The organism is Agriterribacter sp., from assembly GCF_035497235.1.
GTDB lineage: Bacteria > Bacteroidota > Bacteroidia > Chitinophagales > Chitinophagaceae > Agriterribacter.
This window is the reverse complement of record NZ_DATJEB010000047.1, coordinates 1-46,528: the sequence shown is the minus strand read 5'-3', so window position 1 is coordinate 46,528 and position 46,528 is coordinate 1. Positions and strand designations below refer to the sequence as shown.

The 46,528-nt window shown below is 43.1% G+C and carries 31 protein-coding genes and 1 pseudogene; 5 read left to right on the top strand and 27 right to left on the bottom strand.

Features of this window, described 5'->3' with window-relative positions:
• Window positions 1-252: 252 nt before the first annotated feature.
• Window positions 253-2,703 carry a glycoside hydrolase family 9 protein gene (locus VL121_RS16195; protein ID WP_325407232.1) on the top strand — a complete coding sequence of 817 codons (2,451 nt, stop codon included), beginning with the start codon at window positions 253-255 and terminating at the stop codon, window positions 2,701-2,703.
• A 235-nt stretch (window positions 2,704-2,938) separates the two neighbouring features.
• Here the strand turns inward: VL121_RS16195 and VL121_RS16190 are convergent, their stop codons facing one another.
• The 13 genes from VL121_RS16190 to VL121_RS16130 all read right to left on the bottom strand — a co-directional run bounded on the left by VL121_RS16190 (window position 2,939) and on the right by VL121_RS16130 (window position 21,421).
• Complete coding sequence (locus VL121_RS16190; protein ID WP_325407230.1) at window positions 2,939-3,607, bottom strand: porin family protein; 669 nt, start codon at window positions 3,605-3,607, stop codon at window positions 2,939-2,941.
• A 630-nt stretch (window positions 3,608-4,237) separates the two neighbouring features.
• Window positions 4,238-5,749, bottom strand: coding sequence for a glutamate synthase subunit beta (locus VL121_RS16185; RefSeq protein WP_325407228.1), 1,512 nt, complete (start codon window positions 5,747-5,749; stop codon window positions 4,238-4,240).
• A gap of 57 nt (window positions 5,750-5,806) precedes the next feature.
• Window positions 5,807-10,318 (bottom strand): glutamate synthase large subunit, encoded by a 4,512-nt coding sequence (gene gltB, locus VL121_RS16180; protein ID WP_325407226.1) that lies wholly within the window; start codon window positions 10,316-10,318, stop codon window positions 5,807-5,809.
• Between the two features lie 149 nt (window positions 10,319-10,467).
• Window positions 10,468-11,772: a threonine ammonia-lyase IlvA gene (gene ilvA / locus VL121_RS16175; protein WP_325407224.1), complete on the bottom strand. Its 1,305-nt coding sequence runs from the start codon at window positions 11,770-11,772 to the stop codon at window positions 10,468-10,470.
• Between the two features lie 19 nt (window positions 11,773-11,791).
• Window positions 11,792-12,841, bottom strand: a complete 1,050-nt coding sequence (ilvC, locus tag VL121_RS16170; RefSeq protein WP_325407222.1) for a ketol-acid reductoisomerase — start codon at window positions 12,839-12,841, stop codon at window positions 11,792-11,794.
• Window positions 12,842-12,885: 44 nt separating this feature from the next.
• Window positions 12,886-13,470, bottom strand: a complete 585-nt coding sequence (locus VL121_RS16165; RefSeq protein ID WP_325407220.1) for an O-methyltransferase — start codon at window positions 13,468-13,470, stop codon at window positions 12,886-12,888.
• 12 nt (window positions 13,471-13,482) lie between these two features.
• Window positions 13,483-14,070 carry an acetolactate synthase small subunit gene (ilvN, locus tag VL121_RS16160; RefSeq protein ID WP_325407218.1) on the bottom strand — a complete coding sequence of 196 codons (588 nt, stop codon included), beginning with the start codon at window positions 14,068-14,070 and terminating at the stop codon, window positions 13,483-13,485.
• Window positions 14,071-14,204: 134 nt separating this feature from the next.
• Window positions 14,205-14,954, bottom strand: a complete 750-nt coding sequence (locus tag VL121_RS16155; protein WP_325407216.1) for a class I SAM-dependent methyltransferase — start codon at window positions 14,952-14,954, stop codon at window positions 14,205-14,207.
• Window positions 14,954-16,729, bottom strand: a complete 1,776-nt coding sequence (gene ilvB / locus VL121_RS16150) for a biosynthetic-type acetolactate synthase large subunit (RefSeq protein ID WP_325407214.1) — start codon at window positions 16,727-16,729, stop codon at window positions 14,954-14,956. The genes VL121_RS16155 and ilvB overlap by 1 nt, the downstream gene beginning before the upstream one ends.
• Before the next feature lie 85 nt (window positions 16,730-16,814).
• Complete coding sequence (ilvD, locus tag VL121_RS16145; RefSeq protein ID WP_325407212.1) at window positions 16,815-18,512, bottom strand: dihydroxy-acid dehydratase; 1,698 nt, start codon at window positions 18,510-18,512, stop codon at window positions 16,815-16,817.
• Between the two features lie 89 nt (window positions 18,513-18,601).
• Window positions 18,602-19,717, bottom strand: a complete 1,116-nt coding sequence (gene leuB / locus VL121_RS16140; RefSeq protein ID WP_325407210.1) for a 3-isopropylmalate dehydrogenase — start codon at window positions 19,715-19,717, stop codon at window positions 18,602-18,604.
• 67 nt (window positions 19,718-19,784) lie between these two features.
• A complete protein-coding gene (locus tag VL121_RS16135; RefSeq protein WP_325407208.1) occupies window positions 19,785-20,171 on the bottom strand; it encodes an aconitase family protein in 387 nt (128 codons plus the stop codon).
• An 80-nt stretch (window positions 20,172-20,251) separates the two neighbouring features.
• Window positions 20,252-21,421 (bottom strand): 2-isopropylmalate synthase, encoded by a 1,170-nt coding sequence (locus VL121_RS16130; RefSeq protein ID WP_325407206.1) that lies wholly within the window; start codon window positions 21,419-21,421, stop codon window positions 20,252-20,254.
• Window positions 21,422-21,634: 213 nt separating this feature from the next.
• Between VL121_RS16130 and VL121_RS16125 the strand changes: the two genes are divergently transcribed.
• Window positions 21,635-23,191 carry a hypothetical protein gene (locus VL121_RS16125; RefSeq protein WP_325407204.1) on the top strand — a complete coding sequence of 519 codons (1,557 nt, stop codon included), beginning with the start codon at window positions 21,635-21,637 and terminating at the stop codon, window positions 23,189-23,191.
• 267 nt (window positions 23,192-23,458) lie between these two features.
• On the opposite strand, the gene VL121_RS16120 is transcribed toward VL121_RS16125, so the two are convergent.
• The 3 genes from VL121_RS16120 to VL121_RS16110 form a co-directional block, all read right to left on the bottom strand.
• Complete coding sequence (locus VL121_RS16120) at window positions 23,459-24,640, bottom strand: FG-GAP repeat domain-containing protein (RefSeq protein ID WP_325407202.1); 1,182 nt, start codon at window positions 24,638-24,640, stop codon at window positions 23,459-23,461.
• 309 nt (window positions 24,641-24,949) lie between these two features.
• Window positions 24,950-25,768 carry an N-acetylmuramic acid 6-phosphate etherase gene (gene murQ, locus VL121_RS16115; protein ID WP_325407200.1) on the bottom strand — a complete coding sequence of 273 codons (819 nt, stop codon included), beginning with the start codon at window positions 25,766-25,768 and terminating at the stop codon, window positions 24,950-24,952.
• A gap of 66 nt (window positions 25,769-25,834) precedes the next feature.
• Window positions 25,835-26,680, bottom strand: a complete 846-nt coding sequence (locus VL121_RS16110) for an N-acetylglucosamine kinase (RefSeq protein WP_325407198.1) — start codon at window positions 26,678-26,680, stop codon at window positions 25,835-25,837.
• 67 nt (window positions 26,681-26,747) lie between these two features.
• Between VL121_RS16110 and VL121_RS16105 the strand changes: the two genes are divergently transcribed.
• The 3 genes from VL121_RS16105 to VL121_RS16095 all read left to right on the top strand — a co-directional run bounded on the left by VL121_RS16105 (window position 26,748) and on the right by VL121_RS16095 (window position 32,494).
• Window positions 26,748-28,340, top strand: a complete 1,593-nt coding sequence (locus tag VL121_RS16105; RefSeq protein WP_325407196.1) for a S41 family peptidase — start codon at window positions 26,748-26,750, stop codon at window positions 28,338-28,340.
• A 218-nt stretch (window positions 28,341-28,558) separates the two neighbouring features.
• Complete coding sequence (locus VL121_RS16100) at window positions 28,559-29,920, top strand: pyridoxal-phosphate dependent enzyme (RefSeq protein WP_325407194.1); 1,362 nt, start codon at window positions 28,559-28,561, stop codon at window positions 29,918-29,920.
• A gap of 762 nt (window positions 29,921-30,682) precedes the next feature.
• The gene (locus VL121_RS16095) at window positions 30,683-32,494 is read left to right on the top strand and encodes an ABC transporter ATP-binding protein (RefSeq protein ID WP_325407192.1); all 1,812 of its coding nucleotides are present in this window, start codon (window positions 30,683-30,685) and stop codon (window positions 32,492-32,494) included.
• A gap of 31 nt (window positions 32,495-32,525) precedes the next feature.
• Here VL121_RS16095 and VL121_RS16090 read toward each other — a convergent pair whose 3' ends face one another.
• The 11 genes and pseudogenes from VL121_RS16090 to VL121_RS16040 form a co-directional block, all read right to left on the bottom strand.
• Window positions 32,526-34,370 carry a tetratricopeptide repeat-containing sensor histidine kinase gene (locus VL121_RS16090; RefSeq protein ID WP_325407190.1) on the bottom strand — a complete coding sequence of 615 codons (1,845 nt, stop codon included), beginning with the start codon at window positions 34,368-34,370 and terminating at the stop codon, window positions 32,526-32,528.
• A gap of 185 nt (window positions 34,371-34,555) precedes the next feature.
• Window positions 34,556-35,347 (bottom strand): DUF1501 domain-containing protein, encoded by a 792-nt coding sequence (locus VL121_RS16085; RefSeq protein ID WP_325407188.1) that lies wholly within the window; start codon window positions 35,345-35,347, stop codon window positions 34,556-34,558.
• A gap of 86 nt (window positions 35,348-35,433) precedes the next feature.
• Window positions 35,434-36,612: an acetyl-CoA C-acyltransferase gene (locus VL121_RS16080; RefSeq protein WP_325407186.1), complete on the bottom strand. Its 1,179-nt coding sequence runs from the start codon at window positions 36,610-36,612 to the stop codon at window positions 35,434-35,436.
• A gap of 416 nt (window positions 36,613-37,028) precedes the next feature.
• Window positions 37,029-38,012, bottom strand: coding sequence for a DUF6263 family protein (locus VL121_RS16075; RefSeq protein ID WP_325407184.1), 984 nt, complete (start codon window positions 38,010-38,012; stop codon window positions 37,029-37,031).
• 106 nt (window positions 38,013-38,118) lie between these two features.
• Window positions 38,119-41,610: a T9SS type B sorting domain-containing protein gene (locus tag VL121_RS16070; protein ID WP_325407183.1), complete on the bottom strand. Its 3,492-nt coding sequence runs from the start codon at window positions 41,608-41,610 to the stop codon at window positions 38,119-38,121.
• Between the two features lie 64 nt (window positions 41,611-41,674).
• A complete protein-coding gene (locus tag VL121_RS16065) occupies window positions 41,675-41,881 on the bottom strand; it encodes a hypothetical protein (protein WP_325407182.1) in 207 nt (68 codons plus the stop codon).
• Window positions 41,882-42,042: 161 nt separating this feature from the next.
• Complete coding sequence (locus tag VL121_RS16060; RefSeq protein ID WP_325407181.1) at window positions 42,043-42,561, bottom strand: hypothetical protein; 519 nt, start codon at window positions 42,559-42,561, stop codon at window positions 42,043-42,045.
• A 38-nt stretch (window positions 42,562-42,599) separates the two neighbouring features.
• Window positions 42,600-43,265, bottom strand: coding sequence for a hypothetical protein (locus tag VL121_RS16055; RefSeq protein WP_325407180.1), 666 nt, complete (start codon window positions 43,263-43,265; stop codon window positions 42,600-42,602).
• 6 nt (window positions 43,266-43,271) lie between these two features.
• A complete protein-coding gene (locus VL121_RS16050) occupies window positions 43,272-44,804 on the bottom strand; it encodes an RHS repeat-associated core domain-containing protein (RefSeq protein ID WP_325407179.1) in 1,533 nt (510 codons plus the stop codon).
• 207 nt (window positions 44,805-45,011) lie between these two features.
• Complete coding sequence (locus VL121_RS16045) at window positions 45,012-45,404, bottom strand: hypothetical protein (RefSeq protein WP_325407178.1); 393 nt, start codon at window positions 45,402-45,404, stop codon at window positions 45,012-45,014.
• Window positions 45,385-46,389, bottom strand: a pseudogene (locus VL121_RS16040) (RHS repeat-associated core domain-containing protein); the annotation flags it as partial. The gene VL121_RS16045 and the pseudogene VL121_RS16040, both read right to left, overlap by 20 nt.
• Between the last annotated feature and the right edge of the window lie 139 nt (window positions 46,390-46,528).

The following is a 46,528-nucleotide window of genomic DNA, read 5'->3' as shown; positions in this document are numbered from 1 at the left end:
AGCGATAAGGCAACAGCAATAAATTTTGCTAAAGGTGTGCGCATGGGTATATATAATTGTTGAAGCATGGTTCAAAGAGAAGGTAAAAAAGCGAATATACTCAAAGCAGGCAGACGGTTATATCCCTGCCCCATTTTTGATGTGGCACAACAAAAAAATAGTATATTTAATACCTGCTAAGGCCGTGGTGAAAGCGTGTACATTATTCCTCCATTATATTCCAGTTATAAAAGGCAAAACAACTACCCCCAAATGATAAAAAGAATAACAACAATTGCTTTTTTGATTGTTTATCCTGCCTGCTTTCTGTTTGCGCAAATTGATGAAAAGTTAAAAGAAGATATTCGCAACAGCGGTTATGTGCACAGCCCATTGCCGCTGGATTACAGTAAGTCCTTTGAGTCTTTCGGGCTTACCAAAAAAGTACTGGTTTCTGATATGCTTTGCAATATGGAAAACATGGACAAATGGTCGCATAAGGGAATTGGCGGCATGTCAATGACGACAGAAAGATGGATCGAAGGCAGCCATAGCCTTCGGTTGGCGGCTCCCACCACTTATCCGCAGTTCCTCGGCTGGGGACTGGGCTTTGGCACCTCACTTGCCAGTTTCGATGTGAGAGAAGTTAACTGGGAGAAATACAACCGCATCAGGTTTTTTATATATCCCGATTGTGAAGGCGCCCGCAGCATTTATCTTAATCTTTACGTGGTTAATGATGGAAAAATAAAAGTGCCGGATAAGTATGGGCGTGAAGGCTATCATGAGATAAACCTGGTTAACGGCCAGTGGAACGAATGCTTTGTGGAAATGCCCGAACTGGCGAGAGATAAGGTCACAGCGTTACAGTTTGCCATCGAGGTGTTTGGAAAAGAGCGTACCATGGGCGATTCATTAAAATTTGATATTGATGCCGTTACCCTTGAAACGGTAGAAAATCCCGAAGTGGTGAGCGGATGGGCGCCTGCTGAGAACAGGATCATCTATTCGACTACCGGCTATGGTGATGAAAGCCAAAAAACAGCCATCGTCAATGTAAAAAATCATAATGGCACCTTCCAATTGATAGATCATATTTCAAACGGACTGGTGTACCAGGGAAAAATTCAATCACAAAAAACAAGACTCGGATCCTTTGAAACTATTGACTTCAGCGATTTTAAAAAAGAAGGCGAATACTGTATTAAAGCAGGAGCCATCACAACCCCTTCCTTTTACATCAATAAAAACATCTGGGATAATTCAGCCTGGCGTGTACTGAATTTTATTTTTTGTGAGCGGTGCGGCTACCCTGTTCCGGGAAAGCATGGCGCCTGTCATTCAGATCTTAACGGCACTCACGATGGTAAGCGCTTTGCCATGAATGGCGGCTGGCACGATGCGGCTGATATGTCGCAACAAATATTGCAATCAGGAGAAATTGCACAGGCTTTACTGGAAATGGCGGAACGCGCCAGGCAAAAGGGCAACACGGCTTTACACCTGCGTTTGATGGAGGAGGCAGAATGGGGAATTGATATGATCCTCAAATCCCGTTTTGGAGATGGCTACCGTGCGCAAACCTGGGGCACCAATTTATGGACAGACGGATTCATTGGCACAAAAGACGATTCCACGGGGAGGCGTTGCATTCATGTGCATAACAGGGCTTTTGAAAACTTTGTATTTGCGGGTATAGAAGCTTATGCATCGCTGGTGGAAGAGAAAGATAAAATGCTGAAAGAAAACCTGCGAAAGGTAGCTATAGCAGATTTCGCATTTGCAAAACGCCGGTTCGACAGCCTGAGCTTTAACGATCTGAGCAGCATTGGCGGCGGAGGGGATCATGCTGCTATGGCATCTAACAGCCAGTATATGGCCAACATTTCGTTCGCTGCCAGCATACTTTATAAACTAACAGGTAATCACTATTATGCCGGTGAGGCCGCAAATGCCATACGTTATACGCTGAGCTGTCAACGCACAGCGCCGCTTAAAGATAAGGATAAATTAAGCGGATTCTTTTACCGCGATCTAAATAAAAAATCCATTGTTCATTATACACACCAGTCGCGCGACCAGGTGTATATGCAGGCGCTAACGATGCTCTGCGAAACCCAGCCGGGTCATGCAGATTATAGCAAGTGGAAAGCATCCATCCGGTTATATGGAGACTATTTGAAAACCATTATGCAGTATGTTCAGCCTTATGGTATGGTGCCCAGCGGTGTGTATCATATTGATGAGGTAAAAGACTCCGTTAATTTTTACAAGGTGCAGGTGGGCGTGTTTCGCGGGGCAGAAAAAGATTATAAAGAGCAATTAGAAAATGGCGTTAAGCTCGACAAGGAACATTACCTGCGCGTATTTCCTGTATGGTTTTCTTTTAAAGGCAATGCGGCTGTACATCTTTCCACAGGTAAAGCCGCCGCATTGGCCGGCAAATTCCTTAATGATAAAGATTTGATCAACATTGCAGAACAGCAACTATTCTGGATAGTAGGAAAAAATCCGTTTGGTCAGTCATTAATATGGGGGGAGGGCAGTAATTATCCGCAACTCTATACCGCATTACCCGGCGAAACGGTTGGTGGTATTCCTGTTGGGATGCAGTCGAAATTTAACGAAGACAAGCCTTACTGGCCACAGTTTAACACGGCTACGTATAAAGAAGTATGGGGAGCACCGGCAGCAAGATGGCTCTCCCTGATCGCTGAGTTTTAAATGGCAGAGCTATCAGGTATCAGCAGTCAGGTATTGGTGAGTTACTACTAACGACAGGATAAATACTTGAATAGTGCAGTATCGGTTAAAGAATTTGAAGTGAAGCTTTTACTCTGCCTTTGTTTTTACTTATCAATAAAAAAGGATTGTACGTTTAAAACCGTGCAATCCTTTTCTAAAAATGTATTTAGCAGATATCCTCATCCATCTCTCACCTTTCACTTCTCACCATTCACTAAAACCTATACCCCAGCGATGCGCCAAAGCCCATGTTCTTCCATTTCCTTTGATCTGTAGTAACATCCCTTATCTCAGGATTGATTTTAGATAAACCGAGCTGGCCGTTTAACTGAAGGCTGAAGCCGCTGTTCAGTTCATATCCTACCAATATATTACCGCCAAAATCGAACGGCTTCACATAATAGGCGGCATTCAGATAGTCGGCAGCGCTAACCTTATTTTTAAACTTCGCCTCCAGTTCAATAGCTGCTTCGCCTGTTTTAGTTTTGTTTTTGCCCGAAATGCCATAGGCGGCATAAGGCCCTGCGCCGAGTAATAATCTGCCAGCCCCAAGCTCCGGTTTAAACAGAAGATTTACCGGCAATTCGATATAGGAAATGTTTTGCGTGTTGTTTGCTTTTTTAGCACCCTTTGTGGAATACAATAATCCGGGTTGCAGATAAAAACCCTCTGAAATATATAAGTCGGCATTAATGCCCGCGTGAAAACCGGTTCTAAAATCATTATTGAGCTTATTGCCCAGGAAATCATCGCCATACATTTTCTGAAGGTTAACGCCCGCTCTTATGCCGAAGGAAACGAGCTTGTCTTCGCTTTTTTGGGCATAAGCCGTTGTAATGCACAATGCCAGTGCCGTTGTTAATACAATGAATTGTTTTTTCATAATGGGTAAAATATTTAGTGCCGGCAAAGATATACTCCCGGATAGAATAACATTGGTCTTTAGCGTTTTCTTTTATTAAAGACTTCTTAAAGTTGGAGCAATAGCGGGTATCAGATTGCTGTTCCTATTTCGTAAATTATTGATTTCTGCCACTAAGTCACAAGATCACAAAGGAAAACGCTTCGTGGCTTCGTGCCTTTATGGCTATATTGTTTTTATAATCGTTTTCGTAAGTATTTTTAGTTACAGAGCAACTCCTAAATATAACTGTTACAGCTATATTAGTCAAGTTCGTATTTACAAATTAGAGACAGCTTGCGGAAGGCAGGAATAAAAAAATGCCAGGTAATATACCCGGCAAGTGCATTAGCGGAATTTTTTGAGATATTAACTCAAATACGTTTCAACAGTCTGGCTGGCAGTAAAAAGATTGATTTAATAAGAGACAATATACCGTCAACCGCTACACCCAGTAACCGGAACGGGAGCAACAGCAGCCATATTATTGGATACAGTACAATGGCAAGTATAGCCAGCGGCGCACAAAGCACCAACAGTATTAACCAAAGCAAAAATGTAAACATAATATTGTATTTTCTTACTACTTACCTCTTACCACCGATTCTCCCCCTATATTGCCAACGATACCAGCGATGCGTCTTTGGTTTCTAAAAGGGAGCTGCCCATCAAAAACTCGTCTACTTTACGGGCACATTCCCGTCCTTCGCTTATAGCCCATACCACCAGCGATTGTCCGCGGCGCATATCGCCTGCAGTAAACACTTTGGGTATATTGGTTTGATACGCTTTTTCTGAAGCTTTTACATTTCCGCGTTCATCATATTCCACTTCTATTTCATCCAGCAAACCTTCATGCTGCGGATGAACAAACCCCATGGCAAGCAGGGTAAGCTCGCAGGGTATTTCCCTTTCCGTACCCGGCACTTCCACAAAGCGGGAAGGCCGCTGATCATCTGAAAATTTCCATTCCAGGTCAACTATTTTCAATGCCCTCAGGTTACCCTTGTCATCTCCCAGAAACGCCTTGGTGGCAATGGCCCATTCTCTTTCGCAGCCTTCATCGTGCGAAGAAGATGTTTTTAATATCATGGGATAAGTAGGCCACGGCATAAATGGCGTACGTTCTGCGGGGGGTTTGGGCATTAGCTCAAATTGGGTAACAGACGTGGCGCCCTGCCGGTTGGATGTACCCACACAGTCGCTGCCGGTATCGCCGCCGCCAATAACCACTACGTTTTTACCGGTAGCCTTTATTTCTTCTTTAAGGATATTACTTTCAATGGCGGCATTAGCCAGGGGATCTTTTTTCGCGTTCCGCTTGTTTTGCTGTTTTAAAAATTGCATGGCAAAATACACGCCTTTCAACTCACTGCCGGGTATGGGTAAATCCCTGGGCTGCGTAGAACCGCCCGACAGCACAATAGCATGATAAGCATCCAGCAAATCATTGGTGCTTACGTTCACCCCAACATTGGCATTGTACCTGAATTCCACACCCTCCTGCTCCATTACTTCTATACGACGGTCAATCACCCATTTCTCTAATTTAAAATCGGGTATGCCATACCGTAATAGTCCGCCGGCCGCGTCATCTCTTTCAAAAACAGTAACTAAGTGACCTGCATAATTCAATTGTGCGGCGGCTGCCAACCCTGCAGGACCGGAACCAATAACGGCTATCTTCTTTCCTGTACGGATATTAGGCTTGCGGGGCTGCACAAAACCTTTTTCAAAGGCTATTTCAATAATATGTCTTTCAATTTCTTCAATGGTAATGGCAGGTTGGTTAATGCCCAATACACAGGCAGTTTCGCAGGGAGCAGGACAAATGCGCCCCGTAAATTCAGGAAAGTTATTGGTAGACGTTAAAATATCGTACGCTTCGCGCCAGCTTTTGCGGTATACAGCATCATTGAACTCGGGGATAAGATTACCCAGCGGACAACCATTATGACTATGGCAAAAAGGTACTCCGCAATTCATGCACCGCGAAGCCTGGTTGACCAGCTTTTGCTCAGAAAAGCGATCAATGAATTCATTGTAATTTTTCAATCGTTCCGCTACTGGTTTTTTTCCCGGCAATTCGCGCGTAAATTCTATAAAACCTGTTGGCTTACCCATTGTATTGATTACTTCATTAATGAATTAAAAATATTTATGCTTCCCGTCCTCATCCGCTTATCTTTCCTGCACTTTACTCTTTGCTTTTTGAACGGCTTTTTTATAATCTTTGGGATATACTTTTATGAAATTCTTTAACTGGTTGTCAAAATCATCTATAATGAATTTAGCAACGGCGCTCCCCGTAAACGCGTAGTGCCTGCTTATCATATCATACAGCTCTTCCGATTCGCCATTGATTACCGGATCAAGATCAACCATCTCGGGATTGCAGTTTTCCGCAAACTGGCCTTTTACATCGTACACATAAGCAATACCGCCGCTCATGCCCGCCGCAAAATTTCTGCCGGTATCGCCCAGTATTACCACACGGCCTCCCGTCATGTATTCGCAACCATGATCGCCCACGCCTTCCACCACGGTATTAGCACCCGAATTTCTTACACAAAAACGCTCACCTGCCTTGCCCCTGATAAATGCTTCGCCGGAGGTAGCGCCATAAAAAGCCACGTTACCGATAATAATATTTTCTTCAGGAACGAACCCGGCTTCTTTTGAAGGATATACAATAAGTTTTGCACCGCTTAAGCCCTTACCAAAATAATCATTGGCATCGCCTTCCAGCTCAAACGTAACGCCCTTAGTGTTAAAGGCGCCAAAACTTTGTCCGGCCGTTCCTGTGAATTTAAAATGAATTGTATCGTCCGGTAATCCTGCCGCGCGATAGCGTTTTGTAATTTCATTAGAGAGTATGGTACCTGTCGTACGGTCAATATTACGGATACTGAATGTTCCGTATACCCGTTCCTGCCGTTCCAGCGCCGGCTTTGCTTTTTCAAGCAATTGCCAGTCCAGTACGCCTGCCAGTCCGTGATCCTGTTTCTCCTGGTTATATAAGCCAACCTGCCCGGGAGCGGGCTCTTTATATAAAATGGGAGATAAATCCAGTTTTTTATACTTCCAGTGATTGATCCCTTCTCTTCTTTCCAGGCAATCTGCCTGCCCCACCATTTCGTTGATGGTTCTGAATCCCAGTTCGGCCATCAGTTCACGCAAATCCTGGGCAAGAAACTTAAAAAAGTTCACTACATGATCGGCATTGCCGGTAAACCGCTTGCGCAATTCGGGATCCTGCGTAGCCACGCCTACCGGGCAGGTATTGAGATGACATTTACGCATCATAATACAGCCCTCTACTATTAATGCGGCTGTAGCCACTCCCCATTCTTCCGCTCCAAGCAATGTGGCGATAGCAATATCACGTGCTGTTTTCATTTGCCCGTCGGCCTGCAAAACCACGCGGCTCCTGAGACGGTTCTTTACTAATGTTTGATGGCTTTCCGCCAATCCCAACTCCCAGGGTAAGCCGGCATGCTTGATGGAACTTACCGGGGATGCGCCTGTTCCGCCATCGAACCCTGCAATCAGTATTACATCTGCTTTTGCTTTGGCAACGCCGGCAGCAATAGTGCCCACGCCGGCCTTTGATACCAATTTTACATTGATGCGCGCCGCACGGTTGGCATTTTTAAGATCAAATATCAGTTGAGCCAGATCCTCGATAGAATAAATATCATGATGTGGCGGAGGAGAAATTAATCCTACACCGGGTGTAGAATGACGCACGCTTCCTATCCAGTCGTCTACTTTATGTCCGGGCAATTGTCCGCCTTCGCCCGGCTTTGCGCCCTGCGCCATTTTTATCTGCAGTTCATCAGCTTCGCTAAGATATAAACTGGTAACGCCAAAACGGGCAGAAGCTACCTGTTTAATGGCAGAGCGCATAGAATCGCCGTTGGGCAATTTTTCATATCTTCTTTCATCCTCGCCACCCTCGCCGGTATTGCTTTTGCCACCCAGGCGGTTCATGGCTATGGCCAGGGTGGTATGCGCTTCCCAGGAAATGGAACCGAAGGACATGGCGCCCGTAGCAAAACGTTTGTAAATATTTTCCGCCGGTTCTACTTCATCAATGGAAACAGCGGGCCGGTTGCGCTTAAAGCGGAACAGGCTGCGTAGTGTACAGGCTTTTTCGCCCTGGTCGTTTACCGCTTTGCTGTATTTTTTAAACACATTATAATCATTCATCCGTGTTGAATACTGCAACAAATGAATGGTTTGCGGATTGAAGAGATGTACTTCCCCTTTGCGTTTCCATTGGTATATACCGCCAACGGACAAACGATCAACAGGAATATTTTTAAGATTGAAAGCAAGTGCATGTTTGGCGAGGGCCTCTTTAGCAATTTCATCTAACCCCATTCCTGCCACACGGCTTACCGCGCCTGTGAAATATTTGTTTACCACATCCTGGTTCAATCCTAATATTTCAAATATCTGGGCACCCTGGTACGACTGGAGGGTGGAAATACCCATTTTGGAGAATACTTTCAACAGCCCGTAGCATACTGCCTTTACATAATTTTTACGCAGCTCATACCAGTCCTGGTCGGTTTCCCATTTGCCGGTGGCTTTCATCGTACGGATTGTTGCCAGCGCCAGGTAAGGGTTGATGGCGGTTGCGCCAAAGCCTATTAAACAGGCAAAATGATGCACTTCCCATACATCGCCGGCTTCTACCACAATACCTACCTGGCCGCGGTATCCTTTGCGGATAAGATGATGATGCACGGCAGATACACAGAGCAATGAGGGTATAGCGGCATGATCCGAATCAATGGCCCTGTCTGACAGGATAAGCACTTCAAAACCATCTTCCACCGCGTCTACAGCATAGCGGCAAATACGGTCTAACGCCGCTTTCAGCGATCCGGGTTTGCCATCCGCCCTGAAGTAACACTGGATGGTTTTGGCCTGGAAGATGCCGGTATCAATACTGCGTAATTTTTCCAGCTCGGTGCTGGTAAGTATAGGCTGCTTAAGCGCCACCCCATGGCAATGATGCGGCTCTTCTACCAGCAGGTTGCCATTATTGCCCACGTACGAGGCCAGGCTCATTACCAGGCGTTCGCGTATAGGATCAATAGGCGGATTGGTTACCTGGGCAAACAATTGCTTAAAATAACTGCTCAGGTGCTGGGGCTGATCGGACAGGATGGCCAACGGAACATCTGTTCCCATTGATCCTATGGGTTCTTTGCCCTCAATAGCCATTGGTTTAACGAGCGTATCTATGTCTTCCGTACTATAACCAAAAGCTTTCAGGTATTTAAAAACAGATTCTTCAGACAGATGCGTAAAGGTTACCCTGGGGGAAGCGAGTTCTTCCAGGCGTATTTTATACTGGTTCAGCCAGTCGCTGTAAGGTTTTCGCGAACAGATGTCCTGTTTCAATTCTTCATCACTGATAATACGGCCCTGTTCCATATCTACCACAAACATTTTTCCCGGCTGCAGCCTGCCATAGCTTTTGACTATACGCGGGTCTACGGGCAAAGCGCCGGTTTCGGAGGCCATAATTACCCGGTCATCGTGCGTAACACAAAAACGCGAAGGGCGCAGCCCGTTCCTGTCTAATGTAGCGCCAATGATCTTTCCATCGGTAAATGATATGGAAGCAGGACCATCCCAGGGTTCCATAACGGCTGCATGATACTCGTAAAACGCTTTCTTTACAGGGTCCATTTTATCATTATCATCCCATGCTTCCGGAATCAGCATCATCATTACATGCGGTAAAGAGCGGCCGGATAAAGTGAGTAATTCCACCATGTTATCCAGGCAGGCCGAATCAGACTGTCCGCCGGTTACTATAGGCAACAGCATATCCATTTCTTCCTCGCTGAAATAAGGAGAAGAAAGCCCGTTTTCACTGGTTTTTAACCAGTTTAAGTTTCCCTGTAAGGTATTGATCTCACCATTATGCGCTATAAAGCGAAACGGCTGTGCCAGCTTCCAGGAAGGAAAGGTATTGGTGGCAAAACGGGAGTGTATAAGGCCAAAAGCGCTTACTACCCTTTTATTGCTGAGATCTGGAAAATAAGTACGCACCTGCATACTGGTTAACTGTCCCTTATAGGTAACCGTTTTATAGGAAAGGGAAGCAATATAAAAACCTACACTATCTTTCTTTACCGTATTATGAATGGTATGCGAAGCGTAATTGCGCAGTATAAATAGTTTGCGCTCAAAGTCTTCCGGGTTTTGAAGATGATCGGGGCAGGCAATAAATACCTGTTCAATTTCGGGTTCCACAGAAAGGGCGGTTTGGCCAATATCGGTAGTATTTACAGGAACCTTGCGGTAAGTAAGTATTTCCAACCCGAGCTTTTCGGCGGCCCGTCCAAATATTTCACGGCATTCCTCTCTCATTCCCACCTCTTTAGGAAAGAAAATTACACCTACGCCATAATGGCCAAAAGCGGGCAAATGCACGCCTAACTTCACACATTCCGCAAAAAAGAACTCATGCGGAACCTGGATCATTATACCTGCGCCATCACCGGTATTGTTTTCACAACCACATGCGCCCCTGTGCTCCATATTTTCAAGCAGGGTAAGCGCGTCTGATACGATCTGGTGCGATTTGTTGCCTTTAATATTAGCCACAAATCCTACACCACAAGCATCGTGTTCAAATTCCGCCCTATACAAACCTTTTCTAACCATAGATCGGTAGTTATTATATAAAAATCAAAAAAGAAGAGAATACTTAAATATTGTTTAAATATATGGCAGGCAAGAGCATAAAAGTACTAAAAAAACATAACAAATCAACCTTTCGTCTAAAAAACACTAACAGTTGTTAACATTTTTTTCTACACCAGGTAGCCAAGCAATTTATCGTCATTATTGATTTCGAAGAAGTTAACCTGGTAGTCTTTCATATGCTGAATGAGCCTGTGGTAATCATTTTTATCCTGCAGTTCAACGCCTACCAAAGCTGGTCCGGCTTCTTTATTGGTCTTTTGCATATATTCAAAACGGGTAATATCATCTGTTGGACCTAATATATTATTCACAAATTCCTTTAAGGCGCCGGGGCGCTGGGCAAAACTGATGAGAAAGTAATGTTTCAGCCCTTCGTACCGGAGCGACCTTTCCTTTATTTCGGGCATACGGTCAATATCATTGTTGCTGCCGCTTACGATACAAACTACCTTTTTCCCTTTAATTTTATCTGCGTAGCTTTCCAGTGCAGCAATAGATAAGGCACCAGCAGGTTCCGCTACAATAGCGTCTTTATTGTAAAGCCTCAGTATGGTGGTGCATACTCTTCCTTCAGCCACCAACTGTATATCATCCAGCACGTCTCTGCAAATTTCAAAGCTAATATCCCCCACCCGTTTCACTGCTGCTCCATCTACAAAATTGTTAACCTGCTCCAGCGTAACGGGATGCCCGGCATGCAGCGCTGCCTTCATGGATGCCGCGCCTTCGGGCTCTACTCCAATAATTTTTGTAGAAGGACTGGCAGATTTAAAATACGCGCCAACACCGGCAGCTAACCCTCCGCCGCCAACCGGAACAAAAACATAATCAATATTACTTTGATCTTCCAGTATTTCCACAGCAACGGTTCCCTGCCCTTCAATAATGCTGTAATCATCGAAAGGAGGAATAAACACCATGTTGTTTGCCAGTGTATATGCCTTGGCTGCAATGGCGCAATCGTCAAAAGTATCGCCAATGAGCTTTATTTCAATATTATCCTCACCGAACATTTTTGTCTGGCTGATTTTTTGCCTGGGTGTAATAACAGGCATAAATACCACACCTTTGATGCCGAGTTTTTTACAACTGTATGCAAATCCCTGTGCATGATTGCCTGCACTGGCGCATACCACGCCGCGTTGCTGCTGCTCCTTTTCAAGGTTGCACATCATATTATAGGCGCCCCGCAATTTATAGGATCGCACCACCTGGAGGTCCTCCCTTTTTAAATACACATCACAGGCGTATTTGCGCGACAGGTTGCTGTTATACATCAACGGTGTACGGGTTACGGTACCCTTTAACCGCCTGGCAGCCTCCATAAAAAGAAGCCTTCCTGACCAAACAGGAAGGCTTTTGCTGACTTGAGTATTTTTTTCCACCGCTTTCATCTTATCCTCCACACTCATTTCTTATACCTTTTAAAAATTATTTTTGATTTTCAGGTCTTAAACTTCTTACGGTTTTACCTGCCTGCCACAATTCGCTTTCCCTCAGCTCTTTTAATTCTAGTTCTAATTTCTCGCGGTAATCGGGCTTGCTGTTACTGTCTATAGAACGCTGCGATTCCTTACCTGCCGCAACACTTTCATATAATTCTTTAAATACCGGGGCGGTAGCATCGCGGAATTTTTTCCACCAGTCTAACGCACCGCGCTGTGCCGTAGTAGAACAGTTGGCATACATCCAGTCCATGCCATTTTCAGCAACCAATGGCATAAGCGACTGGGTAAGCTCTTCTACCGTTTCATTAAACGCTTCTGACGGCGTATGACCTTTATCGCGCAGCACCTGGTATTGCGCCGCGAAAATGCCCTGTATGGCGCCCATTAAGGTACCGCGTTCTCCCGTAAGATCGCTGTATACTTCTTTTTTAAAATTCGTTTCAAACAAATACCCGCTGCCTACAGCAATACCCAATGCCACTACTCTTTCCTGCGCCTTGCCGGTAGCATCCTGGAAAATAGCGTAGCTGCTGTTTAACCCACGCCCCTGTAAAAACATACGGCGTAAGGAAGTGCCTGATCCTTTGGGAGCCACTAAAAATACATCCACGTCTTTGGGCGGTATAATACCTGTTTGTTCATTGAACGTAATACCAAAGCCATGAGAGAAGTAGAGGGCTTTTCCGGGTGTAAGGTGCTTTTTAACGGTTGGCCACAATTCAATCTGCGCCGCATCGCTGAGCAGGTAACATATAATGGTTCCCTTTTCTAAAGCTTCTTCAATTTCAAACAGTGTTTCACCGGGTACAAAGCCATCTTTTACCGCTTTATCCCATGATTTTGAATTTTTTCGCTGGCCCACTATTACATTAATGCCATTGTCGCGCTGGTTCAATGCCTGTCCGGGTCCCTGAACGCCATAGCCAATAACGGCGATTGTTTCATGCTTTAGTACTTCCTGGGCCTTGCTTAGTGGAAACTCTTCGCGCGTTACTACGTTTTCTTCCACACCGCCGAAATTTAATTTTGCCATTTTTTTAATTTGAAAATTTGATGATTTGAAAATTATACCCCTTTTTAAAAAGTTTTTTTTACCGCGATTATAATACCTGTCGCCCAATGTTGTTTTGCCAATAATAAGTCTTTCCTTCGCTCCAAACTTTCGACAAAATTAATCGCTTTTTCCTGATGGCCATCAGGCCAGTTTGGTTGTGGAAGCATGTCGTCAACTATGTACAATCCGCCCTCATTGAGCATTTCCAGTACTTCGTCTAAGAGCAAATATTTTCCATGCCAGGTGTCTGCAAAAATGTAATCAAATTTAAGTCCCCTATTGGCTTTTACCCAATCTTCACCATCGGCATGAATGAGGGTCAACCGACCATCCTGCCCGAGAAACGAATCAGCAATCGAAAGAAGAACCTTATCATTATCAACCGATACTATTGACGAGTCATTATCCATTCCATCAAGGATCCAGGATGTGGAAAGTCCTGTTCCTGTTCCGAGCTCAAGAAATTTACTTCGGGGTTTTGAAGCTGCCAGCGTTCTTAATAAGGAACAAGTTAAAATATCGGAGGGCATTGTAAACCCACTTTCCTTTGTAACCTTGTTAATATTAAAGTATGTTTTGGGTAGCGCTTGAGTAATTTCTGCTGTCATTTTAACCAAAATTTACATGCTGAACACCTCGTCCTGCTTATCCAAAAACGCATTCTCCACTATTTCATCACCGGGTTTTTCTTCTTCAAACTCCCTGAGCTTTTCATAAAAACCATTGCTTGCATTAATGATGGCCACTCTTGCACTGCGTACAAATTCTATCAGTCCGAGGGGGCCGAGTACCTCAATAAGATTATTGATTTCTTCGCGGTGACCGGAAGTTTCAAAAACAGTATAGTCTTTCCTGATCACTACCGCTCTTGCGCCATACTTGCGCAATAACCTTTCTACTTTTACATCTTCAATTACTTTATCGGTAGATACTTTATATAATGCCAGTTCCTGCCATACAATTTCATCATTATTGTTATAGTAAGCTTTCAGCACTTCCACCTGCTTTTCAATCTGGCGCACTAATTTTTTCACTACCTCTTCTACCTCATTGATCACAATGGTGAACCGGTGTATCCCGTCTATTTCAGAAGGTGAAGTATTTAAGCTTTCAATATTGATCTTTCGCCTGGAAAACATAATGGCAATACGGTTCAGCAAACCAATATGATTTTCGGTGTAAACCGTAATAGTATATTCCTGTTTCATATATAACCTCCATCCCGCGGGGCGGGGAATTTAATTTTTAATACAATTGTTTTTAACTCATTCTTATCTTTTACCGGGTGTATTTACCTTTGGTGAGAAAGCTCAAATTGTAGCCGGAACACCAGCCGGGATGATTACTTTATTCCACCAAAAGCGCCAAAGCACAAATTTTTATGCAGGATTTCCACATTAGCGAATCCAACTTTTTTCATCAGTTGTAACTGATAATTTATGGATCGCGGCGAATCTTCTTTTGCTATATAATCCAGCACTTTTTGCCGGTATGCTTTGCCATTTAATCCTTCCAGATAATCGCCGTATTTTTCCCAGGTATAGGCATTTAAAACGTCTGTTTCCTGGTTGATTAAATCCGAAACCATCAGGCAACCGCCCGGTTTTAAAAGCCTGTACAATTTTTCAAAAGTTGATTCCCAGTCTTCATCATCCCGCAAATGGTGCAATACTGCGCCTGCCAAAATAATATCAAAATGATTTTCTTTTAAAAGAACTGTTCTTATATCGCCCTGCCAAAGTGCTATATTATTATTTGTTTTCTCAGCTACTCTTTCAAATGCTTTATCCAGCATGGGCTTGCTCAGATCTACCAATGTACAATTAAGATCCGGCAATTTTGAAAGCATCATCAACGTATAATTCCCTGCACCACAACCAACGTCTAACAGATTTTCAGCATGTGGAACAATTCTTTTCGCTGCTTCTGTAATCAGTTCCAAAGATATTTTTGCGTCAATGGTTGAAAGCTGCCCGGTTTCCAAATTTGAAAACCGTTTTACATCATTATCAAACCGTTCTCTTATTTCTACTGTTGTTGATTTGCTCATTATTATTTTTTCTTCATCATCATTCAAATCCTCCCCAATCATTATTTCAATCTTATTTCAGACACACCGCATCCCTGTGCCACCATGGGAAATACATTGTTTTCTTTGCCTACAATAACCTCCAGCAAATAAGCTCCTTTATGCTGCATCATTTCATTGAGGCTGTTTTGCAGCGCTTCTCTTTTTGAAATGCTTTTACCTGCAATGCCATATCCTTTTGCCACCATTACAAAATCGGGGCTGGTTATATTTACAAATGAATACCTTCTATCGTTAAACAACTGCTGCCACTGGCGTACCATGCCCAAAAAATGATTATTCAGAATAATGATCTTTACATTAATATCAAACTGCATAATTGTTCCCAGTTCCTGCAGGGTCATCTGGAAGCCGCCATCGCCAATAATGGCGATAACATCGCGCTGCGGCGCTCCAAATTTAGCGCCTATAGCTGCAGGCAGGGCAAAGCCCATTGTTCCCAACCCACCGGAGGTAACATTGCTTTTGCTCTTATTAAAATGAGCATAGCGGCATGCCACCATCTGGTGCTGTCCTACATCGGTTACAATAACGGCATTACCTCCTGTAACTTCATTGAGTACCTTTATCACTTCGCCCATCGTCATTACTTCGCCAGTAGGGTTCAACTCGTCATTTATAACAATTTCTTCTTCCTGCTTTTTCATATCCCTGAACTTCTGCAGCCAGGCAGCATGTTGCTTCGGCTTAATCAAAGCGGTTAATAAAGGAAGGGTTTCTTTACAATCGCCCCAAACAGGCACGGCGGTTTGCACATTCTTATCAATTTCCGCAGGATCAATATCAAGGTGAATCACTTTTGCCTGCCGGGCATATTTATCCAGCCGGCCGGTAACCCGGTCATCAAACCGCATACCTACCGCTATCAGTACATCGCATTCATTGGTTAATACATTGGGCCCGTAGTTGCCATGCATGCCCAGCATACCTACGTTAAGCGGATGACCGGTAGGCAGGGCGCTTAACCCCAGCACCGTCCATGCAGCAGGTAACCCTCCCTTTTCAATGAAGTCCTGGAATTCCTTTTCGGCTTTACCCAGAATAATGCCTTGTCCAAAAATTACAAAAGGCCGTTCGGCAGTATTAATTAAATTGGCAGCCTCTGTTATATATTCTTTACGGATATTGGGTTTGGGGCGATAGCTGCGTATGTGATTACACGGCGTATACCCGGGATAGTTGAATTTTTGTACCTGCGCATTTTTGGTGATGTCTATCAGTACAGGCCCCGGCCGGCCTGTGCGTGCAATATAAAACGCCTTAGCCAGTATAGCCGGAATTTCCGTTGCATCCGTTACCTGGTAATTCCATTTGGTTACAGGCGTGGTAATATTTATTACATCGGTTTCCTGGAAAGCATCCGTACCCAGTAAATGAGCGAATACCTGTCCGGTTATACAAACCAATGGCGTACTGTCTATCTGGGCATCGGCCAGGCCGGTTACCAGGTTGGTAGCGCCGGGACCGCTGGTGGCAAACACCACGCCTACTTCCCCGGATGTGCGCGCATAGCCCTGCGCCGCATGTATACCGCCCTGCTCATGGCGTACAAGAATATGGTTCAATATATCCGTATAATCATATAATGCATCATATATGGGCATGATGGCCCCGCCGGGATAGCCAAAGAAATCGGTAACATTTTCGGCTACCAGGGCTTCCATCACTGCCTGCGCCCCACTGATCTCTGTTCCTGCGGTATACCGTGCAGACTTTGCTGCGGGTTTTTTCTGCCCGGCTGTCTTTTTTACTTTTTCTGTCAATAATGTATCACTCATTATGATTCTTTTTATCAGAAATTACTTAATAGTGACGGCAGGAGTACAAAACATAATTTCCTTTTTCTCCTTTCGCCTTTAGTTATCATTCATCCGTTACACATCCTTCACTGGCATCTTTTACACTGGCAGCATATTTGAATAAAACCCCTTTAGTAACTTTTAACGCGGGTTTTTTCCATGCCGCCTTTCGCCGTGCAATTTCTTCAGCGCTTACTTTTAAAGAGAGGAGGTTTTTTGTGGCGTCTATTTCAATAATATCGCCATCTTCCACCAAACCTATCAATCCGCCCTCATAAGCTTCGGGTGTAATATGTCCGACGACGAATCCATGGGTGCCGCCGCTAAACCTTCCATCGGTAATCAAGGCAACCGATTTGCCCAAACCAGCGCCAATGATGGCTCCTGTAGGTTTCAACATTTCGGGCATACCCGGCGCACCTTTGGGTCCTTCATTTTTTATGACGACAACATCGCCCTGTTTTACCCTGCCGGTAGAAAGCCCGGCTATCAGGTTCTTTTCGCCGTCAAATACCCTTGCCGGCCCTTCAAACCGCTCGCCTTCCTTACCGCTGATCTTGGCTACGCTTCCTTTTTCGGCCAGGTTGCCGTATAATATCTGCAGGTGACCCGTTTTTTTAATTGGCTTTTCCAGGGGATAGATAATATCCTGCGTTTCAAAATCAACTGCTTTAATATCTGCCAAATTCTCAGCAATGGTTTTACCCGTTACAGTAAGACAGTCGCCATGCAATAACCCTTTCTCTAATAAATATTTCATTACCGCGGGTATGCCGCCATGTTCGTGCAGGTCCTGCATGAGGTATTTACCCGATGGCTTAAAGTCGGCCAGTACCGGCGTTTGATCGCTCATGCGCTGAAAATCATCCTGGGTTATTTCAATGCCCACACTTTTTGCAATAGCAATAAAATGTAAAACGGCATTGGTGCTTCCGCCGGTTACAATAATTACCCTGATAGCATTTTCAAACGCCTTCCGCGTCATAATATCAGCAGGCAGAATATTTTTTTCAAGCAGCAGGCGGATCGCTTTACCTGCGGCAAGGCACTCTGCTTTCTTTTCAGCACTCAACGCGGGGTTAGAAGAAGAATAGGGCAAACTCATGCCCAGCGCTTCAATAGCCGATGCCATGGTATTTGCCGTATACATGCCGCCGCAGGCGCCGGCGCCGGGGCAACTGTTCATTACAATACCTTTAAAATCGCCCTCGCTCAGGTTACCGGCAATTTTTTGTCCTAATGCTTCAAAAGAAGAAACGATATTCAGGTCCTGTCCTTTATAATGTCCAGGTGCAATAGTACCACCATATACCATTATCGCCGGGCGGTTCAAACGGCCCATGGCCATAACGCTTCCGGGCATATTCTTATCGCAGCCCGGTAAGGCAATCAATCCATCATAATATTGCGCGCCACAAACCGCTTCAATACTGTCTGCAATAATATCGCGGCTAACCAATGAGTAGCGCATACCGTCTGTGCCATTGCTGATGCCATCGCTAACGCCAATGGTGTTGAAGATGAGCCCTACCATATCATTATCCCATACGCCCTGCTTTACAATTTTCGCCAGGTCATTGAGATGCATATTACAGGTATTGCCGTCCCATCCCATGCTTGCAACACCTACCTGCGCTTTTTTAAGATCATCATCTGTAAGCCCGATACCATATAACATAGCTTGTGCAGCGGGTTGCGTTGGATCCTGTGTAATTGTTTTTGAATATTTGTTTAATTCCATAGCCTTATCTGTTATACTCATTTTACTACTGTATGTATTGCTTATAATACCTTATCCGCTTATCCTTCCCCTCATCCTCTTTCATTTTCACATTTCCATATTTCCACATTTTATATAATCGTTGACCTCCTCAGCTCAGTATCTGATCCATATGCTTCCCCGGGTACTTTATTGTTAATGTATTCGCAGATCAGCTCGCCAATGGTAGTGGTTAAATAAAAATTAACCGGGTCAATATCTTTGGTTACAAAATTGTGCTTCAGCGTCCAGTCTGCCGCTTCCCTTACCAATGCCGCTTCTGCTTTTAAGCCAAAATGATCCAGCATCATGGCTGCAGATAAAACAGAACCCAAAGGATTGGCAATGTCTTTACCGGCTGCCTGCGGGTAAGCACCATGGATGGGTTCAAACAAAGCCACTCCATTGCCAACAGATGCCGAGGGTAATAGTCCAAGTGATCCGGCAATAACACTGGCCTCATCGCTAAGGATATCGCCAAACATATTTTCCGTTAACATTACGTCAAATTGTTTGGGGTTAATAATGATCTGCATGGCTGCATTATCAACAAACATATAATCTACCGCCACATCAGGGTAGCCGCCTGCCATCTCCTGCACTACCTTGCGCCACAACCTTGAAGTTTCCAGCACATTAGCCTTATCTACCAGGGTGAGCTTCTTACGGCGTTGCTGTGCATGCTGAAAAGCAAGATGACCTATACGTTCAATTTCACTGCGGGTATATACACACTCGTCCGATGCCTGTGTTCGTTCCTCGTTCCACGCTTTCTTACCGAAATAAATACCGCCGGTAAGTTCGCGGAAAATCACAAAGTCAACGCCTTCCGTATGCTTCGCTTTTAAGGGCGACAGGTGCTGCAAAGCAGGATGTGTGGTAACGGGACGGATATTGGCGTATAACTGCAACGCTTTTCTGAGTTGCAGTAAACCCTGCTCAGGACGTACTTTCGCTTCAGGGTCATTGTCGTATTTGGGATGCCCGATGGCGCCGAATAATACCGCATCGCTGTTTAAGCAAGCTACTATGGTTTCATCGGGTAACGGATTGCCGGTTTTATCAATAGCATCTGCACCCATCAGGCAATAGGTATATTCAAACTCATGCTTGTATGTTTGAGCAACAGCATTAAGTATATTTATAGATTGCTGTGTTACCTCCGGCCCAATACCATCACCAAAAATGATTGCTATCTTTTTTTTCATACCGTTTAATTGAGGGTTACAGCGCGCTGCATGATCAATAATTTATGCATGTTGCTTTTCAAATGCTTCAATCCCCGGTTTCATGCCAAGTAAATAATCTATACCATCGTAACCTTGTGGCAGCTTTTAAAAAGCGGGCAGGAACGATCTGATCCGTATGGCTATATAAGGTACTCCGGTCATTTATCGATTTTTCCCGGGCATCGTCCTGCGGAGCAAATTCCCTTCCTTTTATGGGCAGATGCTGGTTTACAGTAGGTACATTATGACCGGCGGCAGCTACCACCTGTTTCGGACGAAATACTTTACGTTTTCTTTGCTGCAATCCTTTGAAAGCCCGGGGGCTGGTTACTTCATGAATAAAATATTTATCAACATACAACACCGAAGGCCCTCCGGCAATGTTTTTAGCCACATGCCTGTCCCAAATCCTGTCAAATAAAGTCTTACCCATCGTTCTTTTTTAAAGAAGCGTGACGCCGAAGCGCCACGCCAATCAGAGTGCTTAACGCAACATGAGAAAACATCTGCTTATTATGCAAGTGCTACTTCCGGATGATTATTGGTTGCCAATGCCTTCAGATCCTCGTCCCCCACTTCTTTTTTTACATCGGCTACCTTAAGAAAAGCCTGGTACAATACATCAATATCATTACGGTTAAAATCGTACCCTAACTTCTGAAAACGATGTGCCAGCGCGGATCTTCCGCTTCTTGCCGTTAATACAATTCTTGAGCTGTCGGCCCCTACTTCTTCCGGCCGGATGATTTCGTAATTTTCGGCGTTCTTCAAAAACCCATCCTGGTGTATACCGGAAGAGTGCGCAAAGGCATTACTGCCTACAATAGCCTTATTAGGCTGCACGGGCATCCGCATGGTGTCGGCCACCAAACGGCTCATCGGGTTAAGCTGTTCTGCTTTTATACTTGTATATAACCCTAACGATTCGTGCTGCTTGATGATCATTACCACTTCTTCTAAGGAGGTATTACCGGCCCTTTCGCCCAAACCGTTAATGGTACACTCAATTTGCCGCGCACCATTCATTACACCGGCAATGGAATTAGCTGTTGCCAGCCCCAGATCGTTATGGCAATGACAGGAAAGTATGGCTTTATCAATATTGGGCACATTATTTACCAGGTAAGCAATTTTTTCGCCATACTGGTGAGGAAGACAATAGCCTGTGGTGTCCGGAATATTTACTACCGTTGCACCTGCGTTAATCACTGCTTCCACTACCCTTGCCAGGAAACCCAGTTCAGCGCGTCCTGCATCCTCGCCATAAAATTCCACATCATCTACAAAATTACGGGCATATTTTACCGCTTCTACCGCACGGGCCAAAATATCTTCCTTATTGGAATTAAACTTGGTAGCAATATGCAAATCAGAAACCCCGATGCCGGTATGAATGCGGGGCCGTTTAGCGCCCTGCAAAGCTTCAGCCGCTACTTCAATATCTTTCTTTATGGCGCGGGTTAAGCCGCAAACGGTGGCGTTTTTAATAACAGCGGAGATATTGCGTACCGACTCAAAATCGCCGGGACTGGAAACCGGGAAACCCGCTTCAATAACATCCACCCCAAGATTTTCCAGCGCAAGGGCGAGTTCTATCTTTTCATCAGCATTTAACTTGCATCCCGGAACCTGCTCACCATCGCGCAGTGTAGTATCAAAAATATAAATCTTGTTTTGAGACATAGATGGATTTTAGATGATTAAATCAGCCCCATCGTAAAGGCAATTACTTCATGTAACTGTTTTATTAAAAAACGGATATTTGCAATCCGGCACGAATGTACTGGTAGAGAACAAAGGAATAAAACCAAATTAAACATTATATTACGATGTGCAAGGCGGTATTTTTTCACTTAAAGCCTTTATAGATACGGATTTAAAAGCAATTTGATTACGATGCCCAAACGATCTACAGACGAATTATTTCAGTTGGTTAAGTCTCTTGAAAAGGCTGAAAAACGGAATTTTAAGCTTTTCGTGCAGCGTAATGCCACTTCGTCCGACATGAAAACCGTTCAGTTGTTCGATGCGCTGGATAAACTGGAAGATTATGACGAGGAATCGCTGCTGAAACGCAATACGGATATCAAAAAGCAACAACTCTCTAACCTTAAAGCACACCTGTACAGGCAGATATTGGCCAGCTTACGTATACTAAAGGATGATAATAACATTCAGTTGCAGTTGCATGAACTCATGGACTATTCCCGGATTTTGTACGATAAAGGGCTTTACCTCCAAAGTCTTAAAACCTTAGACCGGGTAAAGGAATATGCCAGGGAACAGCACCAGGTTACTTACTGGCTGCAAACGCTGATTTTTGAAAAAAAGATTGAGGCCTTATATATTACGCGGAGCATGGAGAACCGGGCGGAAACACTGGCCAGGGAAGTGGAAGAAGCCGGCGACAAGCTCACCATGATGAATAAGCTCTCTAATCTTTCGCTGCAACTATACAGTTGGTATATTAACCTCGGGCATGCCCGCGGCGATAAAGACAGGATGGCGATAAAGGCTTTCTTTGAATCTAATCTGCCTACCACTGCCGGACTATACAATGGGTTTTACGAAAAACATTACCTGTACGAAAGCTACTGCTGGTATGGATTTATTTTGCAGGATCTGCTGATGTATTACCGCTATTGCCAGAAATGGGTGGATGCTTTTGAACAGGAGCCACTGATGAAAAGAGTGGATACCCCGCTATATATTAAAGGACTGCACAATTTGCTGAACGCTCATTTTGTGCTGCAGAACTACGATAAATTTAATACCGTATTAGATAAATTTGAGCACTTCTATCATTCCAAACAAGCCAACAGCAACGACAATAACCGGGTACAATCCTTTATATACCTGTATACCGCCAAGCTCAACAAGCATTTCCTGGAAGGCAGCTTCACAGCAGGCTTAAAGCTCATTCCTGAAATTGAGGCTAAGATCACAGAATTCAGGCTGAAGATGGACCGCCACCGCGTTTTAGTGTTTTACTACAAAATAGCCTGCCTGTACTTTGGCAGCGGCGATAATGAAAAAGCCATTGAATACCTCAACCGCATTATTAACTGGAAGGTAGATCTGCGCACAGATATTCAATGTTATTCCAGGTTATTACACCTTATTGCGCACTACGAACTGGGCAATTACGATCTGTTAGAATATTTAGTGAAGTCGGTATACCGCTTTATGGCTAAAATGCAGAACCTGAGCGTGGTGGAGGAGGAGATATTCCGCTTCCTGAAAAAATCATTTCATTTGGATAAGAAGCAGGTGAAAGCCGCATTCATTGCGCTAAAAGGAAAGTTGGAAAAATACAAAGACAACCCGCTCGAAAGCCGCTCCTTCATGTATTTAGATATTATTTCGTGGCTGGAAAGTAAGATTAAAAATGTGCCGGTGCAGAACATTATGCGGGAAAAATACCGGCTGGCAATAGGCTCAAAGAAAAGGTGATTTGAGGACATCAAATTTATTTTTTATTTCACCGGCAGTTGCATGCTAATTTGGCTGATGTTGCGACGCTCCTTTCAGGGTTTTGTTCGCTGTTGAGCTGATTATTTGAACATGCGGCCTGACGCTCCCCTGTCGCGTGCCACCCGCATCCCCGCCCACCCCCCGCTATACGATGTCTCTGACTTCGTATATAATATGTTCTTCCGGGACTCTGTCCCGCAAAACAATGCCACTTTTTAAAACGCCTTTTGGGATACCATTGCAGCACTATTCCTGCTCAAAATAATATACGCCGTTTTTATTGGCGATAACAATGTCAGGCTTACTATCCTTATTCATATCTTCCGTAACGAACTGTATGCCAACGCCCGAATTATTATCAATGAGATGGCGTACCCAAACGGGTTTGTTCTTTCCATCTTTTAATAATTCAAACCAATATAATACCGCCGGCTCCTGCCCCCCGGGACCTTTACCCTGGTGAGAGAAAAATCGTTTACCGGTAATAAAATCCGGCAGACCATCGCCGTTAACATCCTGCAATACGATACTATGCGCCTCGGAAAAAGTAGTATCAATGGCATGCGTTTTAAAGGCGATCTGCCCTTTCTCGTCACGTATTTGCTCATGCCACCATACGCCATAGTCGTGCGCCGAACTGGTAAGTACATCATTATCGCCATCGTTGTCAAAATCGTAAGTGATCATTTGCGCGCAGGATGCTCCCAAATCAGCCTCATGAAATGTCCAGGGAAAGGTTTTCGTGTCTTTGGGCGCTTCCCACCAGCCGCCGCGGATCATCACATCCTTAATGCCATCGCCGTTAATATCTCCCCAGCCCAATCCGTGCGAAAACATGCCAACACCTTTGGCATTGGCTTCGCTTATAGGATGCCGTTGCCAGCTCACTTTATTGTTTTTTACCGCCGCGCTGAACCAGGCCATTTGTCCCAGCTTTTCATTCCCAAATACCAAATCCGTTTTACCGTCATCATTAATATCAACCGCCATGGGCGATTCGTTGGAAGCGATAGAATCAATCAGGTATCTTTTCCAAAGCACATCAGCACCTTTTGGATTTTCGAACCAATACACTTCTTTACCCGGGAAATCGAAACAAATTAAATCCACCCAGCCGTCTTCATTTACATCTATAGCAAAATTGAGGAAGGAATCGCTGTAGCCTTTGGTATAGTCAAATTTTTTGTGCTTCCATATATCATGCGCCTTCCAGTCCGGCGCTTCAAACCACCTGGCGCCGGCTATAATATCCATTTTACCGTCCCTGTTCACATCGGCAACGGTAGCGGCTTCCGTATAAAACTCATCCCACAGGTGATACTTTTTAAATTTAACATCGCTGCCTGCTGTTTGTGATACCGCGGTAAAAGAAACCAGGCAAACCAGGCATAAGCCAATTATAATAATAGTTTTTTTTTGTTCAAACATACTGTACCGGTTTATGATTTAATGGTAGTCAGCTGTTAGTAATCAGCTTTCAGGTGATTAACTACTAACAACAGGATGAATACCTGAATGGTGAGCGTTACACTGGTTGCAAGTTACAGGTTGCAGGGAAAAATCCATTTCAATGTTGGATTTAGCGTTTATGGCTGGTGGTTTATGGTTGTATTTGGTTTCGGGTTCCGAAATTCAGGCTTCGGGTTTAACTTTATTTGTCATTGGCAGCCTGCCCGCCGTGACGGGGAACGGATCATCTATATATAATTTGTTTTTGCGATTTGATTTTTAGTGCTTTTATCTACCCTGCGATTCCATGGCTTTTTTCACACTTCCGTATTTTAACAGCAGTGCTTTGGCTTTGCTATAATCCGTACCGGGCAACTTTTCCATCAGCATTTTAGTACCCCTGTCTAATAGTTTCTGGTTGCTCAGTTGCATATTCACCATTTTATTATCATCTACCCTGCCCAGTTGAATCATAATAGCGGTAGAGATCATATTAAGCACCAGCTTTTGCGAAGTACCGCTTTTCATGCGGGTGCTGCCGGTTACAAATTCAGGCCCAACAGCCAGCTCAATAGGGTAATCGGCCTGTTCTGTTAAAGGAGAGCCCGGGTTGTTGGTAATACAACCTGTTATAATGCCACGCTCCCGGCAATTTTTTAATGCGGCTATTACATAGGGTGTGGTACCGCTTGCCGCTATACCTATTACCACATCCTTATCATTTACATTATGCTTTTGCAGGTCTTCCCATCCCTGCGTTACACTATCTTCCGCAAATTCAACAGGCTGCGTCATAGCCTTTTTACCACCTGCGATAATACCAATAACTAAGTTAGGCGAAACGCCATAGGTGGGCGGACATTCGCTGGCATCCACAATAGCCAACCTTCCGCTGGTACCGGCGCCAATGTAAAACAACCTTCCGCCTGCCAGCATCTTATCTACAGTAACCAGCACCAGCTTTTCAATTGCAGGAATCATTTTTTCTATAGCGTAAGGCACCGTTTTATCTTCATCGTTGATGTGGCTGAGAATTTCGGCTACGGGCATTTTTTCGAGGTGGTGGTATGCAGAGGATTGTTCCGTGATCTTTATAAAAGAAGGCATAAGGCGTTTTAAGTTACAATTGATGCATAGCTATAAATAACCAGGCTTTGTTTAGTTCCGGACTGCTTACCGGTGATAGGTAATAAGCCCTTCCATCGGGTTTTTTAATATTTTCCCGGGAGTGAATTCGTACGACCGGCAAAGCTCTTTCAGCACATCCTGGAAATGATAGGAAACTCCGCCCACAAAACTTACAGGTAATATCCAGCTCTCCCTGAATTTACAAATATGGTGAAAGAAAAAATCGTTTAGGGCATCTTCAATAATATTTTCAATCATATAATGCCCCCTGTTTTCAGATAAAAAAGGAGTAAAAGATGCCAGGTAGCGGTTAGCCAGGGGCTTTTTATATACACTTTCCAGGATGCTTGTACTATTAATATTATACCTGCCATTAAAACGTCCCGTCAATTCCTCATCGAATGTGTTGTATAAGTAATATTGTAATACCTTCTTACCCAGGTATGCCCCACTACCTTCATCACCCAGTACATAGCCCAACCCAGGCTTATTAATTACTATTCTTTTACCGTTGTAATAGCAGGAACTGGAACCGGTTCCCAAAATACAGGCCACCCCCTTATCATCGCCATACAACGCCCTGGCCGCAGCCATCACATCGTGCGTAACTTCAATAACCGTTAAATCTTTAAAAACATTTTTGATGGACTGCTTTACAATACGGTTATTATTGGGGTTGATGCATCCCGTTCCGTAATAAAATACTTCATCAACCTGTATGCCTTTAAGAGCGGGAAGTAATTCCTTTTCTAATATTTCCGTTATCTGGGCCGTATCAAAAAAATAAGGGCTGATGCCCTGGGTAAAAATCGTTTTCTTTTTTTTGCCCTGCAATAAACACCATTCCGCTTTGGTGGCTCCGCTGTCGGCTATCAATTTTACAGATGACATCTTTAATTGAACTTATTTCGTGAAATTCGTGCTCTGAAAGTCAAAGATAATATACAAATACAGACTGATGGGTAATAATAAATTAAAGCTCTGGCTGCCACTGATCTTTTCCATTGTAATGATTGGCGGGATGTTTTTAGGATACAAGATGAAAGAAAAAATGCCGGTTACAGCCCGCTTTTTTTCCACGGAGCGAAAGGGAACGGTACAGGAAGTGCTTGATCTTATTTCGAAAAGATATGTTGACCCTATAAAAACCGATACCCTTGCTGATGCGGCAATTGAAGAAATGCTAAACCACCTGGATCCGCATTCTGTCTTTATCCCATCCAGCGATTTACAGGAGGTAAATGAAGATCTGGCAGGAAAATTTGAAGGCATCGGCATTGAATTCAACATTTTCAGCGATACCATTAATGTACTGACTGTACTCAAAGGCGGGCCTTCCGAAAATGCCGGACTGCAGGCGGGCGATAAGTTTTTGAAAATAGACGATTCGGCTGTAACCGGCGACAGCATTAACGCCAATACAGTAAAGCAATTGCTGCGCGGCTTACGTGGCTCAAAAGTGCGGGTTACCCTGCTTCGGGGTAAAGAAAGAAAAGAGCTTACAATTACCAGGGGCATTATTCCACTATACTCGTTAGACGCGGGGTACATAATTGCCCCGGCAACGGGTTATATCCGCCTTAACAAGTTTTCTGAAACAACCTATGAGGAGTTCATGGAAGCCATGCAAAAATTAAAAGAAGCGGGCGTACAAAAATTAATCCTCGACCTGAGGGGCAACGGAGGCGGCATTTTACAGGAGTCGGTAGAAATTGCGGATGAATTTTTAGACGGGAACAAGCTTATCGTTTACACCCAGGGAAGTCATATAAAAAAGCAGGAGTTCCGCGCAAGACGGGAGGGGATTTTTGAAAAAGGGAAATTAATCGTATTGGTAGATGAGGGATCTGCTTCTGCCAGCGAAGTGCTAACCGGCGCTTTACAGGACTGGGATAGGGCCGAAGTAATTGGCAGGCGAACTTTTGGAAAGGGGCTGGTGCAGGAACAATATAACCTCAACGATGGATCTGCCTTACGGTTAACGATAGCGCGTTATTATACTCCCCTGGGCCGTTCTATTCAAAAGCCCTACGATAAAGGTATAGAAAGCTATAACGAAGAACTGTATGACCGGTACCATAATGGCGGAATGATGAATGCCGACAGTAACAAAATGGCTACGGGCCAGGCTTACCATACACCCGATGGAAAATTAGTATATGGCGGCGGCGGCATAACACCCGATGTTTTTGTGGCTATGGATACCACCGGCATCAGCAATAAAGTAGCCCGGTTGTATACCAAAAATACAATTGCAAATTTTGTATACCGGTACTATGTAGATCATATAGATCATTTTAAACTATTTGCAAATCCTGCCGATTTTGAAAAGGGATTTGACATCAACAGCACTGTTTGGGACACGTTTACCGCGTTTGCTTTACAGGACAGTATTAAAATAAATACGTTGTCTGCGGCAGATAAGCAGTTTATAGCACAGCGGCTTAAAAGCCTGTTTGCCCGGCAGCAATGGCGGAATGAGGGCTTTTATGAAGTAAACAATGTAAATGATCCCATGGTTATGAAAGCATTGGAAGCGCTGGGGGAGTGAGGGGCAGCGTACAAGTTGCAGGTCTCAGGGAGGATTACTTCGGATTTGGCATTTTGGTTTTTGAATTTCAGATTTACAGTAATCAGCCATTGGGTGAGTAATTACTAACAATAGAACGGATATTCCTTCTTTCACTTCTCTCTTTTCACCTTTTGCCTCTCCCGCTTGCATTCGGCTTCGGATTTAATTTTATCTTTACCGCAACAGAAAACTATGGCATGGATATAAAAAACAATATACTGGAAACCATTGGCAACACGCCTTTGATAAGATTGAATACAATAACCAAAGGACTGCCCTGCCTGGTGGCGGCAAAAGTAGATTATTTTAACCCCGGTAACTCTATTAAAGACCGGATGGCCCTGAAGATGATAGAAGTGGCGGAAAAGGAAGGCAAATTAAAACCCGGAGGTACAATTATTGAATGTACTTCGGGCAATACCGGGATGGGGCTTGCATTAGTGGCAAGTGTAAAAGGGTATAAATGCATATTTACTTCTACAGATAAACAATCCAAGGAAAAGTTTGACATATTGAAAGCAGTAGGCGCAGAAGTAATTGTTTGTCCTACCAATGTTGAACCGGATGATCCTAAAAGTTATTATTCGGTTGCCAAAAGATTAGCGCAGGAAATACCTGACGCTTTTTTGTGCAACCAGTACGATAATTTTGCCAATCGCATAGCTCATTACGAAACCACAGGACCGGAAATATGGGAGCAAACAGATGGCAAAATTACACACTTAGTATGTACGGCAGGTACGGGGGGAACGGTTACGGGTACCGCCATGTACCTGAAAGAGAAAAATCCACACATAAAAATTTGGGCTATTGACGCGTACGGCTCTTTACTTACCAAATATTTCCGCACCGGGGAAATTGATATGGGAGAAGTTCATCCGTATATATCGGAAGGATTTGGAGAGGATTTTGTTCCCGCTAATTTTGATATGAGCGTAATTGACCACTTTGAGCAGGTTACAGATAAAGACGGCGCCTTAATGGCCAGGCGCCTGGCTAAAGAAGAAGGTCTTTTTTGCGGTTACAGCGCGGGAAGCTGCCTCCAGGGGCTATTGCAGTTAAAGGAAAGCTTACAAAAAGACGATCTCGTTGTTTGCATTTTTCACGACCACGGAAGCCGCTATGTAGGCAAGGTGTATAACGATCAGTGGATGCTGGAAAGAGGTTTCCTGGAAGTAAAAACTTTTAAAGATATTATCAGCGGAAAAGGTAACCAGCCCATTGTAACGGTTAAACCCACCCAAACTGTAGCAGACGCGTTTGAGCTGATGAAAAAATATGATATTGAAAATATACCCGTAATGAAAGACGGGGTACCGGAAGGTTCTGTTTCCGAAAGCGGCTTGTTTAGTAAAATGTTTGCAGCTCCGGGAATTAAAACCCAGGAAGTATATACGGTAATGGAGCCACCCTATCCGTTAGTAGCATACGATACGCCCGTTGAACGGCTGGGTAAACTGATCAATAAAGACAATGGCGCCATACTTAGCAGAGATGAAGCAGGAGATTTACACATTATAACAAAATACGATATAATACAATCTCTTACAAAACACTAAGACATCACTTTCCTTAACTTCTTTTTAACTGTACGCCTGTAATTCAATACAGTATTGCATTACAGGCAGTTTTGCAATTTGCTTTTAAGTACTGCTTATAGCAGAAAGCTACTTTTACCTGCCACATTTTAGTAGATATACGATGTTAATAACAAGCTATTTTACGCATAATTCCGTAAAAAACATAAGCCAAAAATTGGGGAAAAGCGCTCTTGTACGGTGGATAACTGGTTAGTATTTTTGTTCTGAAGTTGATTGATGAGGAAGCTACGCCTCAACCGTCCAAAAAGTCCTGAAAACCGTCCAGAAAAAATTGAATTCCAAATCCTTTGAAAAGGGTAGAATAAAATCCAATATCAATCAACTTTTTTTTATTGAATTAAACCTATAATAAATACTAACCCAAATCCATAGAAAAGCCAGTAAACCATTATCCAAAAGAAAAAACCAGTTTCCCGGAACCGAAAGATCTTATCAAAATCCAATTTCCAGGACCTGAAAAACCACCCCGATTCTAATCCAATATCGTTAACCTGAAAACCACAACCTTGGACAACGAAATTGAATTGATTATTAATTGTTGACCCCAAAGTCCAATCCTGCGAAGCCTGTCTATTCTTAGTAGGCTCAATTAAAAAGATTCCTCCGCCTGTTTTTGGGTGGAGGTTTTTATTTCCCAGCCATCCTGTCACAAAAAAGAAACTTGTACATAATTTGCTGAGATAAGTCTTTCCCGGTCGCAATCTCTTATTACTTTTAAGTATGAAAATTCTTCTAACATATCTGAAGCCATTTAAATGGCTGGTATTGCTGGTGCTACTATTGGCGGCCATGAATATCGGTTTTTCCCTGTTTGATCCTATCATTTTCGGACATTTAGTGAACCTGGCAAATGATTATGCCAAAAATACCGGGCATTACAGCCAGGCAGACTTTTTTTTTAAACCTTATAACAGTGTGATGTGGCTGCTGCTTGCCTCCATAGGCGTTGCCATGATCAGCCGCATAGCCAAAAATTTCCAGGATTATTTTTTAAACGTTGTTATCCAGAAATTTGGAGCCAGGGTATTTACACAGGGGTTACAGCACGCTATGAAACTTCCTTACCAGGAATTTGAGGACCAGCGCAGTGGTGAAACGCTTAGCGTACTGCAAAAAGTTAGAACAGATACGGAAAGATTCATGAGCTACTTTGTAAATATACTTTTTACCGTAATCGTAGGCATTGTATTCGTTGGCGGCTTCGCTTTCAGCATTCACTGGTCATTGCCCCCCATTTATTTCGGAGGCATATTTTTACTGGTGATTATAACCAACCTGCTCAGCCAAAAAGTAAAAATCATTCAGAAAAACATTGTTGCCCAAACCAATTCCCTTGCAGGCGCCACTACAGAGTCGCTGCGTAATATTGAACTTGTAAAAAGCCTGGGGCTTACCCAGCAGGAAGTAAACCGTTTAAATACCAATACCTACAAAATACTGGGGTTGGAGATCACCAAAGTAAAACGTATACGAAGCATCAGTTTTATACAGGGCACATTTGTGAATACCTTGCGCCAGGTAATATTATTCATGCTGCTTTGGCTGATATTTAAAGACAGGATGAACGCCGGGCAATTGGTAACCATGCAGATCTTTTCTTTTTTTGTTTTTGGTCCCCTGCAGGAAATAGGGAATATCATACTCTCCTACCGCGAAGCGGAAGCTTCGCTGAACAATTTTAAATCATTAATGCAAAAAAAACCGGAGCCGCAACCGGAGAAACCCGTGCATTTGGGAGAAATTAACACACTCGAATTCAGGAACGTTGCATTTAAACACCAAACCGCCCAGCAAAACGCCATTGCCAATATTAGCTTTACGGTAAAAAGGGGAGAAACCATCGCCTTTGTAGGCCCTTCCGGAGCCGGTAAATCTACCCTCATGAAATTATTAGTAGGGCTGTACCGCCCGCAGGAAGGTAAAATATTATATAACGGAATTGACGAAACTGCTATCAATTATGAAGACTTGCGCAACCAGATTGGGTTTGTAACACAAGACACCCAGCTATTTGCCGGAACCATTAAAGAGAATCTCCTGTTTGTAAATCCTGCTGCCAGTAATGATGAGCTATTAGACGCGTTAAACAAAGCCGCCTGCACCAGTTTACTGAGCAGGGCGGAAAAAGGAATAGAAACCATGATAGGAGAAGGAGGATTAAAACTATCGGGGGGTGAAAAGCAACGCCTGTCTATTGCCAGGGCTTTATTACGGCAGCCCAGGCTGCTCATTTTTGACGAGGCCACTTCTGCATTAGATTCGCTTACCGAAGAAGAAGTTACGGACACAATCAGGCAGGTATCTTCCCGGCACAACCAGATCACTATACTTATTGCGCACCGGCTTTCAACCATTATGCATGCCGACAGGATTTACGTACTGGAAAAAGGTGAAGTGGTAGAAAAAGAAACGCATGATGCATTGGTATCGGAAAAAGGATTGTATTATGCCATGTGGCGGCAACAAATTGGCGAAAGAAAAAAGCCATTTATTTTACCCAATCCATCGGAAACGCCTGTTGAAACGGCTTAGCAGGAACGCGTTTCCTTGCGGCACATGTATTTTATTTTTGAAGAATTACCGTAAACAGGCTTCCTTTACCCGGTTCGCTTTTGCATACTATTTTACCGTTCAGCTCTTCAACAAGTCTTTTTACAATAGAGAGTCCAAGCCCGGTAGAGTATTCGCCCTCTGTGGGCATAGAAGATATTTTCCTGTATTTGGAGAAGAGATACGGAATATCTTCCGGGGCTATTCCCACACCTTCATCTTCTACTTTAATATGAACTGCATCCGCTGTATCCAGGAGGCTCACCCCAATTCTTTTTCCACGCGGCGTAAACTTAATGGCATTGCTCAGGAGGTTTTCACATATACGGCTCACGATATAGCGGTCACTTATAAGCAACACCAATTTTTCACTGGCAGTATAGCTTATGCTAATTTCCTTCTGTTGCGCCTGCGGCTGGTACATATGTACTATATCATCTAAAAAAGCATTCACTTCCAACTCTTCCAGGTTTAATGTGTGATGCTTGATCTCTTCCTTTTCAATGTACAGGATATCTCTTATTAAAAGTTCCCCGTTATCTGCAGAAGACTGGATACGGTACAGCGCCTTTTTTTGGTCGGCCGTAAAATTGGAAACATCAGACAACAATATCTGGCTCCACATTTTTATACTGGTAAAAGGCCCGTTTAAATCATGCGATACTACGCTGATCAACGAATTTTTTTCTGCATTTAACCGGGCAAGCTTATTATTCTGCTTCTGGATCAGCTCATTTTGCTTTTTCAGCAGGCTATTTTTCCTCCGTATAAGCAGTAAACTAACAAATGCTGAAACAGCCAGGGCTGCTATACCCAATGCCAATAAAACAATATTTCTCTTTACAAGTTTTTGCCGGTCAATTTCAAGCTCCAGCATGCCGTTCTTCTGCTCCTTTTGCTTCAGGTTATATTTTTCCTGCAGCTCGGCAACTGTTGTTAGCATACGCCGGCTAATCAGGGCTGTATCTAAGTTATACCAGTTCTGAAAAGAATAGTAAGCGGCTTTATAATTACCCCTGGTGGAATAATATTTGGCATCCAGGAAATGCACATCCGCTTCCTTGCGTTTAGAACCCTGCGATTTTGCCAGGTCAAAAGAAAGGTCAATATACTTTCGGGCCGAATCAAAACGTCTCTTTTCTATATATACATCTCCAATATTCAAACAGTCATACCAAAGCATTTCCCTGTCTCCGTTAGCCAAATTGGCGGCATAGTTGAGCATAAAAAAACGGAGCGCCTTGTTCCACTGCTTTTTGTGAAACCAGGCGTTACCTATATTATTATGCACCGAATGAAGATCAGTTTTGAGATTATACTCCTGAGCAATGTTCTCTGCCTGCTCCAGGAAAAACAACGCGCTATCGGGGTAGCCCAGGCGATTGTAAATGGAACCGAGGTTAGAACCATTTATAAAGATAGATGCCACTTCTTTTCGCGCGGTGGCTATATGAAACGCTTCCTTAAAAAAATCCTTCGCCTTTTGAGGCTGGTTAATATTATTGTAGGCCATAGCCAGGTCGCTCAGGGCGGAAGACTCATATTCATTCGTTTTTAACACTCTTGCCTGTTCCAAAGCCTGGTAATAAAAACTAATGGCAGAATCGTACTCTTCCCTGAACTCCTGGTATATTCCTTTAAGTCTTAGCGATAATACAGTGCCTTTATCAAAATTAAGTTTTCGTGCCTCACTTTCAATATGGTTCGCATAATACAAAACAGAATCTGCTTTAGCGCTATTAAAATCAAGCGCCCTGTCGTATAACAATTTCAAACAGGCAGTATCCTCCTGCGCAGAAGCTTTCTGAAAAATAAGAGAAAAGAACAATAGATATAATGCCGCAATGCGTCCTCTCATATGAGTGATCAGGAAAATTCGATTGAAGATATTGATTCGAGACTTAATCCCTGCCTGAAAATAGCAATTTAAATAACAGCTCTGCTATTTTTACTGTTCTTTTATATGCGCTCATATAATAAAAATGATCAAACAGGTTATACGTTGTACGCTTCCATCTCCATTTGAATGACAATAGGGTGTTATTATTTTACCTTCAGCACGGGTCTCACCTGCTGCAAAGGTCCATTCTGCAATCGCAGGTAATATACACCGGTAGCAAGACCCGTACTATCAAATGACAGGGTATAGGTATTGCCATCCTGTACTTTATCAACCAATATTTTTACTACCCGCCCCATGCAATCTATAACCTGCACCAGCACATGCCCGCCCTGCGTTATATATTTAACATGGGTTTGTGTTGTAAAGGGATTGGGATAGTTGGAGATGAGGCTTACACCCGCTTTTTTATTGAGATCATCTATGCCCGAACAGGTACCGTTTTGAATAAGCGGGAGTGACTGGAAGTTCTTTAACAATACGGATTGCAGCGCAACCGTATCGGCGCAAAACCATTGCTCCAGGATAGAAGCATATATGCTCCTGTAATCATATTGATGAGGAATATTATCGTTAACGGAAACACCCGCAGGTATATCAGGGTTTTTACCTAAAACACCGCTTTGCACTTTGCTTCCAAATACAAGCATGGGAGCCGCCACGCCATGATCGGTGCCTATACTAAAATTAGATTTGATCCTGCGACCGAACTCCGAAAAAGTAAAAGAGATCACCCTGTCTTCAATGTCCATAAATGCAAGGTCGTCCTGGAATGCTTTTACACTGTCTGACAACTCTTTCAGCAGTCCGGCATGTTTTCCAATTGTGGGATCCGCCTGGTCGGTTTGCATAGAATGGGTATCAAACCCATTGTAGCTTACCATGTATACCCGTGTTTTCAATCCTCCTTTAATGAGGCGGGCTACTATTTTCAACTGATCGGCCAGCCCGTTATTTTCAGGGTAAGGAAGCTGCTGCGCTGTATTGGAAGCCGCCTTTTTATTATCTGTAGCAGCAATATTTAATTGATATTTTCAATGATTCCCGCTATCCCCTGTCCTCCGCCCACGCAGGCGGTAACAATGCCATATTTTTTATTCAGCCGCTTCATATCATGCGTAATTTGTATGGTAAGCTTACAACCCGTGCAGCCCAAAGGATGCCCTAAAGCAATAGCGCCTCCATTTATATTTACAATATCGGGATTAAACTCCAGCCTACGGATTACGGCAAGTGATTGCGATGCGAACGCTTCATTTAATTCAATGAGATCAATATGTTGCAATGACATACCCGCCTGCTTCAATACTTTGGGCACCGCTTCAATTGGTCCAACACCCATAATACGGGGATGAACACCTGCCGATGCACATGCCACCAGGCGCGCCCAGGGCTTTAGCCCCAGCTCCTTCACCATACTTTCGCCCATTACAATCACAAATGCCGCTCCATCGCTGGTTTGTGAAGAATTTCCGGCGGTTACTGACCCCCCGGCTGCAAACACGGGCTTTAACTTTGCCAGTACTTCAACAGATGTGTCTTTACGCGGTCCTTCATCCGTATCCATTACATAGCTCCGGGTTTGTCTTTTTCCCTTAGCATCTAAGTATACATCTTCAACGGTTACAGGCAGTATACCCGTTTTAAAATAGCCGTTTTGCATAGCGGTAATGGCCTTTTGATGAGAATGATAAGAAAACATATCCTGATCTTCACGGCTTACAGTATATTCTTTAGCAACGGCTTCGGCTGTAAGTCCCATGTTCAGGTAATAATCCGGCTCATCTTTAGCGATGGAATAGGCAGGAACCGTTTTCCAGCCTGCGGTGGGTACTAAGCTCATACTTTCGGTTCCACCCGCCACAATACATTCCGCCATTCCGGTGCGAATTTTAGCAGTTGCAATAGCAATGGCTTCCAAACCCGAAGCGCAATAGCGGTTGATCGTCATCCCCGGCACCTCAATACCCAATGCCCTTGCCGCTATAATTCTCCCCACCTGCAAACCCTGTTCCGCTTCCGGAACAGCATTGCCTACAATTACATCATCAATACGTTTAGCTTCTAACTGCGGCACAGAAGCGAGCACATTTTTGATCACTTCTATGGCAAGGTCATCGGGCCTGGTGAAACGGAATCCTCCGCGTTTGGATTTCCCTACGGCTGTACGAAAACCCGCTACTATATAGGCATCCTGCATGGTGTGTACGTTTAGTTGTTTATGCAACTTTGTAATTCAAAGATAATTGTTCCGGATATGGATACCAAAATCTTGCTGGGTGCATTTTATTGTGTAAGCTGAGCTGCGCAGGGGGCCTTCATAGAACGGTCATTTATGCCAGGCATATCCTGACGATACAAAAACAATACGCCGGCCCGGATGCCCCTATTGCTATCATCAAACTTTTAAAACATATTGCTGCAAAATACCTGGAAAGTTTTACCCTTAGTGATGAAGGAAATTATTGGAAAACCGGTGATGAAAAATTTTATATGCCCAGTTTAAAAAATATGAGGCAGCGCTCCATTTTGTTCAGAAAGCCCTGCAGGATTTTACTGCTGTACCAGGCGAAGATCCCGGCGGAACGATATTACAGAGCTGATGCTGTGTTCCTGCTATTTTTCTCTACCCTCCAGTTTGACCTTGTTTTTTATTTTAATTGGCACAAAATTGCCAAGAACAAGTATTGTCCCATTCATATCGCTAATATATTCACTGCGTTCTACCATACCTGTTTTTGCATTAACATGTAAGATTCCTTTTCTATATCCGGAGAGTTTCGCCGTTACTCCCTTTTGTCCCGGCATTTCAACAATTACATCTTCGGCGCTTTTCAAATCTGCGTTTGAAACTATTATGATCTGTCCATTAGGGTCTACACTTTTTATTTTTAAAGTAGTTTCCATTTCTAACGGAAGCTCGCCTTCAACCCTTTCTTTCAACTTCCAGCTAAAACCCTGGTAAATGGGAGCATCCGGGAATGCCTTAAACAATTGATTCAAATGCCCTTTCACCAATCCGTTAGCTATAATTTTATCCCATTGCTCTTTTGCAACAGTTTTTCCATAGGTATCGTCCTCTGCAAACTTCGACAAAAACCGCTGGCCTAATTCCTCGTAACCGCTTATAGATTCCACTACACCCGAAGCGCTTAATTTTACCTGGATACCCTGATCTTTCAACATACCCAACATCCGTTCCAGTGGATTAACGGACAGCATTGCGTTAGCAGCATCTGCTTCTGATTTTACATTATCCTTTTGGGAGAGAACTTTAATACTATCGAATAAAATATCCATAATAAATTTCCCGGCAGAATCCTTATGGACCGCATAGCGATATTGCACATCCGAAGCATTTGAACTTTTAACTTCTCTATCATCAAATTTCAGATCATACGATGTTTCATTTTTTGAGCGGTAGATATATACTGAAGCATCAGGCGGGTTAAGTTGCAACCTGGTACTGAAGCTTGTATCAATCGCTACATTATTGATAACGTCTTCAACAATATTATCCATCACAATAGTATCTGCATCTTTATTTTTACAACTTAAAAAAAGCAATATGCCAACTGTTACGTGCTTTAGCTTTATCATGATTAAATAATAAATTTAAATTTTGATACCTGTCCCCGCTAATTTCAAATACTTATGGAAAACCTCCTTTGCAATCAATATTTGCTTTGGTCTTCTCATGATAATATTATTGAATGATCGTAACCACTCCTTTCCGGAAAATCAGGTTTCCTTTGAAATCAATTCCCTGTGCCTTCCATACGAACGCACCTGTAGCAACATTTTTACCATTTATTGATCCGTTCCATCCCAACGTTGGTGTATTGGTGTTAAACACAAGATTTCCCCACCTGTCAAAAACAGAGAAATAATTAAACCTGTTGATGCCTACCGGCATTGCTCTGAGTATATCATTGATATTATCTCCATTGGGAGTAAATGCGCTTGCTACATATATCTCAGCTTTTTGATATGCCTTGATCTGTATTTCATCTAAACCTTCACACCCTGCAGCCGTATGCGCTTTTACTGTATAAGTAATGTCACGATCAATTTTCACAACAGGAGCTGATGAGCCTGGATCGCTCAAGCCGAATTCCGGGGACCATTGATATGTTATGAACCCGCTATTATTTACATCCAAAGCGGTAAGCTGTATAGGTTCATTCATTACTATGGAAGTGTCATTGCCAGCAAAAAGATTTGGCGCTGCTGTAACTACGACCTTTACAGAGGATGGAGTAATAGATCTGCAACCGTATTGATCTTCTACCGATAATTGATAAGCAACAGATGCAGCCGGTTTTTGAACCAGGGGAGTTGCCGAATGAGCATCAATAAGATATGTAGACGGACTCCAGGTATATTTGTCTCCTCCTGATCCATGTAATTCGGTACTCTCACCATAACAAATAGTAATATCGTTAGAAACTTTAGCGATTGGTGCGTCCATTACGCTAACATTTACCGCATCTGATAATTCACAAATTCCGCGTGTTACTTTCAGCGTATATTTTGTAGAACTTGCCGGCGCTGCTACCGGATTTTTGGCCGTTGCATTGTTTAAAGATGCTGAAGGGCTCCATAAATAATTCAGCGCATTGGAGGAAGGTTGCAGTACAAGTGTTTCGCCTTCACATAAAGTTGTATCTGCGCCAATATCTAAGTAAAGATTATTGATGCTGTTCACCGTGGCAGTCTGTTCGATCCTGCAGCCATTTGCATCCTTCATTACGAAGACGTAATTTCCATGAGGCAACCTGAAAAAATTACTATCCTGTTGGAAAGTTGCTCCATCAATGCTAAAAGTATAAGGCGATACGGCCCCATTGACTTTTACATAGGCTGTCCCATCATTATCATCGCAAGATGCCGGGTGTGTTGATATTGAAATATGTGGCGGTTCCTGTTCAATAATTTGTATAGCGGTATCTAACATTCTTCCTTCCCCATCTTTTACGAATATTTTATACCTGCCGGCTGCCAGATCTGTTATGCTATTAGAACTTTGGAAACTGATGCCATCTTTCGAATACTGATAAGGTGCTGTTCCACCAGATGCAGAAATTTCTATCTTTCCATTGTCAAGTTGGCAAACCGCATTTTGTACGGAAAAACTTAAAGCAATACAAACTTCATCAATAGTAACTTTATCGGTCTCTACGCTACCGTCAGCCGCTTTCACTGTTATAGTATATGTTCCGGGAACCACATCTCTAAAAGTACTATCGGCGCCAAAGTGGACTCCATCTATCAAAAATTCAAAAGGAGCTATGCCGTCCATTGCCTTTACTTTTAAAACGCCATCGCTTTTTCTGCAATTTGCGCTATACCGGTCGGTTGTAAATTTCAGGCAATTGATCGCTACACTGGTATCCTTTTTAAAAGTACAGCCGGCTGCGTCTTTCACCCATGTAGTGTAATTACCCGGAGCCATTGCTGTAAAGCTGCCTGAGGACTGGAAATCTGTACCATTGATGCTATACATATACGGAGCTGTACCACCTGTTGCCTGCAATTGCAAACTCCCGTCATTCAATGAACAACCTGCATAACCCAACTGGATATTTAATGCGAGTGTGCGGGACGAATTGACAATGGTTTGTACACTGCCTTCGGCATCAGCGGCATCCTTTACACGAATGGTGTAAACACCGGCTGTTAAATTGGTAAACACCCGTTCTGTATTATAGGCGCCGCCGTTAACAGCGTATTGATAAGGCTCAAGCCCCCCAAAGGCTGATACCGTAATTTTTCCTCCCTCACATCCTGCATCTTCCGGTAAAGCTATTACGTTCAGGCAGCCTTTAGCAACATAAATATCACTGGTACTTGTGAAGCCCAGCGCATCTTTCATTGTTATGGTATAACTACCTTCTTTTAAATTGGTAAAGCTTGTTTCAGTTTGAAAGTTTTGACCATCTATGGAATAAACATAAGGAGGAGTGCCTTTAAAGCCATAGATAAGAACAGAACCATCATTACCGGCACAGCTTTCCTTAGTAGTTGATAAATTCATGGCGGGGCATTTATCATACACATCGGCGCTTACCGAGCTGCTGATATTATTAAAATCCCGGGCGGTAACTATATAATACCCCGGGGCAAGATCCGAAAATACATTTGAAGACTGATAGTACACCCCATCAATAGAATAGGAGTATGGAGGAACCCCATTCTCAGCCGTAATAGTCAGCATACCATCTTCCTCTTTACAGGCCGCATCTACTCCTACATAAGTAACTTGAATATCGCACCACTCAATTACCTGGAATGAAAAAAGTATAATACGATCATCTTTGTCTTTTGACCATACCGTATAATTACCCGGACCAATATCCTTCCAGTATCCTTTGTCCTGGTAGTTTATACCATCCAGTGAATAGGAGTATGGCCCCTTGTCTCCCAAATTTCTAAAATCAATCACAGAACGATTACCACAGGTGTAGCCGCCTCCAGCTATTGCCAGGGGGTTGTCGCAACCAAATCTGGCTATGATTGGAAAGCTTTCGTAGATGCCTACGCAGCCGTTGGCATCTTTTACAAAAATATTATAAAGCCCATAACTCAGTCCCGAAAAGGATCTGTTGTCATCATAATTTACCCTGTCCCAGCTATATTGGTAGGGCGACCTGCCTTCCGAAGCCATAACCGTAATACTGCCGTCTTTGACATCACACCCTGATGCCGGCGTAAAGGACTCCAAATCTAACTTTACGGCCGGATAAGTATCGGTGAGTGTAAAAGGGATTTCGACAAATGTACCGTTGGCATCAATCACTTTCAGTATATAGTTACCTGCAGACAGGGGCCGAACATTACCGGTGTTATATCTTGCTGTATAATTGTAGGCATCTGTTACTTCATACCTGTATGGGGCAACACCGCCTGAAGCCGCTGCCACCAGGGAACCACTGCCATATCCACAGGTAGGCTGAGTGATATTCATCTGTACATCAATAGCACCCGAAGTTCTATAACTACTTTTTTGGGTACGCAACGAATGCATAGGCGCCAACTTAAACGGGTGCTGCAGTGGTTTAGATAATTCCGGATGAAGGCCGGAATAGGAAAAGATATAAGATTGATTGCTTCTTCCAGCACGGGGCTGCTCCCGTATAGTATCGCGCTGGGCCATAGATGAACATGGAAACAGCAATACAACAACGCAAAAGAGCATGATGCAGATATTGCAGGTTAATTTAGGCATAAGCGTTTCCGAAAATTGGCAAAGGGTTTTAATATTAACTAAAGATATTGCGAAATCCCGCTTTGATGGAAATATAGCCCACAAGGCGATCTTCTTCGGATTGTTTGCGTGGAAAAAAAGCGCCATCCAGGAGCTCCAGTGTAATCATCTGATTGCCTGTGACCCTCTCAAAATCTTTTTGCTGAGCGCCCAGGAAAGAAGAACAAAAAGGGATCAGAATAAGTAGAAACAGCCTTCTCATATATCAGGAATTTTATTCTGTTTTAGGCATAGCTTTTAAAACTATTACAAAGTCATATATGCTCTTGCGCAAGTTTGGTAGAATCGCCTTGTGCACCAATCCTGTTATCTTATTTTTACTTTTCTATTTTTATTTTAAAAAAAAATACACACAGTCAAAATTCAAAATGGTGCTGCAAATAGAAAAAATGGTTTAGATAGTATTAAAACCTCTGACTCTTCATCAACCAAATCCGGAATTATTTTGAATTGAACTTTAATTCCCTTTTTTCTTTCTTTCCCCTTTACAATAAATTGAAATGTAGATTTTTTATTTGCACCAATATCATAAGGTGTTAAATTAGGATCAGGCATTAAATAAGGTACTTTTTGCTTTCGAGACATTCTTTTTATACTATCAAGCTCAATGAAAAAAGAAGCATCGCTATTAAAATAAGCAGTGTATACCGCATCATATCCAATTTTCAAATCCTGAGATTCGGAAGTTATTACTTCTATAGTATATCCTCTGTCTTTTAGCGTCTTATTCTTTATCGTAAAGCAAATAGTATCCCCAAGATGAACTTCTTTCAAGTTTACATCTGAAGTTATTACCAACGGTGCATTAACCTGACCTAAAGCTAAAATTGAAGTGAATATTAGCGTATTCAATAGAATTATTTCCTTGAATGGCTTATCCATCTTATCTAATAAACTTTTAAAAGATTTTATCAACATATTTAATACTCCATGGGAGGACGAGGATACAACCGGTATCCAAATTCTTCTTGCATTAACAATGCCATTTCATATACTTCATCAACTTCCTTTAAGGGCGTTTCTGTTAAATGAACCAGATAGTTAGGGTATTCATACCTGTTATACTTATTATTCTTCCGAATTTCTATAGTTATTTGATCTCCACCTGTTGTAAGAGTATATCCGGGTATTTTATCGAAATTTTTAAGCTTGCTTAGCCCTAACCCCTCCAACTTATTAAAAAAAACATTCCAGCCTGATTTTGGTTCTCCCTGCTCCATTCTTTTTTCAACAGACGTAATATAAAACTTTTCGTCATTGCTGTACTTTAGAAAATAAATCATTGATTGCCAACTACCTCCTCTCTTTTTTAATACAATTATTTTCGCACTATCTGAACGATCATAGCCGAACCAAAACCGAATTTCATCTTCATTCCCCTGATCTTTTTGCAAATTGCTCAAACCGATAAATTTACACACAGCTTCCAGTCCGTTCCTTGATTCATCAAAAATTTCTCCGTAAACTAAAGTATCTGGAGTTACTGTTTCAAGATCAACGCTTTTAATTTGTAGAGTTTTTTTTCTACAAAAATTACACGATGATGAAAAAACAATTATTAAAATGAACAATATATTTTTTTTCATAAAATATTACTTTAACCTTATTGGTGTTAAAAGTTGTTTAGTTAATTTAATGTACGATTTAATTTTTCCCTCTCCGTAAAAATTATCTGCAACTTTATATACTTTTCCTCCATCGTGATCTGTTGGAAATACCGATCTTGGTTTGTCATTTGCAGGAATTCTTCCCCAAAGTTCACCTGATGATCCTAAAACATAAAATCTTAGGTTTGGGAAACCTGACATCATTCCAAAATCACCTGATCGGTTACCCCGAGGCGGACTAAAGGACTCATTTATTTTACCAGACCCTAACGGATGGTAATGAATATGTCCCTCTAAAACAGCCCCCTTTGGCAAAGCCCCATGATAAGAATCATTTGCATCAGGTCCTGGTGACTGATTTTCAGCAAACTGGCTATCTTTTAATCGACCTTCTCTTGTAACGGCATAATATTTAATACCATTCACAGTCTTTGAAAAGATTTTAGATGACCATTCTATATTCTCCAATTGCCCACGAATTCCTCCGACCTTCTGCGCCCACACAAACGCTGCTATATCTATGTTAGTATAATAATCAAATCCATCGTCCTGCTGCTCAAGTTTATACCCTGCACTATTATTTCCTGTTATCTTCGTCATACTCCCCACCTGTTGCGTAACACTTTTACTATTAATAATATCAGACACAATATTTGCACCTGTAGCAACCAGGCTTGTTATGCTGGTGACAAGATTGATAGATGTGAAAACCGTTGAGCTTGCAGTTGCAGCTTGCATCGCCGGGCCTAAAACCAGGCTCGCTGTGTTGTATGCATAAGTGAAATCCCTTGCTGCACCCGTCACTCCTGATACTGCGCCATTAACAGAACTTAATGGCTCAAGCCCATCAAGGTCCACATTTACGATCGGATCATTACCGGCGTATTGATATGGTGTCAGCACAGCATAATAGTCCGTTAACGGGTCTAACTGAGGAAATCTCCCGATCTGCGGGTCGTAATTCCGGAAGCCGTAATTGTACCAGTTCAGGCCCCCATCGTCAAAGGGCTCCTTATCGTTATAAAAATAATCATTCTTCAGCAACCCCTCGTTCACATGCCCCAGTTTTTTACTGCTGATGGCCGCAATCTTCAGCCCAAATGAATAGTAGTGGTTCTCTTCTATGATATTACCTGTCTGCAGGCTTACTTTAAAGTCATCGAAATACACATGCTGCTCGCTGCGGTTACTGATGTACACGTACACATAGCCATTCTTCGGCGCTTTTACCATGCCCAAAGCCAGCGGCGAGGTGGAGGTGCTCCAGGTTGCGGCTACCTGAGCCTGGGAAACCCCGCCATCGGCGGCGCTGATAAAGTTAAACCGTTCATCGAAGAACATAATGGTTAAATAGGCCTGCGGCGCGGAGACGTTGCCGGCGGGGGTAACGGTGTTTACAAATCCCGGCGTGTTGGTTAGCGCGGTATTAATGCCGGCCGCCCCGCCTTTTACCAGGCTCCCCGTGGCGCCGCTGCCGCCAATGGAGGCGATAAGGCTGCCCAGCACATTGGTGAGCATATCTGTATTGCTGACGCCCGGCGCTGCCGGGCTTATTTTCTTTTGTTGTTTTGTAAATCAAGTAATGCGCTGGCAACAGGTCTGGCTATGCACAACGCTATACGACAAGACCTGCGCCAGTACCAACAAGTAATCTCCAGGCAACAGGTCGGCTATCCCACAATGTCGATGCTACAGACCTGCGCCAGTATCAATAATAATATCACACTATCTGCATGTGTCCGGCGGTAATTTTTTCCACCCTTCTTCCGGGCTACTTTCTATAGTAAGGCAAGGTGGTACTTTGGTTTCATAAAGAGGATTACACATCTTAGGATCTGAAGGCAAGAAATTTATAAAAATCAAATTACCTTTCTGTAATCCTAAGCCAGCAGCCGTAAATTTTGTAGTAAAAGATTCTCCATGATAAATATAGTTGCATGTATGCAGAGCGCCATTCTTTCCATTCCTAATATCACTAATAATTCCTAACTTATATACTCCCTTCTCTTTTAACTTTTTACTCATAATTCTTCCCGTAAAAAACATATAGGTTATGCCTAACAAAATAGCCCCGAAAAGTATGTATTTAATATACTTATTAATTGTTTTGTCCTGCATCCGAGATAGTTTTTTGACCCTGATCTAATACTACATTCAACGCTTCAATAGAAGTGCTTGTTGCTCCCGTTCCCTGCCCAATTGCTCCTCCGGCTAATTTTAAATAACTAAATACTGCATCTAAAAGAACTGCACTATATGCTTTATTGTAAGCAGGTATAAATACAGTCTGAAGCCCATTTTGCGCATTAAAATCTGTAGTTGCATTATAGGCTTCTACACCTACTCTTGATAATACGCCTAACCTTGATGCCGCTGTTGATGTAAGAATATCGTGAATATCCAATGATTGTAAATCTCCCCTGTTCTTTAAAACTTCAAGTGCAGTATTTTGCAATAGTGATCGCCCGTATAGCTGCCCTACTCTTTGCAAAACACCTACTAATGCCGGAGCTGACATTGTTGATAATATAACCGGTGAACCAATAAGCGCTACTGCAGCTACCTGCATTTGCCGGTATTCTACATTTGCCTGGTAGTTCCTTTTATGAAAAGCTAAATCATTTAATACCCATGATGGCTCATTTCCCTGAACTAAGGATCTGCCATCTCTTTGCCTTGCATACATTTCATTATTCCATGCCGATTGCCCCTTATGCATTCTTGGCCAGCCTAGCCAATTAGAACCAGTCTTTTTTCTCCCCATAACGTAAACCGTAGACAGAGTGGGGTTATTAGCATAAGCATAGTCGCCTTCTTTTGTTTTGATAGAATCTTTATACAAGCCCCAGGGATCATTAAAAGAAACAGGATTATTACCTACAAAAGCATAAGGTGACAGATTCAATGAAAGACCTTCTAACGGATCTAATTGATGGAACCTTCCAATTTGAGGATCAAATGTTCTATAGTGTGCATCATACCAGTCAAGTCCACTACCGTCAGAGAACTCTTTGTTCTGTAATTCATTTCCTCCATTAAATCTTCTCTTATTCTCTACCGCATTATTCAGCGCCTTTGATGATATCCCGGCCATAGTAAGCCCGAACGGATAATAACTACCATACTATTTTGGCTATGCTTCAAAAAATGTCCCACTCTCGAGGGCAGCCACTCAAAGAACTTTGTTACAATGCCCAAAATAGAACTTTTTTCTTTTCAATTGAAAAGAAAAAACCTGCCTG

Bases quoted from the DNA above. Each gene is read 5' to 3' on its own strand.
- VL121_RS16195 (WP_325407232.1), top strand. From the start codon at position 253: ATGATAAAAAGAATAACAACAATTGCTTTTTTGATTGTTTATCCTGCC.
- VL121_RS16190 (WP_325407230.1), bottom strand. From the start codon at position 3,607: ATGAAAAAACAATTCATTGTATTAACAACGGCACTGGCATTGTGCATT.
- VL121_RS16185 (WP_325407228.1), bottom strand. From the start codon at position 5,749: ATGGGTAAGCCAACAGGTTTTATAGAATTTACGCGCGAATTGCCGGGA.
- gltB (WP_325407226.1), bottom strand. From the start codon at position 10,318: ATGGTTAGAAAAGGTTTGTATAGGGCGGAATTTGAACACGATGCTTGT.
- ilvA (WP_325407224.1), bottom strand. From the start codon at position 11,772: ATGAGTGTGGAGGATAAGATGAAAGCGGTGGAAAAAAATACTCAAGTC.
- ilvC (WP_325407222.1), bottom strand. From the start codon at position 12,841: ATGGCAAAATTAAATTTCGGCGGTGTGGAAGAAAACGTAGTAACGCGC.
- VL121_RS16165 (WP_325407220.1), bottom strand. From the start codon at position 13,470: ATGACAGCAGAAATTACTCAAGCGCTACCCAAAACATACTTTAATATT.
- ilvN (WP_325407218.1), bottom strand. From the start codon at position 14,070: ATGAAACAGGAATATACTATTACGGTTTACACCGAAAATCATATTGGT.
- VL121_RS16155 (WP_325407216.1), bottom strand. From the start codon at position 14,954: ATGATTGGGGAGGATTTGAATGATGATGAAGAAAAAATAATAATGAGC.
- ilvB (WP_325407214.1), bottom strand. From the start codon at position 16,729: ATGAGTGATACATTATTGACAGAAAAAGTAAAAAAGACAGCCGGGCAG.
- ilvD (WP_325407212.1), bottom strand. From the start codon at position 18,512: ATGAGTATAACAGATAAGGCTATGGAATTAAACAAATATTCAAAAACA.
- leuB (WP_325407210.1), bottom strand. From the start codon at position 19,717: ATGAAAAAAAAGATAGCAATCATTTTTGGTGATGGTATTGGGCCGGAG.
- VL121_RS16135 (WP_325407208.1), bottom strand. From the start codon at position 20,171: ATGGGTAAGACTTTATTTGACAGGATTTGGGACAGGCATGTGGCTAAA.
- VL121_RS16130 (WP_325407206.1), bottom strand. From the start codon at position 21,421: ATGTCTCAAAACAAGATTTATATTTTTGATACTACACTGCGCGATGGT.
- VL121_RS16125 (WP_325407204.1), top strand. From the start codon at position 21,635: ATGCCCAAACGATCTACAGACGAATTATTTCAGTTGGTTAAGTCTCTT.
- VL121_RS16120 (WP_325407202.1), bottom strand. From the start codon at position 24,640: ATGTTTGAACAAAAAAAAACTATTATTATAATTGGCTTATGCCTGGTT.
- murQ (WP_325407200.1), bottom strand. From the start codon at position 25,768: ATGCCTTCTTTTATAAAGATCACGGAACAATCCTCTGCATACCACCAC.
- VL121_RS16110 (WP_325407198.1), bottom strand. From the start codon at position 26,680: ATGTCATCTGTAAAATTGATAGCCGACAGCGGAGCCACCAAAGCGGAA.
- VL121_RS16105 (WP_325407196.1), top strand. From the start codon at position 26,748: ATGGGTAATAATAAATTAAAGCTCTGGCTGCCACTGATCTTTTCCATT.
- VL121_RS16100 (WP_325407194.1), top strand. From the start codon at position 28,559: ATGGATATAAAAAACAATATACTGGAAACCATTGGCAACACGCCTTTG.
- VL121_RS16095 (WP_325407192.1), top strand. From the start codon at position 30,683: ATGAAAATTCTTCTAACATATCTGAAGCCATTTAAATGGCTGGTATTG.
- VL121_RS16090 (WP_325407190.1), bottom strand. From the start codon at position 34,370: ATGAGAGGACGCATTGCGGCATTATATCTATTGTTCTTTTCTCTTATT.
- VL121_RS16080 (WP_325407186.1), bottom strand. From the start codon at position 36,612: ATGCAGGATGCCTATATAGTAGCGGGTTTTCGTACAGCCGTAGGGAAA.
- VL121_RS16075 (WP_325407184.1), bottom strand. From the start codon at position 38,012: ATGATAAAGCTAAAGCACGTAACAGTTGGCATATTGCTTTTTTTAAGT.
- VL121_RS16070 (WP_325407183.1), bottom strand. From the start codon at position 41,610: ATGCTCTTTTGCGTTGTTGTATTGCTGTTTCCATGTTCATCTATGGCC.
- VL121_RS16065 (WP_325407182.1), bottom strand. From the start codon at position 41,881: ATGAGAAGGCTGTTTCTACTTATTCTGATCCCTTTTTGTTCTTCTTTC.
- VL121_RS16060 (WP_325407181.1), bottom strand. From the start codon at position 42,561: ATGGATAAGCCATTCAAGGAAATAATTCTATTGAATACGCTAATATTC.
- VL121_RS16055 (WP_325407180.1), bottom strand. From the start codon at position 43,265: ATGAAAAAAAATATATTGTTCATTTTAATAATTGTTTTTTCATCATCG.
- VL121_RS16050 (WP_325407179.1), bottom strand. From the start codon at position 44,804: ATGCTCACCAATGTGCTGGGCAGCCTTATCGCCTCCATTGGCGGCAGC.
- VL121_RS16045 (WP_325407178.1), bottom strand. From the start codon at position 45,404: ATGCAGGACAAAACAATTAATAAGTATATTAAATACATACTTTTCGGG.